Annotated in this window: 42 protein-coding genes; 19 read left to right on the top strand and 23 right to left on the bottom strand. The window is 36.6% G+C overall.

Features of this window, described 5'->3' with window-relative positions:
• The first annotated feature begins 251 nt into the window (after positions 1-251).
• Entirely contained in the window at positions 252-1,136 is an 885-nt protein-coding gene (locus SP041_RS16415; RefSeq protein WP_081695392.1) for a GGDEF domain-containing protein, read from the top strand.
• 158 nt (positions 1,137-1,294) lie between these two features.
• On the opposite strand, the gene galE is transcribed toward SP041_RS16415, so the two are convergent.
• On the bottom strand, positions 1,295-2,311 hold the full coding sequence (galE, locus tag SP041_RS16410; RefSeq protein WP_025564746.1) for a UDP-glucose 4-epimerase GalE: 1,017 nt from the start codon (positions 2,309-2,311) through the stop codon (positions 1,295-1,297).
• A gap of 215 nt (positions 2,312-2,526) precedes the next feature.
• Positions 2,527-2,892 carry a helix-hairpin-helix domain-containing protein gene (locus tag SP041_RS16405; protein WP_025564745.1) on the bottom strand — a complete coding sequence of 122 codons (366 nt, stop codon included), beginning with the start codon at positions 2,890-2,892 and terminating at the stop codon, positions 2,527-2,529.
• Positions 2,893-3,221: 329 nt separating this feature from the next.
• Here SP041_RS16405 and glpG point away from each other — a divergent pair, with 329 nt between their 5' ends.
• Complete coding sequence (gene glpG, locus SP041_RS16400) at positions 3,222-4,058, top strand: rhomboid family intramembrane serine protease GlpG (protein WP_025564744.1); 837 nt, start codon at positions 3,222-3,224, stop codon at positions 4,056-4,058.
• Positions 4,059-4,076: 18 nt separating this feature from the next.
• On the opposite strand, the gene SP041_RS16395 is transcribed toward glpG, so the two are convergent.
• The gene (locus tag SP041_RS16395; RefSeq protein ID WP_025564743.1) at positions 4,077-4,493 is read right to left on the bottom strand and encodes a flagellar basal body-associated FliL family protein; all 417 of its coding nucleotides are present in this window, start codon (positions 4,491-4,493) and stop codon (positions 4,077-4,079) included.
• A 250-nt stretch (positions 4,494-4,743) separates the two neighbouring features.
• On the opposite strand from SP041_RS16395, the gene SP041_RS16390 reads away from it, so the two are divergent.
• Together SP041_RS16390 and ubiA are read left to right on the top strand one after the other, a co-directional pair.
• On the top strand, positions 4,744-5,301 hold the full coding sequence (locus SP041_RS16390) for a chorismate lyase (protein WP_025564742.1): 558 nt from the start codon (positions 4,744-4,746) through the stop codon (positions 5,299-5,301).
• Positions 5,301-6,164 (top strand): 4-hydroxybenzoate octaprenyltransferase, encoded by an 864-nt coding sequence (gene ubiA, locus SP041_RS16385; protein ID WP_025564741.1) that lies wholly within the window; start codon positions 5,301-5,303, stop codon positions 6,162-6,164. Before SP041_RS16390 ends, ubiA begins: the two co-directional genes overlap by 1 nt.
• A gap of 221 nt (positions 6,165-6,385) precedes the next feature.
• Here the strand turns inward: ubiA and SP041_RS21370 are convergent, their stop codons facing one another.
• From SP041_RS21370 to rep, 3 genes are all read right to left on the bottom strand, one after another.
• Positions 6,386-6,508 carry a hypothetical protein gene (locus SP041_RS21370; RefSeq protein ID WP_276607154.1) on the bottom strand — a complete coding sequence of 41 codons (123 nt, stop codon included), beginning with the start codon at positions 6,506-6,508 and terminating at the stop codon, positions 6,386-6,388.
• A 96-nt stretch (positions 6,509-6,604) separates the two neighbouring features.
• Positions 6,605-7,336, bottom strand: a complete 732-nt coding sequence (locus tag SP041_RS16380; protein WP_137297938.1) for a glutathione peroxidase — start codon at positions 7,334-7,336, stop codon at positions 6,605-6,607.
• Between the two features lie 168 nt (positions 7,337-7,504).
• A complete protein-coding gene (gene rep / locus SP041_RS16375; protein WP_137297937.1) occupies positions 7,505-9,514 on the bottom strand; it encodes a DNA helicase Rep in 2,010 nt (669 codons plus the stop codon).
• Between the two features lie 245 nt (positions 9,515-9,759).
• On the opposite strand from rep, the gene SP041_RS16370 reads away from it, so the two are divergent.
• From SP041_RS16370 to SP041_RS16360, 3 genes are read left to right on the top strand one after another with little or no spacing between them, the layout of a single operon-like run.
• Positions 9,760-10,350, top strand: coding sequence for a TetR/AcrR family transcriptional regulator (locus SP041_RS16370; RefSeq protein WP_170968566.1), 591 nt, complete (start codon positions 9,760-9,762; stop codon positions 10,348-10,350).
• Positions 10,347-11,468 carry an efflux RND transporter periplasmic adaptor subunit gene (locus SP041_RS16365; RefSeq protein WP_137297935.1) on the top strand — a complete coding sequence of 374 codons (1,122 nt, stop codon included), beginning with the start codon at positions 10,347-10,349 and terminating at the stop codon, positions 11,466-11,468. Before SP041_RS16370 ends, SP041_RS16365 begins: the two co-directional genes overlap by 4 nt.
• A gap of 8 nt (positions 11,469-11,476) precedes the next feature.
• Positions 11,477-14,563: a multidrug efflux RND transporter permease subunit gene (locus SP041_RS16360; protein ID WP_137297934.1), complete on the top strand. Its 3,087-nt coding sequence runs from the start codon at positions 11,477-11,479 to the stop codon at positions 14,561-14,563.
• Positions 14,564-14,838: 275 nt separating this feature from the next.
• On the opposite strand, the gene pyrE is transcribed toward SP041_RS16360, so the two are convergent.
• The 5 genes from pyrE to SP041_RS16335 all read right to left on the bottom strand — a co-directional run bounded on the left by pyrE (position 14,839) and on the right by SP041_RS16335 (position 23,251).
• The gene (gene pyrE, locus SP041_RS16355; RefSeq protein ID WP_137297933.1) at positions 14,839-15,480 is read right to left on the bottom strand and encodes an orotate phosphoribosyltransferase; all 642 of its coding nucleotides are present in this window, start codon (positions 15,478-15,480) and stop codon (positions 14,839-14,841) included.
• 3 nt (positions 15,481-15,483) lie between these two features.
• Positions 15,484-16,203, bottom strand: a complete 720-nt coding sequence (gene rph / locus SP041_RS16350; RefSeq protein WP_137297932.1) for a ribonuclease PH — start codon at positions 16,201-16,203, stop codon at positions 15,484-15,486.
• A gap of 502 nt (positions 16,204-16,705) precedes the next feature.
• On the bottom strand, positions 16,706-18,946 hold the full coding sequence (locus SP041_RS16345) for a transporter substrate-binding domain-containing protein (RefSeq protein WP_025566052.1): 2,241 nt from the start codon (positions 18,944-18,946) through the stop codon (positions 16,706-16,708).
• A 411-nt stretch (positions 18,947-19,357) separates the two neighbouring features.
• Positions 19,358-20,098: a DUF481 domain-containing protein gene (locus SP041_RS16340; RefSeq protein ID WP_025566051.1), complete on the bottom strand. Its 741-nt coding sequence runs from the start codon at positions 20,096-20,098 to the stop codon at positions 19,358-19,360.
• A 261-nt stretch (positions 20,099-20,359) separates the two neighbouring features.
• Positions 20,360-23,251: an insulinase family protein gene (locus SP041_RS16335; RefSeq protein WP_025566050.1), complete on the bottom strand. Its 2,892-nt coding sequence runs from the start codon at positions 23,249-23,251 to the stop codon at positions 20,360-20,362.
• 210 nt (positions 23,252-23,461) lie between these two features.
• Here SP041_RS16335 and SP041_RS16330 point away from each other — a divergent pair, with 210 nt between their 5' ends.
• The 5 genes from SP041_RS16330 to SP041_RS16310 are packed head-to-tail and all read left to right on the top strand — an operon-like array spanning position 23,462 to position 27,123.
• Positions 23,462-23,887 carry a type IV pilin protein gene (locus tag SP041_RS16330; RefSeq protein ID WP_051368660.1) on the top strand — a complete coding sequence of 142 codons (426 nt, stop codon included), beginning with the start codon at positions 23,462-23,464 and terminating at the stop codon, positions 23,885-23,887.
• Positions 23,884-24,348, top strand: coding sequence for a GspH/FimT family pseudopilin (locus SP041_RS16325; RefSeq protein ID WP_025566048.1), 465 nt, complete (start codon positions 23,884-23,886; stop codon positions 24,346-24,348). Before SP041_RS16330 ends, SP041_RS16325 begins: the two co-directional genes overlap by 4 nt.
• Entirely contained in the window at positions 24,348-24,764 is a 417-nt protein-coding gene (locus tag SP041_RS16320; RefSeq protein ID WP_025566047.1) for a prepilin-type N-terminal cleavage/methylation domain-containing protein, read from the top strand. Before SP041_RS16325 ends, SP041_RS16320 begins: the two co-directional genes overlap by 1 nt.
• Before the next feature lie 8 nt (positions 24,765-24,772).
• Positions 24,773-25,339 carry a prepilin-type N-terminal cleavage/methylation domain-containing protein gene (locus SP041_RS16315; protein ID WP_025566046.1) on the top strand — a complete coding sequence of 189 codons (567 nt, stop codon included), beginning with the start codon at positions 24,773-24,775 and terminating at the stop codon, positions 25,337-25,339.
• A gap of 17 nt (positions 25,340-25,356) precedes the next feature.
• Positions 25,357-27,123, top strand: coding sequence for a hypothetical protein (locus SP041_RS16310; protein WP_025566045.1), 1,767 nt, complete (start codon positions 25,357-25,359; stop codon positions 27,121-27,123).
• A gap of 81 nt (positions 27,124-27,204) precedes the next feature.
• Here the strand turns inward: SP041_RS16310 and dtd are convergent, their stop codons facing one another.
• The 3 genes from dtd to typA all read right to left on the bottom strand — a co-directional run bounded on the left by dtd (position 27,205) and on the right by typA (position 30,780).
• Positions 27,205-27,642: a D-aminoacyl-tRNA deacylase gene (gene dtd / locus SP041_RS16305; RefSeq protein WP_025566044.1), complete on the bottom strand. Its 438-nt coding sequence runs from the start codon at positions 27,640-27,642 to the stop codon at positions 27,205-27,207.
• Positions 27,642-28,508 carry a virulence factor BrkB family protein gene (locus SP041_RS16300; RefSeq protein ID WP_025566043.1) on the bottom strand — a complete coding sequence of 289 codons (867 nt, stop codon included), beginning with the start codon at positions 28,506-28,508 and terminating at the stop codon, positions 27,642-27,644. Before SP041_RS16300 ends, dtd begins: the two co-directional genes overlap by 1 nt.
• A 448-nt stretch (positions 28,509-28,956) precedes the next feature.
• Positions 28,957-30,780 carry a translational GTPase TypA gene (typA, locus tag SP041_RS16295; RefSeq protein ID WP_025566042.1) on the bottom strand — a complete coding sequence of 608 codons (1,824 nt, stop codon included), beginning with the start codon at positions 30,778-30,780 and terminating at the stop codon, positions 28,957-28,959.
• Between the two features lie 451 nt (positions 30,781-31,231).
• Here typA and glnA point away from each other — a divergent pair, with 451 nt between their 5' ends.
• The 5 genes from glnA to glnG all read left to right on the top strand — a co-directional run bounded on the left by glnA (position 31,232) and on the right by glnG (position 38,315).
• Positions 31,232-32,650, top strand: a complete 1,419-nt coding sequence (gene glnA, locus SP041_RS16290; protein WP_025566041.1) for a glutamate--ammonia ligase — start codon at positions 31,232-31,234, stop codon at positions 32,648-32,650.
• Between the two features lie 206 nt (positions 32,651-32,856).
• A complete protein-coding gene (locus tag SP041_RS16285; protein WP_025566040.1) occupies positions 32,857-35,028 on the top strand; it encodes a glutamine synthetase III in 2,172 nt (723 codons plus the stop codon).
• A 241-nt stretch (positions 35,029-35,269) separates the two neighbouring features.
• Positions 35,270-35,800 carry a DUF4124 domain-containing protein gene (locus SP041_RS16280; RefSeq protein WP_025566039.1) on the top strand — a complete coding sequence of 177 codons (531 nt, stop codon included), beginning with the start codon at positions 35,270-35,272 and terminating at the stop codon, positions 35,798-35,800.
• Positions 35,801-35,812: 12 nt separating this feature from the next.
• A complete protein-coding gene (gene glnL / locus SP041_RS16275) occupies positions 35,813-36,874 on the top strand; it encodes a nitrogen regulation protein NR(II) (protein ID WP_025566038.1) in 1,062 nt (353 codons plus the stop codon).
• Positions 36,875-36,911: 37 nt separating this feature from the next.
• Positions 36,912-38,315 (top strand): nitrogen regulation protein NR(I), encoded by a 1,404-nt coding sequence (gene glnG, locus SP041_RS16270; protein WP_025566037.1) that lies wholly within the window; start codon positions 36,912-36,914, stop codon positions 38,313-38,315.
• A gap of 50 nt (positions 38,316-38,365) precedes the next feature.
• On the opposite strand, the gene recG is transcribed toward glnG, so the two are convergent.
• Positions 38,366-40,438 (bottom strand): ATP-dependent DNA helicase RecG, encoded by a 2,073-nt coding sequence (gene recG / locus SP041_RS16265; protein ID WP_025566036.1) that lies wholly within the window; start codon positions 40,436-40,438, stop codon positions 38,366-38,368.
• A 128-nt stretch (positions 40,439-40,566) separates the two neighbouring features.
• Between recG and SP041_RS16260 the strand changes: the two genes are divergently transcribed.
• Complete coding sequence (locus SP041_RS16260; protein ID WP_025566035.1) at positions 40,567-41,430, top strand: phospholipase A; 864 nt, start codon at positions 40,567-40,569, stop codon at positions 41,428-41,430.
• 12 nt (positions 41,431-41,442) lie between these two features.
• Here the strand turns inward: SP041_RS16260 and SP041_RS16255 are convergent, their stop codons facing one another.
• The 5 genes from SP041_RS16255 to SP041_RS16235 all read right to left on the bottom strand — a co-directional run bounded on the left by SP041_RS16255 (position 41,443) and on the right by SP041_RS16235 (position 47,349).
• The gene (locus tag SP041_RS16255; protein ID WP_025566034.1) at positions 41,443-42,834 is read right to left on the bottom strand and encodes a GTPase/DUF3482 domain-containing protein; all 1,392 of its coding nucleotides are present in this window, start codon (positions 42,832-42,834) and stop codon (positions 41,443-41,445) included.
• Positions 42,827-44,296: a DUF2868 domain-containing protein gene (locus tag SP041_RS16250; RefSeq protein WP_025566033.1), complete on the bottom strand. Its 1,470-nt coding sequence runs from the start codon at positions 44,294-44,296 to the stop codon at positions 42,827-42,829. The genes SP041_RS16255 and SP041_RS16250 overlap by 8 nt, the downstream gene beginning before the upstream one ends.
• Before the next feature lie 17 nt (positions 44,297-44,313).
• Positions 44,314-45,000 carry a tRNA (guanosine(18)-2'-O)-methyltransferase TrmH gene (trmH, locus tag SP041_RS16245; protein WP_025566032.1) on the bottom strand — a complete coding sequence of 229 codons (687 nt, stop codon included), beginning with the start codon at positions 44,998-45,000 and terminating at the stop codon, positions 44,314-44,316.
• Between the two features lie 187 nt (positions 45,001-45,187).
• Positions 45,188-45,775 carry a superinfection exclusion B family protein gene (locus SP041_RS16240; RefSeq protein WP_025566031.1) on the bottom strand — a complete coding sequence of 196 codons (588 nt, stop codon included), beginning with the start codon at positions 45,773-45,775 and terminating at the stop codon, positions 45,188-45,190.
• Between the two features lie 134 nt (positions 45,776-45,909).
• The gene (locus SP041_RS16235) at positions 45,910-47,349 is read right to left on the bottom strand and encodes a hypothetical protein (protein WP_025566030.1); all 1,440 of its coding nucleotides are present in this window, start codon (positions 47,347-47,349) and stop codon (positions 45,910-45,912) included.
• A gap of 393 nt (positions 47,350-47,742) precedes the next feature.
• Here SP041_RS16235 and oxyR point away from each other — a divergent pair, with 393 nt between their 5' ends.
• Positions 47,743-48,645 (top strand): DNA-binding transcriptional regulator OxyR, encoded by a 903-nt coding sequence (gene oxyR / locus SP041_RS16230; protein WP_025566029.1) that lies wholly within the window; start codon positions 47,743-47,745, stop codon positions 48,643-48,645.
• Positions 48,646-48,754: 109 nt separating this feature from the next.
• On the opposite strand, the gene rplQ is transcribed toward oxyR, so the two are convergent.
• The 3 genes from rplQ to rpsD all read right to left on the bottom strand — a co-directional run.
• The gene (gene rplQ, locus SP041_RS16225; RefSeq protein ID WP_137297931.1) at positions 48,755-49,135 is read right to left on the bottom strand and encodes a 50S ribosomal protein L17; all 381 of its coding nucleotides are present in this window, start codon (positions 49,133-49,135) and stop codon (positions 48,755-48,757) included.
• A gap of 35 nt (positions 49,136-49,170) precedes the next feature.
• On the bottom strand, positions 49,171-50,157 hold the full coding sequence (rpoA, locus tag SP041_RS16220; RefSeq protein WP_025565960.1) for a DNA-directed RNA polymerase subunit alpha: 987 nt from the start codon (positions 50,155-50,157) through the stop codon (positions 49,171-49,173).
• 25 nt (positions 50,158-50,182) lie between these two features.
• The coding region (gene rpsD, locus SP041_RS16215; RefSeq protein ID WP_137297930.1) for a 30S ribosomal protein S4 at positions 50,183-50,703 on the bottom strand (521 nt) is incomplete at its 5' end.

Genomic DNA, 50,703 nt, shown 5'->3' with positions numbered 1-50,703 from the left:
GCGCATAGGTCAGTTGTTTATATGTTTTCATTGTTGCATCTCTTGCCGGAGAAAAAGCGATAAGCATATCTTCAGCTGATCGTCTTTTCTACCAATTCAAGTTATGCACTTATGATCTGAATCCAAGTGATGTATTTAGTTGTTCATTTATTTACTAAGAAATATAATTGTAGTAAGTTGTAGTTAAATATTTATTTGTCATCATGTTCACATAAAATTGACGACAATTCAGTTAATAGAGATAAAACCACTTGATTAGAAGCACAGCAATTAGCTCACTTTACTTTTTTGTCATTGCATATACGGCACTACAGACGTGGTTACTTCCAATTACCTATCAAATAGACATTTATAGCCTGTTTTTTAGCGTAATGATTACCGCTACTTTGTTATTTTCACTTGTTAACATGCAAAAGGTGAAATATAACCCTGATGTCTATAAATATTTAATGGCTGGATTTTTATTTCTGTTTATCGCCACGCTCACTGATACATTAGATGAAATATTTGTCCAACCTTGGTTATTAGGTGCATTATTTGAAGATATTGGACAATTAATAGGTTTTATTTTAGTGACTTATGGAATCAGCAAATGGATCGCACAGAATAATGCGAATACGACTAAATTAAAGAAACTTTCTGAAACCGATGAATTAACGCAATTATCTACACGTACCCACTTTAACTACCAACTCACTAACTTACTAGTCTCCCCACGCATTGAAACATTTTCTATTTTATTAATTAATATTGATAATTTTAAACTCACTAATGAACGTTATAGCCAAGCTGCTGGTGACATTGTTTTAAAACGACTTGCTAATAAACTCATTGATTGTGTACGTAAAACCGATACGGTTGCTCGTTGGGGTGGTGAAGAGTTCATTATCTTACTTAATAATAGTAATGACGAAATTGCAAAGCAAGTTGCAGAGATGATTCGAGAAAAGACAGAACTCTTATGTGTAGAATATAATCACGATATTATTAATATAACAGTAAGTATCGGTGCAGTTACCTATAAAAATGAGCTAAAAAGTAGTGACCTCATAAATGATGCCGAGCAGTGTTTATCTAAGGCCAAACAGCAAGGTAAAAATAAAGTTCATGTGCGTATGAATACCCAAGACTCATAAAACCACCTCATTTTGGTAGCATGGATTTGATCGTGTCTAGTGATTCTTTACTTTCCTCTAACCGCTAAGAAAACATTATCAACTGAGTAAAGTCATTAGCATTTAATAGATAAATTTATAGAGCTCTTTACAAGCCCTATTCTTCAATTATTATCGCTTTAGCTTTTATAACCATTAGGGTTATTTGACTGCCAACGCCATGTATCCTGCATCATATCTTCTAAACCACGTTCAGCTTTCCAATCTAATTCAGTTAACGCTTTTTCTGGTGCAGCGTAACAAGCGGCGATATCTCCCTCACGACGCGGAGAAACATTATAAGGAATGGCTTGTTTACTAGCAGTCTCAAATGCCTTGATCATATCTAAAACAGAATAACCATTGCCCGTACCTAAGTTATAAATAAATACTCCCTTATCATCTTCAATCCTTTTTAAGGCTTTTAAATGACCAAGTGCTAAATCTACTACATGTATATAATCACGTACGCCTGTTCCATCAGGAGTATCATAATCATCACCAAAAACAGCTAATGCTTTTAGCTTACCAACACCAACTTGAGAGATGTAAGGTAATAAATTATTCGGGATACCATTAGGATCTTCTCCAATTAAGCCAGATAGATGTGCACCAACCGGATTGAAATAACGCAAAATTACAAACGCCCAACGAGGATCTGACTTTGCGACATCCGTTAATACCATTTCCACCATTAACTTTGATGTTCCGTAAGGGTTTGTTGTACCACCAACAGGGAAGTCTTCACGAATAGGTAACGCAGCAGGATCGCCATAAACCGTAGCAGAAGAACTAAAAACAAGCTTAAAAACACCTGCATCTTTCATTGCATCGAGTAATGTTAATGTTCCTTGAACATTATTTTGATAGTAAGAAATAGGTTTAGCAACCGACTCGCCTACTGCTTTTAAGCCTGCGAAATGAATAACAGAATCAATTTGATGCTGTTTAAATACCATGTCTAAAAAGCTTTTATCTAAAATATCACCCTGATAGAAAATAGGCACTTTACCTGTTATTTTTTCAACTCGAGAGAGCGACTCTAACGAAGCATTACATAAGTTATCTATTATAATAACTTGCTGCTCTTTTTCTAAAAGCTCTACCACTGTATGAGAGCCAATATAACCTGCACCGCCAGTTACTAAAATTGTCATAAGTTACCCACTACGTTGTATATTTTTAAAATATAAAGGAAAAATAAAGAAATTAAATTCGTGGTAAACATTTTAACGTTTAAAGAGAGATAATAACAAGTATTGAAGTAGGAGTAGAACAGCAGGCTTTAAATAATTAAACAGATTAGACAAACTAGCGTCGTAAAACAAATAGTAAAATAAGTCCCGACATTGTCGTGGGGACTTAGAAAAAATCACAAACTCAAGTAAGGCATTATTTTCTCTAACGTACTCGCTCCAATACCTTTAACATTCACGAGATCTTTTAAATCTGTGAAATCACCATATTGGTCTCGATAGTCAATAATAGACTGTGCGGTTTTAGGGCCTACGCCTGAGATAGAAGTCAGTTGGTCTAGGCTCGCACTATTAACATTAATACTCGACATTTTTGTAGCAGCAGCGGCCGTCGTGCTAGCTTGTTTAACGCTCGTGGTTGCTGAGCTAACCTTTTCAACACTAGAAGAAGTGAGACTGTTAAGGTCTGCAGCAAATAAACTAGTGGGTAGTAACACTAAAGATGCAGCGAGGGTTAATCCACGTATAAATTTATTAATCATAAAACATTCCTTTCTTTTATTATTCGGAATATTAAATTTAGTTTACTCCGCTACTATGTCAATAAAATATCACAAATAAAGTTTATAGAATAAATTGTTAACTTATTTAATTCGATTCACCCTTAATTATTCATTACACTACAAAATTATTATCTATCGAATTTTCATAAGGTTTTACATAAGATAAAACAATAAAGTGACTTCAAAGTTGAATAACGCTATATAGAAAAAACAACAAAATACTAAGTCCTCAGCAACATAATTTTTTATAATATGTTAATTAATAAGATGACTTTTAATACAATGGCATAAGGTTTCAGAGGTATATTATGACAGTATTACACAGCTTTGAGCATTTACGTTTAGCGCAAGCATTCTCAGATTATTTAAATAGTAAAAAAATTAAGAATATTATTCAACAAAGTGAATTTCAACATCAAATAATCATTAAAGACGAAGCTCAGTTAATACAAGCAGAATCAGAACTCGCTCAATTTTTAGCAAACCCAACGAAAAGTGAATATCTTTCTGCCAGTTGGGAGTCAGGAAGTATTGAAAAAAATGCAACCAACTTCGCCTATGCAAATTCGAACTTATTAAGTAACTTCAAACAACATGGAGGGTTAATAACACATAGCGTGTTTATTATTTGTTTAGTGATTTACGGTGGGTCAGAACTAGGATTTTTCAATCCGATTAACTCTATGTTTTCATTTTTTATAACACAACCTTTTGATTACTTTCAAAGCTGGCGCTTTATCACCCCTGCTTTTTTGCATTTTAGTCTATTACATATCGTATTCAATTCATTATGGTGGTGGCAATTAGGAGGAATAGTTGAAAGAAAACAAGGTAAACAACGGTTATTAATCTTGTTTTTATTTTCTGCTATTACATCTAATTTAGCTCAATTTCTTCTAGTAGGTCCTTACTTTGGCGGTTTGAGTGGGGTAGTTTATGGTTTAGTAGGTTACTGTTGGTTATATGGATTAATGAATAAAGATAGCCAAGTACACTTACCTAATAGCATGTTTGCATTTTTATTAGGTTGGTTAGTATTGGGCTTTATAGATATATTGCCCGTCAATGTGGCCAACTATGCACACTTAATTGGTTTATTAGCAGGACTTATATTAGCGGCAGTTTGTAGTAAATTAAAATTATGAAGAAATAAAGCCAATAAGTTATTGATCTAAATATTTAGTAAAGAGTAAATCTTCAATAGGTCTGGTGCCAGTTATTTCAAAAATGGCATCATTCGCGGCGTCTAAACAACGTGCTCTAATCGCTTTTCGCTCAGTAATGGATTTTATTTGCTGTTCATTCTGTTCGCCTAGAATCGTAATAATACGATCACGAATAATTGGTTCATGGGTTTCTACCTCTTGATAAGCAACTGTCGATTTAACCATTAAATCAACACCTAAACGAATATATCCAAGATGCTTACCTGGTTTAATATAGTTGGTAATAATGTCTGGTTCTAATGCATAATATTGATAATCAGCCACTAACTCGGTACTTTCTTCTTCAGCAACAACGAAATTAAGGGGCGAAAGTAGCGTAAAATAAAACATACAAAAGAGTATTTTTTTGAGCATTGTTTATTCCTTCAACTAAGACGTTAATATTTTTGGATGATATAATATCAATCTCTGTCTAAGATTGTGGATAAAAAAGTATTTCTTAATGAAAAACTTTATAAAAGTATAAATACTAGCCATTTTTAGCCTGTTCCAAAGTTTACTAGTGAACATAAAGTAATAAATTTAATGGTATTGGCAATAGTAAATTCACAAGCATCAATCACTTGATAACCATAAATAAAACGATTTAAAATAAAAGGTTTGTATGTTTAATCAGTTACTGAACATTGTTTCATCCACTCATTGGCAAGAAAACAGTCATCCAAAAAATTGCACTAAGCAAGTACTCTCTTGGTTATTAGATGAGGTATCTTTAACTAAAAAACTTGAACAACGATGTGAAAAATTTACTGTAGAAGTAAAACAACAGCTGAATACAAATACGAATGAATCAACGCTCTCTCAATTATTTCCTGCACCAGAGCAAGTATTAGTACGTGAAGTGCTTTTACACTGTGATGGTATTGCTAACATATTCGCACAAACAGAAATTCCATTTCAGACACTTTCTAACAAGCAACAAAAACTCGCTAATATTGGTTCTGAATCATTAGGTAAGTTTTTGTTTCAAAATAAGACATTACAACGCGGTAAGATTGAAGTCGCAGAGTTTGTTGTTGGCTCTGAATTACATGAACTGTGTGGTTCATTACAGCAATCTTGTAAACATTCCCTTTGGGCAAGGCGTTCATTATTTTACATTGAAAACAAACCTTTACTGGTCAGTGAAGTTTTTTTACCTGCCTCTGGAATTTATAAATAATGGTTTATTTAAATCCCCCTAAGCGCCAAGCATTAATAGAGCTAATGCGCGTCGACAAACCGATTGGCACGCTTTTATTATTGTGGCCAACATTATGGGCATTATGGATAGCAGGGCAAGGTTTACCCGATATAAGCGTGTTAATTGTTTTTTGCTTAGGGGTATTTTTAATGCGCAGCGCTGGTTGTGTGATCAATGATTTTGCCGACAGAAAAGTCGATGGGTTTGTTGCTCGCACTAAAAACAGGCCTTTACCATCAGGCAGAGCGACTAGCAAAGAAGCTGTTTATCTCTTTTTAATCTTAGCATTGTCATCATTTTTATTAGTATTGACACAGAATATCCTGACCATCCAGCTTTCAGTTATCGGTTTATTACTCGCCTTTGCTTATCCGTTTATGAAGCGTTTTACTCACTTGCCTCAATTTGTATTAGGCCTTGCTTTTTCTTGGTCCATTCCGATGGCTTATGCTGCAGAAGCCAACGCTCTTTCTAATTCTATATGGTTGTTATTTCTCGCTAACATCACATGGACGATTGCCTATGACACTATGTACGGCATGGTTGATAAAGAAGACGATCTTAAAATAGGCATAAAATCGACGGCTATTTTATTTGGAAAAAACGATAAATTAATTATCGGATTATTACAGTTAGCAACATTACTAATATTGGCTCTTGTGGGTGTTTTAGAGCAATTAACTTGGTTGTATTATATAGGTTTAACCATTGCAGGATTTTTATTTTTACAGCAGCAACACCGGATTAAAGATCGTAATAAAACAGCCTGCTTTAAAGCTTTCTTAGATAATAATTATGTCGGCTTTGTGATTTTCATCGGTTTTGCTCTAACTTATCTATAAACGGTTAACATTTATTTCACTGTTCAAAATAACAATCGTATGTTGGTCAATTTGTAACTGTGTTTCAGATATAAAAGTGGCTTTATACCAAAAGAATTAATAAGGTGATCATTCTTGCTGGTTAAAATCACCCCTAACTGCGTTGTGAGTTTTGAAGTGAGAACAACTATCTCCTACAACTCACGCCTTATTAGTGTTAATTTTTCCTACGCAACCCCTGATCACTTATTTAATTCCATTGGTATTAATAACACAGAATCTGTTTTTTGTTTAGCTGCACGGTAAGCTGCTAAACCTGCAGTTCCACCACCAATAATGGCAACTTGTACATTAACTTGCTTCATATTGTTTCTCGCTATGGTTTTTTTTGTGAATTTTGAATAAAAAAAAGCGTATGCCTTATGAAAAGAACATACGCTTTAGTTAATCATTGATGATGATTAACTATTAGCATAAGCCACCGCTGCATCACTATCACCGATATGTTTACCATCAACAAAAAGTTGTGGCACAGTCGTTTGACCTGTCATTGCTTTCAAACTAATGCTTGTTGCATCTTTACCCAATACAATCTCTTCAAAACTAATATTGTTATCTTTCAATGCCGCTTTCGCTTTTTCGCAGAAAGGACAACCAGGCTTAGTTAACAAGGCAACTGCAGCAGGTGCTTTAGCATTTGGGTTGACATAATTTAACATAGTATCTGCATCAGAAACTTCAAACGGGTCACCTGGTTGATTTGGCTCGATGAACATTTTTTCAATTACGCCATCTTTAACCAACATACTGTAGCGCCAGCTACGCTTACCAAAACCAATGTCATTTTTATTAACTAACATGCCCATGCCTTCAGTAAATTCACCGCTACCATCTGGTACCACAGTGATATTTTCAGCTTCTTGATCTGCAAGCCATGCATTCATAACAAAAGTATCATTAACACTTAAACAAATGATTTCATCAACACCATTTTCTTTTAATACACCTGCTAATTCATTATAACGAGGTAAATGTGTAGAAGAACAAGTTGGTGTAAATGCACCTGGTAATGCAAATACAACCACTGTTTTACCTTTGAATAATTCGTCGGTTGTCACATTAACCCATTCATCGCCTTGGCGAGTTGGGAAAGTTGCTGATGGTACGCTTTGACCTTCGATATTATCTAACATGTATTGCTCCTAAAAATTTTCAATTATTTATATTAAGTTTGCTAACAAACATGCGTTTGTTGCGGTGGTGTTATTAGGCGAAATAACAAACGATAACTAATTGAGATTAATATCGCTTATCACTTCTAGAAATAGTCTTTAGCTATAGATTCGTATTGTTGTTTATTATTAATCAAATAATGCTTTCAAGTTTGCAATGCCTTTATCTGCTAATTGCTTCTTTTGATCTTCAGTGCGTTTCTTAGGGCCACTTTCCCACTCCACATCTTCCTGTGGTAACTCATTTAAAAAACGACTTGGGATCGGTTTAATTGTTTCCCCATACTGACTACGCTCTTTAGCTAAAGTAAATGTTAATTCTTTTTGTGCTCGTGTAATACCAACATAGGCTAAACGTCGTTCTTCTTCGACATTGTCTTCATCAATACTGACTTGATGCGGTAATAAACCTTCTTCCATACCAATCATATAAACGTAAGGGAACTCTAGCCCTTTCGATGCATGCAATGTCATTAATTGCACTTGATCTAATTCTTCTTCACTTTCATTACGAGATAACATATCACGTAATGTTAATCGTGCAACTACCTGCTCTAATGTCATTTCCTCATCTAAGTCATCGCCTTTCAGCATTTCAGTCACCCACTTAAAAAGTGTGGAAACGTTCTTCATTTGCATCTCGGCAGCTTTAGGGCTTGGACTATTTTCGTATAACCAATCTTCATAACCAATATCACGAATTAAGTCTCTTACTACATCAATATCATCTTCTTTTTTTAAACGATCATTTAATTCAACTAACCAACGCGTAAACGCTTGCAGTGTATGTAACGATTTACCATTTAAGGTTTGCTCTAAGCCAAGCTCAAAGCTAGCCGAAAACATACTGATATGGCGTAAATTAGCATAATTACCTAGCTTTTCACGGCTCACTGCCCCGATCCCTCTAGGAGGTTTATTAACCACACGAATAAATGCATTCTCATCATCGTGATTCACTAACAATTTTAAATAAGCCATGATGTCTTTTACTTCACTACGAGCAAAAAATGACGTTCCACCACTTATTTTGTAAGGGATACGATTTTCCATCATCACTTTTTCTAATAAACGACTTTGATGATTGCCTCGGTATAAAACAGCGTAATCTTTAAAATTAGCACCATTCATGAATTTATGACCAGAAATTTCCATAACAACTCTTTCTGCCTCATTTTGTTCATTTTTAGCTAACAATACTTTAAGTGATTCACCATAAGCTAATTCACTAAATAAACGTTTATCGAATTCATGAGGATTATTCGCAATGAGTACATTCGCTGCTTTCAATACACGTTGACTAGAACGGTAATTTTGCTCCAATTTAATGACTTTGAGTTGCGGAAAATCTCTTTGTAACAAGACTAAGTTTTCAGGTCGGGCACCGCGCCAAGAATAGATCGATTGGTCATCGTCTCCTACCACGGTGAAGCGTGCTCTTTCTCCCACTAAAGATTTAATCAACTCATATTGACTAGTATTAGTATCTTGATATTCATCCACTAATAAATAACGAATTTTCTTCTGCCAACGTAAGCGGACTTCTTCTTTAAATTTTAGTAATAAAGTAGGTAAAACAATTAAATCATCGAAATCTAAGGCGTTATAGGCTTTTAATTGACGTTGGTATAAATCATAACAATGCGCAAAGATAACGTCTCTCTCACCTTTAGCTTGCTTGATTGCTTGAGGAGGTAGAATAAGTGCATTTTTCCAATTAGAAATTTGTGTTACTAACGCTTTTAATAAATCAGTATCTTCTTTTAATTGTTTCTCAGTTAATTCTTTTAATAACGCTAAGGTATCTTGATCATCAAAGAGCGTAAAACCGGCTTTCATCCCTAACGTTTTTATTTCTCGTTTAATGATTTCTAAACCCAATGAATGAAAAGTAGAAACCATTAAACCGCGAGATTCTTTCCTGCCTAAGGTTTCACTGACACGCTCTTTCATTTCTCGTGCCGCTTTATTGGTAAATGTTACCGCAACAATATTCTTCGCCAAATAATCACAGTGTTGTATTAAATAAGCGATTTTATTCGTGATCACGCGTGTTTTACCACTACCAGCACCAGCCAGCACTAAACAAGGGCCAGAAATCGTTTTAACCGCGGCGTCTTGTCCAGGATTTAGTTTCATAGTATTTCCTAAATTTAAAAAGAAAAAGCCATTCGATTTTACTGATCTTTTAATTGAAAGCTAGCGTAGAAATATAGATAGCGTCGATTAGGTAATTAACGCATTAATTTAAAGATATTTTCACTTTTAATGTCAAAAATTCCTGTATTGTAGATCACAATAATATTTATATTAATTCTCATTTTAAGATTGCAATCACTTCACATTAAACGATAATGAACGTTCATTCATTTCAAAGTGGTCTTATGGACAAGCGAATCAAAATTTTAGTTGCGGCAGAATGTGTTTTGGCAGAGCGAGGTTTTTATGCTTTTTCCATGCAAAATCTAGCAGATACCGCAGGCGTTGCGGCAGGTACGCTTTATCGTTACTTTGATAGCAAAGAAGCATTAATGAATGAGCTACAAAAATTTATCCGAGAACAATCAGCTAATACTATTCTAGCTGGCTTTGATGACTGCTCCACAGCAAAGAAAAAATACGATTTAGTATGGAAAAATATATTTGATTATGTCATCGCGAACCCTAGACGTTTAACGTTGATCGAAGTGCTTCATTGCATACCTAATGTAGACCAAAAAGGTATCACTTTATTTGAAAATGAAGCCTTTAAGCCACTCATTTCCTTTTATCAGCAAGGTATTGATGCAAAAAAATTTTTGAACTGGCAATTATTTGCATTAATAGCAGTCAGTATAGACACAGCCATTTCGTTGGCAAAACAAGTAATACGAGAACGTGTGACTCCTGACCAAAAACAGTTACAACAAGTACGAGACGCGTCATGGAATATCATTCAAAACCCACATTTTAAATCAACAGGAATCATTCAATGAAAAAATGGATAGCGTCGGCAATCATCTTAGCAATACTTGTATTTGGTACTGTGATTGGCTTTAATATGTTTAAAGCTAAAAAAATAAACGAATACCTTTCATCGCGTCCTATTCCTGAATTCCCAGTCACAGCGACTACTGTAAAATTTGAAGATTGGACTCCTCATTTACGTGCTATCGGTTTTATTGAGCCAATGCAAGGCGTCACAATTACCAATGAAGTGGCCGGTAAAGTATCTAAAATAAATTTTGTATCTGGTCAAAAATTACAAAAAGGTGACCCTATTGTTTACCAAGATAGCGAAGTAGAACAAGCGAACTTAAAAGCAGCCAAAGCACGTTTACCTTCTATTCAACGTAACTATAAACGCTTAAATTCATTGCTTAAAAAAGGCTCTGTTTCTCAAGGTGATGTTGATGATGCACAAGCAGAATACCTAGCGCTTCAAGGCGAAATTGAAGGTTATGCAGCAACAATTAGTTTGCGTACCATTCGCGCACCATTCTCTGGTATCACAGGTTTACGAAATGTATTTTTAGGTCAATATCTAGCTAATGGCACTGAAATAGTTCGTTTGGAAGATATTAGCCGTATGCAAATGCGTTTTACTATTGCACAAAATGATCTTAACAAAGTACATATAAACCAAGCAATGGATGTATTTATTGATGCACAACCTGATACTACGTTTACTGGTGTTATCACTGCGATTGAACCTGCAGTAAACTCAGAAAGTGGACTTATCCTGATTCAAGCATCGATCCCGAATGAAGCACAAAAAATACGTTCAGGTATGTTTGCTAAAGCAAATATCATTTTACCGACCGTTAAAAAACAAATCATCATTCCTGTTACCTCCGTTAATTACACACTGTACGGTGAAACAGTTTATGTATTAACTGAACAAAAAACTGATGATGGCAATACGTTTTTAGAAGCGAAACAAAGAATCGTCACATTAGGTAAAACAAAAGGCGATAGTGTTCATGTGTTATCTGGCTTAGATGAAAGTGATGTGATTGCCACTAGCGGACAAGTTCGATTAAGCAATGGTTCTCACGTTAAAATCGTTGAATCAAATGCACTTGATACTCCTTCTGTTCTTCCAGCACTGTAGGTGACGTTATGAAATTTACAGATATCTTTATAAAGCGTCCCATTTTAGCAATCTCATTGAGTTTGCTGATTGTATTATTAGGGGTACAAGCGCTTACAAAAATGCAGGTACGTGAGTACCCTACGATGACTAATACGGTGGTCACAGTAACCACCAGCTATTACGGAGCAAGTGCAGATTTAATTCAAGGTTTTATCACTCAACCGATTGAGCAAGCCATTGCACAAGCCGATAATATCGACTTTATCAGTTCACAAAGTTTCATGGGTAGTTCAACCATTACTGTGAATATGAAGCTAAACACTGACCCAAGTGGCGCGGTGGCGGATATTCTCGCAAAAGTAAACAGTGTTAGCTCTCAGCTACCAAGTGATGCAGAAGATCCAACAATTGATGTCAGTACTGGCTCAACGACGTCTGTTATCTACATTGCATTTTCAAGTGAGCAATTAAACTCTAGTCAAATTACCGACTATTTAGAACGCGTGATTAAACCACAGTTATTTAGTATTAATGGTGTTGCAAAGGTTAACCTTTATGGTGGTACTAAATTTGCAATGCGCATTTGGTTAGACCCAGAACGTATGGCTGCTTTTAGGCTTAATACCGCTGATGTTATTACTATTTTACAAGCTAATAATATTCAGTCTGCTTCAGGCCAAGCAATGGGTTATTTCACTCTGTTTAATGGCAGTGCACAGACCCAGGTTAAGAATGCAAGCGAGTTAGAAAACCTGATCATTGCAACACGCGATGACGGTAGAACAATCCACCTACAGGATATTGCGCGCGTTTCTCTTGAAAAAAGTCATGACATCTACCGAGCAATGGCTAATGGTAATGATGCAGTTGTTGTTGCGATTGATGCAACTGCAAGCGCAAATCCATTGGATATAACGTCAGATGTAAGAAAAATGCTACCTGACTTAGAAAAAAACAATCCTAGTTCAATCAAAATGAAAGTGCTTTATGATTCGACCATTGCGATTGAAGAGTCTATTTATGAAGTGATTAAAACCATTGCGGAAGCAGGATTAATTGTACTCATTGTAATGATTCTATTTTTAGGATCATGGCGTGCAGTGCTCATTCCAATCATTACTATTCCGCTATCACTAATTGGTGTCGCCGTTGTGATGCAAATGTTTGGTTTTACTATCAACCTAATGACACTATTAGCCATGGTATTAGCCATTGGTTTAGTAGTAGATGATGCGATTGTTGTAGTAGAAAATATCGATCGCCATATTAAAGCAGGTGAAGACCCTTTCCGTGCAGCAATTATTGGTACGCGTGAAATTGCAGTACCGGTTATTTCCATGACCATCACGTTAGCCGCTGTTTATGCTCCCATTGCATTGATGGGCGGTATTACCGGTTCACTCTTTACTGAGTTTGCGCTAACACTTGCTGGTGCGGTATTTGTATCGGGTATTGTGGCATTAACATTATCACCGATGATGTGTAGCAAAATGTTAGTGATTAACCATAAACCTAATAGATTCGAACGTGCTGTTGATAACACGCTAACCGGGTTAACGAATAAATATAGCAATGCACTTAACATTATTATGTTAAGACGCCCTGCTGTTATTATCTTTGCCTTATTAGTGTTTATTTCACTGCCATTCCTCTTTAAATTTATCCCATCAGAGTTAGCACCGAAAGAAGATAAAGGTGTACTGATGATGTTGTCTAAAGCGCCAGCTAATGCCAACTTGGACTTTGTTGAAAATAGCATGCGTTTAGTCACTAGCGAAATAGCGAAGCAACCAGAAGTAGAAAGTAGCTTAGCGATGTCAGGTATTCCGAATGCTAACCAAGCCTTCGGTATCGCTATCATGAAACCATGGAGCCAACGTGAAAAAAGCCCAGATGACTTATCTAAAACATTAACACCAGCATTTAGTATGATCCCTTCTGTGGCGACAGTCACTTTCCAAAGACCTGAGTTACCAGGTTCATCGGGTGGTTTACCCGTACAATTTGTTATTACTACTTCTAATCCATTCCAAAGTTTAGTAAGTATTGCAGCAGATGTATTAGCAGAAACACAAGCCAATCCAAGCTTTGTTTATTCAGAGTTAGATTTAGCCTTTGATTCTGCAACCATGAATATCAGCATTGATCGTGACAAAGCAGGGGCTTATGGTGTGACCATGCAAGATATTGGTATTACTTTGGGGACATTGTTAAGTGATGGTTACTTAAACCGCATTAATTTAAATGGCCGTAGTTATGAAGTGATTGCACAAGTAGAACGTAAATATCGTTTATCGCCAGAGCAATTAGGTGATTTTTATGTACGTGCTAAAAACAATGACATGGTGCCATTAAGCGAACTGATTACCGTTAATGTAGTCGCTGAACCTCGTGCATTACCGCACTTTAATCAGCTTAATAGTGCAACAATAGGTGCAGTACTTTCGCCGGGTGTCACGATGGGCACGGCAATTACCTTCTTTGAAGGGTTATCAACCACTAAACTGCCACAAGGTTATAGCCATGATTACTTAGGCGAAGCGCGTCAATTTGTAACGGAAGGTGGTGCGTTATACGTGACCTTTATTCTTGCTTTATTTATTATATTTTTAGTACTCGCAAGTCAGTTTGAAAGTATTCGAGATCCATTGGTTATTATCATGACCGTACCATTGGCCATTAGTGGTGCTTTACTCGCACTTGCTTGGGGTTTTGCAACTATGAATATCTACACTCAGGTTGGTTTGATAACCTTGGTGGGATTGATTACTAAACATGGTATTTTGATTGCTGAAGTAGCAAAAGAAGAGCAATTGCATCATGGTCTAGATAAAATTGCCGCAGTTAAAAAAGCAGCAACCGTGCGTTTACGTCCAATATTAATGACAACAGCTGCAATGGTAGCGGGTCTTATCCCACTATTATTTGCAACCGGTGCAGGCGCAGTGAGTCGTTTTGGTATTGGTATTGTTATCGTAGCTGGTTTATCAATCGGTACGTTATTTACGTTATTTATCTTACCTGTTATCTATTCATTCATTGCCAGTGAGCATAAAAAGCTTCCTGAATTTGATGAAGAACAAGCATTAAAAGTAAATAGTACAGAGTCATAAGATAAAGAAGAAAATTAAAAGTAGCCTTAACATTAATTTAATAAGCGCTACTTTATTCTTCTCGAAATTGATTTATTAAACGTTTATAACAATAAATTAAGATATTTATAAACTAAGCTAATTAAATCAATAAGTTAATAGGCTGATAAAGTAATTATTTTCTATCACAAAGCACTAACACCGCACTATTAACAGATACAAAAAAAGCCAAAGACGATGATTCGCCTTTGGCTTTTTTATTTTACGGTCTTTTATGCTAAAAAATAAATTAAAGCTTAAACACCGTATTGCTGACGATATGTTTGTACAGACTCAAGATGTTGTTGCATTTCTGGTAACGTTTCAAGATAGCTCACTACGTCTGCCAGCTCTACAATCGAAATAACTTTTGCATCATAGTCACGTTCTACTTCTTGAATCGCTGACAACTCCGCTTTGCCTTTTTCTTGACGATCTAATGCAATTAACACACCTGCAAGCTCTGCTTTATGTGCATTAATGATATCCATCGATTCACGAATAGCTGTGCCAGCTGTAATAACATCATCAACGAGCATAATTTTACCGGTTAGCTCTGAACCCACTAAGCTACCACCTTCTCCGTGTGTTTTTGCTTCTTTACGATTAAAGCAATACGGTACATCTAAATCATAGTCATTAGACAAGGCAACAGCAGTGGTTGTTGCAATTGGAATACCTTTGTACGCAGGACCAAATAAAAGATCATAATCGATACCAGAATCTTGTAATGCAGCAGCATAAAAACGCCCTAAACGCGCAAGATCTCGACCTGTATTAAATAAACCTGCATTGAAAAAATAAGGGCTAATACGCCCTGATTTCAAAGTAAATTCGCCAAATTTTAAAACCTGTTTTTCAATCGCAAATTCAATAAACTCTTTTTGATACGCTTTCATTTCTTACTCCACATTTAATGCTTTTTTTTGTTCTGCTACTAAGTTATTAATACCGGTATTTGCTAAAGCTAACATTGCTAATAATTCTTGATGACTAAAAGCGCCCTCTTCAGCTGTACCTTGTATTTCAATTAAACCGCCACTTTCTGTCATGACAACATTCATGTCGGTTTGTGCATTTGAATCTTCTGCGTAATCCAAATCACAAACAGGCGTCCCTTTATAAATACCAACAGAAACAGCCGCTATCATTTGCTTTAATGGACTTTTTTTCAACTTACCTTTTGCAACCATCCAGTTCAATGCATCAGCTAACGCAATACAAGCACCTGTAATTGATGCGGTACGAGTACCACCATCGGCTTGTATTACATCACAATCAACAGTAATCATGTTCTCACCAAAGGCATTTAAATCAACTGCGGCACGTAAAGAGCGCGCAATTAAACGTTGAATTTCTAAGGTACGACCACCTTGTTGACCTTTTGCTGCTTCACGTTGATTACGTTTATGTGTCGCACGCGGCAACATGGAATATTCTGCCGTTACCCAGCCTTTACCTTTACCCTTTAAAAAACGTGGTACTGACTCTGATACTGTCGCATTACAGAGGACTTTAGTATTACCGACTTCAATCAAAACAGACCCTTCTGCATAGTCAGTATAGTGCCGAGTAATTTTGATTTCACGGTTTTGTTCAGGTGTACGATTACTTGGGCGCATAAGTTAAAAAACCTTGTCAATAAATGAGCGGCAATTATACCCATTAACCAACAAGGCGCAAAACTCGGCAGGAAATCAATAGATTTATATGCCTGTTACTGTGCAAGGTGCTTTGTTCAGTCGTTAGCTTGGACTCTAAATCAAGGTGCAACATGATGACAATGGCGAGTCCTTATCGAAGGTGGCAACACAGAGTTGGTTTTCAAGCTAAAGACCCAGAGAGCAAGCTGCGAAGTAAACACCTTGAATGGTAACGAGTATATGTAACCTCAGTTCTGGATAAGTAAAGCGATACAACACCGCTATTTCTGCGTTAAATCATCTCTCTATAACCCGTTATTGCTTCAATAATTCGCATTGAACTACGTAAAACTAACGACACTGATTAGTAAAAAATAGTACCTTATGATTTTAAATATAACTTCACTTTCATTAACCAGAGTTGAGGCTATGTAGTAAAAAATCAAAAATTAACGGAATTCACAAATAAAGAGTTGAAATATTAATGTTCAGAATACTGATCATGACTATTCTTATAAATAACAAGCTGACTAAAACCTTTATCTTGCGCTTGATACAATGCTTGTTCTGCACGTCTATTAAGCTCTTCTTCGATATGCGAGTGACTAGGAACCATACAAGCAGCACCAATACTCACTGAGACGGTGTCTCCTGCAGGTGCATTATCAAACTTCAGCCCCCATCCATTGACCATATAAAATATTTCAGCTGCTAAGGTTTTAAGCCCTTCTTCGGAAGTATTTGGTAAAAGTATAATAAAATCATCTGCCTCGAGACGGGCTAATAAGTCCGCAGGGCGCTGAACAATATGTTGTAAACGACGCGCAAGTTCAATAAAGCAATCATCGCCCGCATCTCTTCCATATTGCTCATTAAAGAATTTAGCACTATCAACATCGATAATTAATAAAGATAAGCTTTCGCCAGAGCGTCTACCACGCACCCATTCCTTTTTAAACTGTTCGTTAAAATAATGCTTATTAGGTAAACCTGTTAAATAATCACGCATTGCTAATTTTTCAAGGTTGTTATTTTTTAAAAATAATTGTCGATTATGTTTTTTTGAAAAATATAACAATAAACACACTAATGTTAATGCAACAGATATTAATGAGATGATGATCCAATAACCAGTGCCCGTTTCATGCCTTTCATAAACAACAGGTAACCAACGATTAAGTATTTTTTGCTTTTGTTGTAAATCGATTGATGTAACGACTTTATCAAAAATACCCAATAGTATCGTGTTATCTTTTGATACGGCGAGAGAAAATGGGTATTCATGTTCAAATTTATCAACAATTTTTAATTCAGGATAAAGCGTTTGAATTTGATTAACCATGACAGGTAACACATCAATAAAGCCATAAATCTCACCACTGCTTACCGCATCAAGTCCCGATTTTAACGAGTCATATTCGTATAAATCAGCATCGGGATACAAGGTGTTCAAAAACTCTATATATGATCCTGCTTTCAACATTCCTAATGGTTTATGTAACACTTGTTCTAATTTATAAGCCTGATTATTTTCTGAAGTGACCAATGCTAATGGAAAATCTAAATAAGCAGAGGTAAATGAAAGGTATTGACTACGTCGAGGAGTTTTGTGAATCACAGGAATAAAGTCACAACGCCCTTCTTTTAATGAGGTAACTGTCTCTGACCAAGTGGCCGTTTCGATTAAAATAATAGGGTTGCTAATACGCTGAGCAAATAATGTAACAAATTCAGAGGCAATGCCAACATATTTGCTCTCTTTAATGGCCTCTATAGGTAACCAATCTGGATCAACACACATGTAGAGTGCATCATGATCTTTTAAATATTGTTGTTGTATACTAGATAAAATAGGCATTCTATTCTGGTAATTAGCCTCTTCGGTTACTTTTCCAATACTGGGTTTATTTATCCATTTAAGATGTAAATTATCTATCTCTTTTTTATTTAATGCTAACAACCCTTTATCTAAAATATCTCGCAAAATAGTATTATCTTTATTTACACCCATAAATTTTGGTAAATAATGAAAAACCTTACTATCAGCTAATGATGTATTAACCAAACCTTGCTCTAACGAACGCTGTAAGTGGTAGTTGATAGCATCATAAGCATCTAAAACAGCATCGACATTACCTAAACGTAATTGCTCAATAGAGGCTTCAGTACTCGTCGTTAATGTTAGCTCTATATTAGGAAAGCTCTTTTCAAGTACTTCTTGGTAAAAAAAACCTTTAATAACAGCAATAGATTTAATATCGCTAAGGTCATTAGCAAACACCTCTCCTTCACGTGTTAACAATCCATCGGTTAACGTTAAAGACTGGTAATGAGTAAAGATTGTAAACTCTTGGCGCTCCGGCGTTATTTTCATGTTAGAAATAACATCTATTTCTTTATTTTTTAACTTTTCTAAGTATTCGTACCACTGATAACCCACAACAAATTCAATATTTAAGCCTACTTTATCTGCCACTAATCGTATTAAATCATTGTTATAACCAGAAACTTCACCATCTTGAATAAAGTTAAATGGCGGCCAATTCTCATCAGTGTGTACTTTTATAGTGGGGTGTTGTTGGGTATATTCTTTTTCTTGTACGGTAAGATCAACTTCAATAGCATTTGTAGCAAAGACGAAGGTGTTGCTGGCAAACAGTATCGCCACAACATAAAACATGCGAAAGACAATAACCAATGAGAAGGGCGTAAATAGCCACATGAGTTCTAACCCTTTATTTAAGAATGGGAGACTTTATCAAACGAACTTGGTTAAAGTAATGATTTAAAAAAAAAGAAAAATTATAACCAACTTACTGTGATCAACCTATCACTAGACACATCAGTATAGGCCAGTAAAGCAATCTTCATTAAAGAAAACAGATAAAAAGGGCTAACTTGGTATCAATAAGAAAAACGCTAAACCGTATATTATTCGAACTCTTTAATATCCCTATCTCAGTGTTAAAATGGCTAACATTGCAATTTTAGATAATCATAAAATACATAGCGACTGAGATATGAATAACTAAACTGACTTTATTTAAATTAGAGTGATAAAAAGCTGGAGTTCCAGCTTCTCATACAAACCTAAAGTTTAATCCAGTGCTAACAATAATGGTCAAGACAGTCTTTAGAAAGCGTAAAGTAATGTCATATTGGTTGCTGTATCTGTACTTTTTTTCTCATCAAGCGGCTTGCTATTATAACGAACAACAACAGCAAACTTCATTGACAGTGCACCAATAATTTTAGTTGATAACGACGTTTCTGAACGGCCGTCTAATTTACTACCCCAATCGGCAACAAACTTTTGTTGAAATTTAGCAGAATCACTAATTTTAGTTTGGAAATCAATGACAAAGTGAGCAACTGCACTCGCATCGTAACTTTCACCTTCAGCCTCAGCAGATTCATCATCTAACTTTTGATAAATATAACCAGGACCAATTTCAGCGTTTAACGACATCGTTTCATTCTCAATAAAATGATGACCGTAACCAGCAGCAGTTATCGAAGTAAAATCATAACCTGTGAATGGGTCCAGCTCATAACCAGTATTCGCAAACAAATAACTTATATCATCAATTTGATAGTTACCTTGTAACCCAGCATAGAAACGTTTTGCTGTTACTTCGTCTTCATCTTCTTTATATAAACCTTGGAATACATATTCATTTTCCCAATCACCCAACTCTTGTTTTAATGCAAGGCTAGCTTTGAATGATGATGTATCCGTATTACCCGTCGTTAAAGAAGCACCTAATTCAGCTTCACCAGCAAGTGTTGCATCTCCTTTTACGAATTCACTTTTCGCATGTGCAGTCATTGGCAGAGTCAGTGCAATAGCAGCAGTGAGTAGCAATTTATTCATAATATTTTTCCTTTTTTGCAATTTACGAAAGTCTAATGTGACGATATGCTTTCTTAATTTCACTTAAAATATCACTTCATTATTAATTTTAAAGAAATGAGAGCTAAGTAACATTAATATCCTAACTTTTAACTTAAGAAAAATAAAGAGAATGGAATAAGCTCAGAGGGACTACGTTGAGAATAAGAAATAGGATCAGAAAAATTAAAATAAAAAAGCATTGATATTCACTTTAATATCAATGCTTAACTATTAATTTCCTTATTGTTTAGGAAGTTGATCTACATTTGAAATAGAGACCTGAGGGGTTAATTCTAAAGGTTTTTCTTCGCTGAACTTTTTCCCCTTCACTTGCACGATTATTTGCTGTGTTTCCTGATCATCAAAAAATAAATCAGTGTAATACTGTTGTACTTGTTTTAATGAAACAGATTTTAATCTAGCAACGTGCTGTAATTTAGTATCAATATTTTTTTTATTACTCATCCATTCGTCTGTTAAATAAGAAAATTCAGTACCTAAATTACTTGGTTTAGCTAAATAGTTAGCGATATGTGCTTTTTTTATTTCTTCAAAATCGCTTTCTTTTGTTTCCGCTAAAGTCTTTTTAAAATTATCCAAAAACACTTGAAAGCGCTCATATAGTGTTGCACTTCCAACCGCAGGACTTTGTGTGAATAGACCAAAACCAACACTTTCATCTACTTGTACTGTTGCAGTAAAGGGAGAATACGTTAATTGCTCTTGTGTGCGAATTTGATCATAAAAAGCAGGCTTAAGTAATTTATTAAGTAATTCAGCTTTAGCTAATGAAATAATATCTTGATTCTTGGCTAAATAAAGGCTCACCAACGCATCATCTTCTAACTCAGATTCACGGACATAATTTAAAGCCCCCTGCTGAGGATCTGCGTGTAAGCGTTTCGTCGTATAAAAAGTATTAGGTTGAATTTTCACTTTAACTTTAAGCTTTGCAGTCAATTGCAAAACATCTAATGTGGAAAAATTACCTAAGGCTAATAAGCGTAAACTCGATGTTGAAAATATCTGTTTTGTTAATTCACTCAAATCATCACTTGTTACACCATCAATCTGTGCTAATAAAGTTTGATCAGACCAAGATGGCTGGCGAATGACTTTTCTAAAACCACTTAACCCTAAATCCATCGCTTTACTTTTAGATTGGTTATTCAAACGACGTGTTAATTCTTGTTTCGCCAGTCTCAAAGATTGTTCATCAAATTTCATATTTTCGATGTGCGTTAATAACATCAATAATAATTTACTCTGCTTATCGCTATAGCCACTCGTGCTAATCAGTAAACCATCACTGCTGCTAATAGAGAACCCTACCCCAGCTTCTTGAGTGACAAAACTTAGTTCTGCTAATTGCTTTTGTAAAATATTTAATAACAGATTCATTTTAACTCTAGCAGCAGGACTTTGGTCATTAAGGTTATTATTAAGCTGTAACTTGTAAATGCCTTTAGGTTCTTTTAGCTGGCTTTGTTTAAACCAAACAGAGAGGCCGGATTCCTTTACAAGTTGTATTGCTTTGTTATTTTTCTCTTCTTCAACAAGTACTAAACTCTCAGGCAACCATTCATTACGGACAGGTAGGATCAATTCAGGTTGAATTGTTTTTGCCTTATTAAGCCAAAGTTGTAAACGTGACTTTTTAATTTTTGCTTGTGAATACTTCCCTTCGTAATATGGGATATCTTTGTTAACCACTGCGTTTGGCGATACGACAAATAATCGACTATTTTCTGGTGTTAAATAACCCATTAATTGGGTGATAAACGTAGGGTTAAATCCATCTAAACGATATGAATAAGCTAATAGATCTTGTAAAGGGTAATTTTGCATATTAGCAGCCAAAGACATGACATTATTAAAACTGGCTTGCTTAGGCAGGAATTGAAAATAGTTATCCAAGCTTTTCTTCTGCTCAGAATATTGTAATTGGTTAATTCCCTGTTCTTTAATTAGGTTGATATAAGCAAATAAACTCGCAATCACCGTATCTTGTTTACTTAACCCTTTATTCGTTAATTTAAACGTCAAACTAAACTGTGAATACTGTTCGCTGTGTGCACCATAAAATCCAGCAGAAACTGATTCAGCTAATCCAAGTTTTTGTAAATAATCAGATAACCCACCTTTATGATCAGATCCTAATAAGCGACTAATATAACCACCAGGTTGATACATATATTCATCTTTAACACTAGGCACTAAAAAGTTAACTTGCAATAACTTAAGTTCCGCTGTGGGCTTCATTTGCACTTCTAATGCTAACTGCTTATCTGTTAATAACGGTGTTATTATGACGGGTTTAATGACATTGTTATTGGGAATTTGTGTTAAATATTTAACCGCGATTTTTTGCATATTTTCAATTGAACGAGGACTTGTTAAAGCCACTTTCATTGTATTCGCAGAATAGTGTTGTTTAAAGAACAACTCCAACTCTTTCTGTAATACACTCCCAGGCTTATCAACAAGGGTGGTTAAATCACCCGTACTAAAACGGGCCATTGGGTGTTCAGGGTTCAATGAGTAGCGTTGTAATGCATATAATTTACGCATGTCGTTATCAACATAAGTTTCGTTTTCAGCATTGACCGTATGACGTTCTTTATCAGCATATTTTTCATCTAATAAAGGTGCATGCATTACATCGCCTAATCTGTCTAATGCTTCTCCAAATACACTATCATTGACTTCAAAGCCATATACCGTTGCATCCTGTGCAGTATAAGCATTGGTATACCCACCATTTTGACTCATAAACTTACTGTATTCATTTATTATTGGGTACTTTTCTGAGCCAAGAAATAACATATGCTCTAAATAATGCGCTAAACCCAATTGAGAATCTGGGTTATGCATACTACCAATAGGAACAGATAAAGAAGCGGCACTATTTTGTAAATCAGGGTCAGAAATGAGTAATACTTCCAGATCGTTTGAAAGGCGAATAACTTGGTAATCACGAGTGTCATTAGGGCTTTGTATTATAGAATTATTAACTATTTCAAATTTTTTCATAGTGGACTCAGGTGATGTATTAGGGGCAGCATGTAGAAACGTAGAAAAACATAAACAGACACAATTAAATAATAGATAGATAGGCTTAATAGGCAGCATTAGATGAGCTCTTTCAATTGTAGGTGGAAGTCAATAATTAAGACTGAATACTATGCTACAAGTTCCCCGAAAATAAAAGTACTCATCCTAGAATAAAAAAATAAGCATTGTGTATATTTAACATACTAAGCTAATATACTCATTAAGATATATTACAAAATTGAACAAAAAATAGGCTAAAACACTAAAACATGATTCGGTGTATCAAATATGATGAAATTTTCTCTGTCTAAAACTCTACAAACCAATAATAGCGCAAGTCGTAAAAAGCGAGGTTTTACATTAATAGAGTTATTAATAACGATCGCTATCGTCGCTATTTTGGTTCAAGTTGCCTATTCCTCGTATTTAAACACCATACAACAAAGCTATCGTTACGAAGCTCAACAATCAATGATTGAATTGAGCCAACAATTAGAGCGTTATTATTCACGTAATGGCGTTTATTCAGGCTCAAGTGCAACAGCAAGCAACTATAGCAGTACACAATACACATTGGCTTTTAGTACATTAGAAGATGATGAGTTTACAATTTCGGCGACACCTATGGGTGGCCAAACCAGCGATGACTGCAGTACTTTGACTCTAGATTACCTTGGCAATAAAACGCCTTCTACATTGGGATGTTGGAAATGAAAAATGCTAAAGGGTTCACCCTAATAGAATTAATGGTTACTGTTGCCATTGTTATTATATTAGCAACGATTGCATTACCAAGCTGGACAAAGCTTATACAAGATAACAGTATTGCAAGTGCTGTTAATCAAGTGCAAAGTATCTACCAATTAACCCGTTCAGAAGCATTAAAACGTAATGAAGATATTACATTAACATCTTCTAATAATATGCGAACTTGGACTCTCTCAAACGATGTTTCAGGAGCAAGTTCAACTATCAAAACCATCACTCTTTCAACTGAACAAGTAGCGGTTACATCAGGAGATGGTAGCACTGATGAAATATCTATAACGGTGAGAGGATCAGGTTTCGCTGAGAATAAAAGTTTAGCGTTTAATTGGGAAGATGAATATCGTTGCTTAGTTGTTTACAGTAGCGGTCAAACTAAAATCAGCTCAGAGAGTGGAGACTGTGTTTAATGAATCGATTAATCAACAGTAAGCATCGTCAGAATAAACAACAAGGTTTCACACTTCTAGAGCTTTTAATCGCCGTTGTTATCGCAAGTATCTCTGTATTAGGTCTCGCTTACACACAAACGAAAAGCCTACAATATGCGCGCAGTAGTAGCCAATATACACGAGCTAGCATTGAAGCCACTAATACAGTAGAGCAAATATGGGGTTCGCTTTGTGAGTTTCAAAATGGAACTAAAGCATTAAATGCTTTAACGCTTGCTGACGGTTTTACACGTACTTTTACCCCTACCTCTTTCGATAATGAAATGACCATCACCATTGACTGGGCAGATAATCGATTAACCGATGTTGATAATAATGTATCAGTACAGGTTGTTTTTCCAAATATTAGCGCTGATACAACGCTTTGCCCATAGGTGATATGATGAATAAAAATCTCGGTTCACAATCAGGATTCAGCTTAGTAGAGTTAATGATTGCAATGTCGCTGTCTTTACTCCTTATACTGGGTATAGCGACTGTATTTTCTAGTTTAAAAAATACATCTTCTTATTCTCAACAATTAGAAAACACACAAGAAGTATTGCGTTTTACCAACTCGATTTTTAGTCGAGCAGTACATCGAGCAGATGAAATGGATAATAATTCATATACAGGTAGTGATGGCGGTACTTATCAACAATTAGATTTAACCTTTAATTTAGACAATCTTGATACTAGTGAAAGCTATTCTAGTTGTTTAGGTAATCCCATGGCAAGCCAATACTATGAAAGCTATCGACTCACTGATAATGAGCTCCTTTGTGCAGAATACACAACGGCTGGACTAGATGACTCAAGTAAAACATTTACTGCGATCGGCACAAATATTGATAGTTTGAACTTCTCAATTACTGATGATTTACTCACAGTCACCATTACACCTACCGATGAAACAGATTCAATACAAATGATGTTTGCACAACGCCAAGTAATATTAGGCTTAAATTAAGAATGAAGGATAGCTATATGAAAGGATCTAAAATTCACCGCTCTAAAGGCTTTGCCGCTGTCACAGTATTAGTTATTTCGCTTCTGGGTGGATTGATTGTATTTGATACTGTTCAGGAAAATATCAATCAAGAGCGTATGGCCGGAAATTACTCAAAAGAGATCAATTCACACTTACAAGCGGAAAATGGGCTTGCAGCTTCTTATAACGCACTTAACGATAATAGCAGCCTTAATAGTGAAAGTATGATGACACTACTCAATGATGCACAGAATGATACTGGCGCCCATCGTTATAGTCTTGAGCCTTGGGTAGCAGGTACTTCAACGGAGATATCAACAGATGGATCAGGAGATGACTCAGATGAAACAATTGTAGAAACCATTGTTAGTACCGTATTCGGTGGCACTAGTAATACGGAAACATCTAGTGCCTCAACAAGTAACGCGTCCAATGCAATTTTAATAGAAAGCAAAGGCTTTCACTATGATGGACAATATGAAATGCGTGGTAGCATTTCGTTAGCAGCATCAAGCGGTAACTCTATATTTAACGGTGCAATTACTACTTGTGACGGAGCAACCTTAGGTGGAAGTGGCAAAATAGATAGCTATGATTCTAGTGAAGGTGCCTATGATGCAGCTAACCCAGGTAGCAATGGTGATATTTCAGTATTAAATGAGAATGCAAGTGGCCTAACATTGAGCGGTAGTTCTCCTATTAGCGGTAGTGCCTCAATTAACGGGGATTTAAATATTTCTGGCTCAGGTTCAATAGCAGGAGATGCCCATGTTTCAGGTAGCATTAACTTAGGTAGCTCGGGCTCAATTGACGGTAACGCGCAAGCAACAGGCAGTGTAACTAACTCTTATTCAGCTATTACAATGGATAGCATTAGCGCTAATGGTGATGTCACTATTCTTCAAAGTTATGAGGGACCTATTTCATATAGTGGTGACTTAAATTATCCTAACTACGGTAAGGTTAGTAATGCAACTTATTACAATACGGGACAAGTTGCAGCTGTTGGTACGGAAACTTGTGACATTTTAGGGTTAGCAAGTGAGTTTGAAAGTGGTGATATTGGAAATTTAGAAACGGCTAATAGTACTACTATCGATTTCTCTAGTGCGGGTGACAATAATGCTTTTGATTATATATTCACATCTAATGGCTTAGAATCCTACATAGCGGGTGGAAGTAGCTCATTAATTAACACTCGAATTGATACTGAATCACAAGATATTACATTTTTAGACAATGATATCTCTACATATATTATGAGTATTAATGATTTTTCTCATGGTAATACTATTACTATTGAAAGTGGTAATGACGTTATTCTTTACTTGCAAGGAGATACTGTTATTAGTGATAAAATATATGTTGAAGATGGCGCTACATTAACAATTATTACAGAAGGCACTTTTAAAACAACACAAGATGGTGGTGTTTATGCATTAGATAGTGATGGAAATACGGCGAACTCATCGGTTAATAGTAATGGAGATAACTCTTTTCTTCTTTATTCAGGTTACGACTCATCAAGTAATTCCGATTATGGCATCACGTTAAATGGCGCCACTGATATGTTCCTTACTGCTTATGCACCAGACGCATCAATGCAAATCACTGCAAGCGGTAATATATATGGCTCATTGCGTAGCGACTACTTAACTGTTAGTGGTGCTGCTGGTATCCATTACGATGAAGAAATAGCAGCAACCAATGTGGGGGGAACAGGGTCAACAACATCAACTCCTAAAATAACACGTTGGTTCTAACCCTGTGTTTATCAAAAAGACCATAGCACTTAGATATAAGTGCTATGGTCTTTAATTTTTATTATTGACCCCTACCAACCTCTAAACCTGCAACCAAAAAGTTGTCGGTCCATCATTCGTTGAAGTCACTTGCATATCTGCTGCAAAGATACCGTTTTCAACGTGACAACCTAACAATCGACATTGCTCACTGAAATCTAAGTAAAGTCGTTTTGCTTCTGTTGGCTCTGCCCCATTACTGAACCCGGGACGATTACCTTTTTTAGTATCAGCAGCCAACGTAAACTGTGAAATAACTAATAAGTCACCTGTCGCTTGTTGTACATTAAGGTTCATTTTACCTTGCTGGTCAGCAAATATTCGATACGCTAACACTTTCTCGGCTAAGCGCTTGCATTGTGCATCGGTGTCGCCTTTTTCTACACCCAGTAAAACCAGTAATCCACTGTCAATTTGTCCAACAGTATCACCTTCAACAACGACAGAGGCATTCGTTACACGCTGAATCATCGCAATCATTACATTTCCTCAGGTGCTTCAACGAGCTCTGCTTCGGGGTAAAAAAATTCATCTAAAGTTGCCGTTACTTCAGCACCAATTAATACAATTAACCAACTAAAGTAGATCCATACAAACATAATAGGGATCACCGCTAATGCGCCATAAATAATCTGTTGTGATGGGAAATTAGTAATATATAAAGTAAATAAATCTGTCGCTAAACTAAATAATAAAGCAGCAATAAAACCACCTATCATGGCATAACGTAAACGCACTCTTTGATGAGGCACTAAGGTATAAACACCAGCAAAAGCCAGCCATGAAAAAACAAATGGCATAAAACTAAGTACTTGCTGCCCTATTGATAAAAAGCCATCGGTTTTTACAATAGAAAAGATATAAGAACTCAAGGCAATACTGCCGCCAATAATAATTGGGCCTAAGCTTAGAATGGTCCAATAAATAGTAAATGCTTGAATGGGAGAACGTTTCTTATTACAACGCCAGATACGATTAATGGTTTGGTCAATCGTTGAAATCAATAATAAAGCAATCACCACTAATGAGGCGATCCCCATCATGCTCATTTTTTTAGTATTTTCAATGAATCCCGTCATATGCTCTTTAACCGCATCTCCAGCAGTTGGCACAAAGTTATTATAAATAAGGTTTTCAATAATTTTATTAAGCTCAGAGAACATTGGAAAAGCAGAGAGCATATAAAACACAACCGCAAGACAAGGCACGATTGAAAGTAAGGTTACATAAGCGAGGTGACCCGCAGGCACTTTAATATTATCTTCCTGGCTACGTTTCCATAAGAATATACCGTAATTATAAAATAGCTTTATTTTCTCTACTAAAACTTGCTTCTGTAATTGCAAAATAGCATCCCCAAATAAGTTGATTATCGAATTTCCATACCAATTACATTAACTAAACGGTCTAAATTTTACGTAGAAAAATGGCTTAGTTTAAGCCGTAAGTTAAGGTAAATGATTGTCCCCTTTACGAAACTTACAACGAAGAAATAAGTTATTTTAACCAGCCAAATAGATCAGTTAATGAGTGTGATTGGTATTATACCGATTACATTAAATATGTTATCTAAATTTTGCGATGGAAAAAACAGTTCAACTCAAGGCGTAAGTTGACGTAAATGGCTGTTCCCTTTACGAAATTTACAACGAGGAAGTGGGCTGTTTTAACAAGTAAAATAGATAAGCTCTTTATTGTGATTGGTATTACTATACCTGTAAATCGTAAACAAAAAAAAGGCCTTACCGAAGTAAGACCTTAATAATAGGTTTATTGTTCGTTTAACGAAACGAATTAACCTTTAGTTGGACGTGCTGCACGTTTACGTTCATTCTCACCCAGTAATTTCTTACGGATACGAATGCTTAACGGCGTTACTTCTACTAATTCATCAACATCAATAAACTCAAGCGCTTGTTCAAGCGTTAGAATGATTGCTGGAGAAAGTGTTTGCGCTTCATCAGTACCAGAAGAACGAACGTTAGTAAGCTGTTTACCACGAATACAGTTAACTGTTAAATCGTTTGAACGGTTATGAATACCGATGATTTGACCTTCGTAAACTTCAGTAGCATGACCTAGGAATAAACGACCACGATCTTGTAAGAAGAATAGTGAGTATGTAACCGCTTTACCAGTTTGATTACAAACCATTACACCATTTTGACGTTGACCAATTGTACCGCCTTTATGTAGACCGTAATGATCAAAGCTATGGTATAAAAGACCAGAACCAGATGTAATTGTCATGAACTCAGTTTGGAAACCGATTAAACCACGACTTGGAATCATAAAGTCTAAACGTACGCGACCTTTACCATCAGGAATCATGTTAGTTAGTTCCGCTTTACGGATACCTAATTGTTCCATGATTGAACCTTGATGTGCTTCTTCACAGTCAACAGTCAATGTTTCCATTGGCTCATGTAACTGACCATCAATCATACGTTCGATAACTTCAGGACGAGATACTGCTAGCTCAAAACCTTCACGACGCATGTTTTCAATTAAGATACCTAAATGTAGCTCACCACGACCAGATACTTTGAATTTATCAGGATCGGCAGTTTCTTCTACTTTTAACGCAACGTTATGTACAAGCTCTTTATTCAAACGGTCAAGGATGTTACGTGATGTAACGAATTTACCTTCTTTACCACAGAATGGAGAGTTGTTTACTTGGAAAGTCATTGTTACCGTTGGTTCATCAACAGTTAATGGCGTCATCGCTTCAACATTGTTTTGTGCACAGATAGTGTCAGAGATTTTAAGTTCGCCTAAACCACTAATTGCAATAATGTCGCCAGCTTCACCGTATTCGATGTCATGGCGTTCTAGACCTAAGTAACCTAATACTTGACCTACTTTACCTTTACGTTCTTTACCGTCAGCACCAACGATAGTCACCGCTTGGTTTACTTTAACGTGACCACGTGTAATACGACCAACACCGATAACACCTACGTAAGAGTTGTAATCAAGTTGAGAGATTTGCATTTGGAAGTCGCCATCGCGATCTGCTTCTGGTGGAGCAACAGTATCAACGATAGTTTGGAATAAATCTTCCATGTTATCTTTTTGAGTGTCCATATCAGTACTTGCCCAACCGTTTAATGCCGAAGCATAAACAACTTGGAAGTCTAATTGCTCATCAGTCGCGCCTAGGTTATCAAATAAATCAAATACTTGATCCATTACCCATTCAGGACGAGCACCAGGCTTATCAATTTTGTTGATAACAACAATTGGCTTAAGACCGTGTGCAAATGCTTTTTGCGTTACAAAGCGAGTTTGTGGCATTGGACCATCAACCGCATCAACGATAAGACATACACTGTCTACCATAGATAGAATACGCTCTACTTCACCACCGAAATCGGCATGTCCTGGCGTATCTACGATATTGATATGGTAATCGTTCCATACGATTGCTGTATTTTTTGCAAGGATAGTAATACCACGTTCTTTTTCAAGATCGTTAGAATCCATTACACGTTCTTCATTATCACCACGTGAATCCAAAGTACCAGACTGCTCTAACAGTTTATCAACCAATGTTGTTTTACCATGGTCAACGTGAGCAATGATGGCTATATTTCTTAATTTATCTAACGACATGATGTGCCTCAAAAATAACTACTAATTAAAAATACCAATTAAATAAAAACAGAAGGTCCTATTTTTATTTAATTGGTACAAAAAGATTTAGGCCATGAAAGCACTTAAAGTGATATAGCCAAATGTGCGCACATTGTAAACATAATTTCAAAAATAGAAAGTTTTAAGTCGGTCACAGTTAGCTTAAATGGTTAAAAGTAAGAAAAAACAGAGCTGAGTCAGGTCGACCACACGCGAAGCACCAAAACAGAGCAACAAAGCACCAACTTGGTGCGAAAAATAGAGCTTTGCACCATATCGGAAAACAAAAACCTAGGTATAATAGGTTTTGTTAACTTGGCATATTATTAGCTAATTTAATGTGTAATAAATCTAGATTGATGGTAAGTTTCATTGATGAGTTCTATTTTATCATCCCTACAAATTTCGATGTCAAATGAGGTTCTACAACATGTCTGTACAAACAATCCAAGACGTTCTAACTCTTATTCAAGAGCAAGACGTAAAATTCGTTGATTTACGCTTTACTGATACACATGGTAAAGAACAACACGTATCGGTTCCACACCACCAAGTAACTGAAGACTTTTTTGAAGAAGGTAAGATGTTCGATGGTTCTTCAATCGCTGGCTGGAAAGGCATTCAAGATTCTGACATGGTACTTATGCCAGTTCCTTCAACTGCAGTACTTGACCCATTTACAGACGATGCGACGTTAAACTTACGTTGTGACGTGTTAGAGCCAAAAACAATGTTAGGTTACGACCGTGACCCTCGTTCAGTAGCTAAACGCGCTGAAGCATACATGCGTTCAACAGGTATCGCTGATACTGTTTTATTTGGTCCAGAACCAGAATTTTTCCTATTTGACGACGTTAAATACGGTAACAGCATTGCAGGTGCATTCTACTCAGTAGATGCAAAAGAAGCAGCTTGGAACTCAGGTACTTCTTATGAAGAAGGTAACACGGGTCACCGCCCTGGTATCAAAGGCGGTTACTTCCCTGTAGCACCTGTTGATTCAGCTCAAAATATCCGTTCTGCAATGTGTTTAATCATGGAAGAAATGGGCTTAGTTGTTGAAGCGCATCACCATGAAGTAGCAACAGCAGGCCAAAATGAAATCGCATGTCGTTTCAACACAATGGTTGAAAAAGCAGACGAAATCCAAATTTACAAATATGTTGTACATAACGTTGCTCACGCATACGGCCAAACAGCAACATTTATGCCTAAACCACTTGTTGGCGATAACGGTTCTGGTAACCATTGTCACCAATCTTTAGGTAAAGATGGTGTTAACTTGTTCTCAGGCGACCAGTACGGCGGTCTATCTGAAATGGCACTTTATTACATCGGTGGTATCATCAAGCATGCTAAAGCGCTTAATGCATTCACTAATGCATCAACTAACTCGTACAAACGTCTTATCCCAGGTTTTGAAGCACCAGTAATGCTTGCATACTCTGCTGGTAACCGTTCTGCATCTATCCGTATTCCAATTGTACCTACTGCACGCGCAGCACGTATTGAAGTACGTTTCCCAGATCCAACAATGAACCCTTACTTAGGTTTCTCTGCAATGTTGATGGCGGGTCTTGACGGTATCAAAAACAAGATCCACCCTGGTGACTCTTTAGATAAAGATTTATACGACCTACCTAAAGAAGAAGCTGATGCAATTCCACAAGTTGCTGTTTCTTTTGAAGAAGCACTTGCAGCACTAGATGCTGATCGTGACTTCCTTGTTGAAGGTGGCGTATTCTCAAATGAAGCTATTGATGCATTCATTGAGCTTAAAACTGCAGAATGCCAAGCTGTATCACAAGCAACGCATCCAAAAGAGTTCGATTTATACTACAGCGTATAATGTAAAAACTTAATACAGCTAATACCCCAAAAAGGACCGCATGCGCGGTCCTTTTTTCGTTCTATCTCCTTCATTTTCACTGCTTTATCCAAAATAACAAAAAGTGGTCTATTTTTTGCTAGTTATAGACTATGTTTTTATATTTGTCGTATAAAAATAACTAAGTTATTAACAAGCAGTACTAATACTGCAGCAAGGAGCAATACATGAGTGGAAATCAAGTCCGTCTTCAAGCAATTGAACAAATTACTAACCGTGCACCAAAAGAGGTCGCTCAAACTGAGCCACTCAATCAAATTTGGGCTATGGATGTTTTCAATTTAGCGAAAATGGAAGAAGCCGTATCAAAAAATGCATTTAAAGCAATTAAAAAGACGGTTAAGACAGGTGAAGCATTAGATAATGCAACCGCTGACATTATTGCTGCTGCGATGAAAGATTGGGCTTTAGCAAAAGGCGCTAAATTTTTCTCTCACGTATTCTACCCAATGACAAATATTACTGCAGAAAAGCATGATGCCTTTATTCTGACTAACTCAGACGGTAATGCGATCAATGAATTTACTGGTAGCCTATTAATTAAGGGTGAACCAGATGGTTCTTCTTTCCCTAATGGTAGCCTACGTATGACAAATGCTGCACGTGGTTATACAGCATGGGATCCAACGAGCCCTGCTTATATCCAACAAACAGCAAATGGTGCAACATTAATGATTCCAAGTGTTTTCATGTCTTGGACGGGTGAAGCGCTTGATAAAAAAATCCCACTACTTCGCTCAAATTCAGCAATGAATGAAGCGGCACAAAAAGTATTGAAATTAATGGGCGAAAAAGAAGTTGCTGCATTAGATTCAAGTTGTGGTCCTGAGCAAGAATATTTCTTAATTGATGAAAACTTCGCAAATGCACGTCCTGACTTATTACTAGCAGGCCGTACATTATTTGGTGCCGCACCAGCGAAGGGCCAACAATTTGATGATCACTACTTCGGTGCTATCCCTGCTCGAGTTCAAGTGTTCATGCAAGACTTTGAAGACAAACTATATAAGCTAGGTATTCCAGCTAAAACTCACCACAATGAAGTAGCGCCAGGTCAATTTGAAATTGCGCCTTACTACGGTGCAGCAAATGTAGGTGCAGACCAACAACAATTGCTAATGACAATGATGAAACAAACAGCAAAAGAACATGGCTTCTTATGTTTGTTACATGAAAAACCTTTTGCAGGTGTCAATGGTTCAGGTAAACACGTTAACTGGTCTGTTGGTAACAGCACACAAGGTAACTTATTAGACCCAGGTAAAACACCACACAGTAACCTACAGTTTTTATTATTCTGTGGTGCTGTTATTCGTGGCGTACATAAATACGGTCCATTATTGCGTGCTGTTATTGCTTCAGCAGGTAACGACCATCGTTTAGGTGCAAACGAAGCTCCACCCGCTATTCTTTCTGTTTACCTAGGTGACCAATTAGAAAAAGTATTTGAAGATATCAAAGCAGGTAAACTAACGGGCTCTACAGATGGCGGTGAAATGGACCTTGGTCTTTCACAAATTCTTAACTTTGACCGTGATCCAGGTGACCGTAACCGTACTTCTCCTTTCGCATTTACGGGTAACCGTTTCGAATTCCGCGCAGTAGGTTCAGAGCAATCAGTTTCTGGTCCATTAGTTGCGATGAATACAATGCTTGCTGATTCATTAAACTGGATTGCTGAGAAACTAGAAGCGGCATTAAAAACACAAGATCAAACTGCAGCTGTTATCACAGTATTAAAAGAATTAATGGAGTTACACGGTAACGCTGTATTTGGTGGTGATGGTTATTCTTCAGAATGGCATAAAGCGGCTGTTGAAGAGCGTGGATTACAAAACATCCCTACTACTGCTGATGCATTACCTGCATTTAAATCTAAAGAAGTTATTGAGTTATTCACAAAAACAGGTGTTTTAACTGCAGTTGAATTAGAAAGCCGTTACGAAGTGTATGCTGAACAATATAACTTAGCGATTGAAGTTGAAGCTAAGCTAGTAGTAGATATTGCTAAAACTAAAATCTACCCAGCAGCAATCACGTATGTATCAGAGCTGACACTTGCTTCTGCTTCAACGTTAGATCTAGGCATTGAATTAGATTCAAGGATTGCAAAACAGATCGCAGAACATATCAATGGCTTATTAGCTTCAATTGCTAAACTTGAAACTGAAATTGCTAAACATGACTTCGTAGATACTGAAGCTCACATGCGTCATAGTGCCGATATTATTTGTCCATTAATGGGTGAAGCTCGTGAACATGCTGATGCGCTTGAGTTATTAGTAGCTGATGAGTTATGGCCACTACCTAAATACTCAGAAATGTTATTTATTAAATAAGTAGTTAATAAATAATAAACAATCTTAAATAAGGAGTGAGTTGTCACTCCTTATTATTTTCCAACGATACATAATTACAATATCTATGCTCTATTGAATTGAAAATATTAACCTTTGCTCATCTTATTTAGTGATAAAAGTTTAATATTTATATATCTACCACGTTTACAGTATGTTTTTTTGATTGTCTAAACCTTTTATATGTTCGACAATGAGCTTTTTACTATTAAGGTTTTTGATTATGAAGTGTTCACTTTTTTTAGCTATATTGCTTTGTTTTTATGCATCTTTAATATCAGCAGAAGCAAAAATTTATCATTGGGTCGATGCAGATGGTAAGACTCATTTTGCCGATACAGCACCACCTGGTACAGCTGAAATAATAGTTGAAAATAAAAATTTAGTATCAACACCTCAACAGCAACAACCTGAAAGAACAAGCAATACAAATATCAATACCAAGAAAGAAGAAATGATTGAATATCTAGCAGAAATAACAACACCTAAAGATGATGTTGCAATAAGAAGCAATAACGGCACATTAGAAGTTCACGTTAAAACAACACCTGAAAAGAAAAGCACACAACGCTTACAACTTTTTTTAGATGGCCAAGCATTAGGTTTGCCACAAATGTCACCGACTATTCGAGCACTAAATGTTGATCGAGGAACGCACCAAATACAAGCCAAGTTGTTAGATGAAGGAAACAACATATTAGCGACAACACAAGTTGTTACGATACATTTACAACGTATATCAGTTATTAAGTAGATTATAGAAAATATGTCAAAAGAACCTAGTATCGATCTTATTTTTACTTTTCTTGAAGAAGCTAAAACTGCATTTGTAGCATTAGATGCCTCATTAAATCTAATCTACGCGAACCCTGCAAGTGAGCAGTTGTTGTCACAAAGTAAACAACGTTTATATGGTCAGAACTTGCACGCGCTTGCAGAACAATTTCACTTTTCACCTGAATCGATTAAAAACTTACTACTAGAAGAATCATCTTTTACAGAAAATGAAGTCACTTTATTTATTGATGGGCACCCACTGTTAATTGATTTAAGCGCTAGTTATATAGATACAAAATCAGCAAAATATATAATCATTGAGATGCGCTGTATCGAACAACAAAAACGCATCAGTCAAGTGCATTATCAAGAGCACCAACAAAAAGCGGCACAAGAATTAGTGCGCGGATTAGCCCATGAAATTAAAAACCCATTAGGTGGATTACGTGGTGCAGCCCAGTTATTAGAAGCAGAATTACCTGATCCAGAATTAAAAGAATTTACACAAATCATCATTGAGCAAGCCGACAGATTAAGCGCATTAGTAAATCGTTTGTTAGGGCCTCAAAAACTAGGTGAAAAACGCATTCATAATATTCATTCAGTATTAGAAAGCGTGCGTAAATTAGTTAACTTAGATTTACCTGACAATGTAAAAATTCATATTGATTATGACCCAAGTATTCCAGATTTTGAAATGGAATCAGATCAATTACAGCAAGCATTTTTAAATATTGTCCAGAATGCAGTACAAGCATTACAAAGTCAGCCAGAGCAGCACTCAATCACACTGCGTACTCGTACTGCAAATCAAATAACAATTAATGGACTACCACAACGCTTGGCAACCGAAATTAAAATTATAGATACCGGGCCAGGTATACCAATGCATATTAGAAATACATTGTTTTATCCAATGGTAACGGGGCGAAAAGATGGTACCGGTTTAGGGCTATCGATCGCACAAGAATTGATTAAACAACATCATGGACGTATTGAGTTTAATAGTTGTAAAGGTCATACCGAGTTTTCGGTTTACTTACCAATTTAACTTTTAGTGTACACATAATAATAAAAAATAAGGAACTATGATGGCCGCTTGGATTGTAGATGATGACCACGCCATTCGCTGGGTATTAGAACGCACGTTAAAAGCAGAGAATATCGAATATGCTAGTTTCCCTGATGCAGAATGCTTATGGCAACAATTATTAATTGAGCAGCCTGAAATTATTATTTCAGATGTGCGTATGCCAGGTATTGATGGCTTAGAGTTAATGCAAAAAATCCACCAGCGTTATCCTTTAATTCCAATTATTATCATGACCGCACATTCCGACTTAGACAGTGCCGTTAATGCTTATCAAAGTGGTGCATTTGAATATTTACCAAAACCCTTTGATATTCACGAAGCAACAGATTTAATTAAACGTGCAATCAGCCATAGTAAAGAATTAAAACAACAAAAAAAACCAGTTCAACAACCTATCGCAACGCCAGAGATTATTGGTGAAGCACCGGCTATGCAAGAGGTTTTCAGAGTCATTGGCCGTCTTTCTCGCTCAAGTATGAGTGTGTTAATTAATGGCCAATCAGGTACAGGTAAAGAACTCGTTGCTCAAGCATTACACAAACATAGCCCACGTAAAAACGAAACGTTTATTGCATTAAACATGGCGGCTATCCCTAAAGAATTGATAGAAGCAGAATTATTTGGTCATGAAAAAGGGGCCTTTACAGGTGCTGCTGCGAATCGACAAGGTCGATTTGAACAAGCTGATCGCGGAACACTTTTTTTAGATGAAATTGGTGATATGCCATTAGACGTACAAACGCGTTTATTACGTGTATTAGCAGATGGTCAGTTCTATCGCGTCGGTGGGCACCAAGCCATTAAAGTTGATGTACGTATTATTGCAGCGACTCACCAAAATTTAGAGAAGAAAGTACTCAGTGGCGATTTCCGTGAAGATTTGTTTCACCGTTTAAATGTTATTCGCTTACAGTTACCTGCATTAAAAGAGCGTCGTGAAGATATACCATTACTAGCAAATCACTTTTTACACAGCATTGCTAATGAGTTAACCGTTGAAAGTAAGATACTGACTAAAGCAACGATCAATTACCTTAGTGATTTACCATGGCCGGGTAACGTTCGACAATTAGAAAATATTTGTCGTTGGTTAACCGTCATGTCTAGTGGTCAAGAAGTTCATATCAGCGACTTACCACCTGAATTAGGCGAACAAGAAACACCGCAGCAAGAAGGTGAACCTGTAATATGGCAAGAAAGCTTAAAAAAATGGACTGATGCACAACTCAAGAATGGCGAGAGCAACATTCTAGGTCAGTTACTACCTGAATTTGAAAAAATAATGCTACAAAGTGCCTTAAAGCATACTCAAGGCAAAAAGCATGAAGCCGCTAAGTTATTAGGCTGGGGTCGTAATACCCTCACACGCAAACTCAAAGAGCTTAATCTATCTGATTAACGTTATACGATGAAGAAGCCTATACACGATAAATATAGGCTTCTTCATACTTAAACCTGCGCATATACTGGTTTATCTCCTAACCAACGCTCTACAAGTGGAGTAATATATTCAGGGTGAGAGTGGATAAGAGTAATCGCAAGCTGCTGTACTTGTGGTATCAAGGCTTGATCTCTTAACAAATCAGCAATTTTCATATCTGCTATTCCTGTTTGCTTAGTCCCTAATACTTCACCAGGCCCACGAATTGCCAAATCTTGTTCTGCGATATAAAAACCATCATTACTTTCACGTAATACATTTAACCGCTTTAACGCCGTTTTTGACAATGGATACTTGTACAATAAAACACAATGACTGGCCACTTCTCCACGCCCTACTCGCCCACGTAATTGATGTAGCTGCGCTAACCCTAAACGCTCTGGGTTCTCGATGATCATTAAGCTTGAATTGGGCACATCTACGCCCACTTCAATCACCGTTGTCGCCACTAACAAATCTAATTCACCCGCTTTAAAAGCATCCATTACATATTGTTTTTCAGCGGCTTTCATTCGTCCATGCACTAAACCAATTCTTAAATCCGTTAGTGCGAGTTGTAAATCATTGGCAGTATCTTCAGCAGCTTGGCACTCTAAGACTTCAGATTCTTCAATCAACGTACAAACCCAATAAGCTTGGCGTCCTTCCTCTTTGCAGGCTTTATAGACGCGTTGAATAATTTCATCGCGTCTTGTATCAGCTAATGCAACAGTTTTAATCGGTGTTCTGCCCGGTGGTAACTCATCAATAACCGACACGCTTAAATCAGCATAAGCAGTCATCGCCAATGTTCGAGGGATCGGTGTCGCCGTCATAGTTAGTTGGTGTGGAACCAAACCATTACTAATGCCTTTTTCACGTAACGATAAACGCTGATGTACGCCAAAACGATGTTGCTCATCAACAATGATTAACGCTAGATTATGAAATTTAACATTATCTGAAAAGAGTGCATGCGTACCGACGACCATCTTTGATAAACCTAACGTAATATTCTCAGATTGATCACGCTTTTCTTTTACCTTCATTTTTCCAGATAACATGCCGACTCGAACACCCAAAGGTTCAAACCAATTCTGAAAGTTTAATAAATGTTGTTCTGCTAACAATTCAGTGGGTGCCATTAATGCGACTTGATACCCAGCTTCAATTGCGGTTAATGCCGCTAAAGCAGCCACTAATGTTTTACCTGAACCTACATCTCCCTGTACTAATCGCATCATCGGGATATCTTTCATTAAATCTTGTTGAATCTCTACATTAACCCTTTGTTGGGCTCCCGTTGGCGAAAAAGGTAAGTTTTTTAATAACTGTTTTGATAATTGGTCAGTTTGCTTAAGCACAGGCGAATGATGCTGTTGTGCTTGCTGACGTAATGCCAACATACTAATTTGTTGCGCTAATAACTCTTCAATAATTAAACGCTGCTGTGCTGGGTGTGAGCGATCTTCTAATTGTTCAATACTGGCAGAAGGAGGCGGACGATGAACCGTCATTAACGCATCATACAAACTAATGGGATGAGACAATAAAGCAGTGGGAATAAGCTCTTGAACTTGGTTTTGTTGCAAATGTTGTAATGCTTGGTCGGTTAACTGTCTTAAGCTGTTTTGTTTCAATCCCTCAGTACTTGGGTAAATAGGCGTTAGTGCTTCTTCAACTGATGTAGCCGCGTTTTCACCCACTAATGAATATTCAGGATGAGTAACCTCTAAACCTTGATAGCCTCGTTTAAATTCACCAAAGCATTGTATCCACTGTCCTTCTTTAAATGCATTTTTTTGTCCTGCATTAAAATGAAAAAAGTTTAATGTGGCAATACCTTCACCGTCACTGATCTTACATTTTAAAATACGACGTTTTCCAAATTGTACTTGGCAACTAACCACTTCACCTTGCACGCTTACTTGCATACCATCTTTAATATCTTTAATTGGATATAGTCGAGTACGATCTTGATAATGCAACGGTAAATGAAACAGCATATCTTCGACTGAATTTAAGCCTATTTTGCTGAGCCTTTCGGCAACTTTAGCACCAACACCTTTAAGTGCTGATAAAGGTATTTTATTTAGCTTCATTTTTTACCTTAATGACTTATCTGTTTAATCTTCTGTGCGTATACTGACAATAATTTAGACTTAATCTGTATCAACCATAGTTTATGCGTAAACTACTATCCACTAATAATGTTTTTAAGGTGAAAAGCATGCGCTTTATTTTTTTTATATTAATTGTTTTTAGCTCCACAGTATTTTCTGAAACAATAAACGATGAACCTGTAATAAATACATCTGAAGACACCAGCGCAATTGATGAACGTATAGAAGATGAAGTTAGGAGTGCACGCTATAACTTCTCAATTATACCGCATAAACCAAACTATTTATTGCCGTTTTATTTTAATGAAAAACTTCAAGAAAACGACAGTACCTCACAACGTCTAGAAGTGAAGTTTCAAATTAGCTTTAAAGTACCGCTATTTCACCAAATTGGTAGTTTACCTATCTCCGGTTATGTTGCTTATACCCAACTCTCTTATTGGCAAGCTTATAACACGGAGTATTCCTCGCCCTTTCGTGAAACAAATTATGAGCCCGAAGCTTTTTTAGTATGGGATGTAAACCAAGAGTTAGGCTTAGGTTGGAGGTTTAAAGCGGGAACCTTTGGTTTTACACATCAATCTAATGGTAAAACTGAACCAACATCACGAAGCTGGAACCGTCTTAACGGCAGCTTGATATTTGATAATGACAACTTAGTTATCGCAGTGAACCCTTGGTACCGATTTGAAGATTCAGATGATGATAATCCTGATCTATTAGACTATTACGGTCATGGACAAATTATTACTGCTTATAAATATAATGAACATGTTTTTTCTATGACAAGTCGTAACAATATCGAAAGTAATTTTAGTCAAGGTTCAATAGAAGCATCTTGGAGCTTCCCGCTATACGGGCAAGTAAAAGGTTACGTACAGGTATTTTCAGGTTATGGCAACAGCTTGGTCGAATATAATGAATACACCAATGCAGTAGGTTTAGGCATATCGATTGCTGATTTTTTATAAAGCCAGCATCAATTATTTTTCATGACTAATAACGATTAAGCTATTAACAACTTGATCAATTAATAGCTGCTTTTTTTCTCGCAAAAGAGGCTGTTCACTCTTGTTTGAAATTAACCACTGAGGATGTTGGCGTGCATTTTTAAGCCACTTACTCCATTGTTTAGGTAACTCAATTTTATCTATTTTTACATCCGCTAATGACATTTTAGCCACACTCGCATGACCACGCTGTTGCAACGCAATTAATAAGCTAAGTTGGCGCATCCATAATACTTGTAGCGTTAAATCATCGGCACATAAATAACGATGCCCTTTTACTTTAGCGTGAATTTCATCGTAATAACGTTGTTTTACACCCCACAACACCCCCATCACACCACCGGCGACTGCTGCCGCACCTAATGTCATACCTGCAGCCACTAAATCAACAGCAACACCTATCCCCGCACCTTTCACAAAATTACTGGTCGCTTTAACACCAAACTCTTTTAAGTTATCCGATGAAAAAAGATCTAACTCCCATTGGCCTTGTTGAATGGGTAAATCATATTGGTCGATATCATGTTGTTTAAATTGGTATAGAGCTAATAGTTGATTTAGCGTTTGCTTTTCAAGTTCTCGAATGGCTGATTGTAATTGTTCACTAGCAAGGCTGATGCTCTTTTCATTATTGTCAGCTTTAAAGCGACATGCGGCAGCTTCAACTAACAAAGTAGCAATTAATTGCTGTGCAGCACTTTCTCGTTCTTGCCATTGTTGTTTACGCTGTGTAATTAATGCGTCAAGTTGTTGCTCTCTATGCGCTAATAACGTCTGCATTTTTTGATAGATCTTTAACTCGTCTGAGAACCTAAATACAACACTATCAAAGCTAACAAAAGCATGAAGATTTAAACGTGCTAACTGTGTTTGCCAAGCACTGATATTTTCCTGACCCGCTTCGATAAAATTAAGCACGGGAATGATAGGCTTAGCCGCATAACTGAGAATTTTTAATTCATCACGATATTTGCCTAAAATAGGCTCTCTCACATCAATGACATAAAAAAGAATGTCATTACTTAATAAAGCTTTTAACACCTTTAACTCTTGGTTTAATTCCGGAAACTCATTCTCACGTTTAATAAAAGCTAATAAACGATCGATGCCATCTTGATATTCAATAGCAGGGTCGGCGTCCAGTACACTTAATAAATTAATCGAGTCTTCTAAACCAGGCGTATCATAAATAACCATGCTTTGATTGTTATCAACACGGATTTCAGCCCCTTCTACATGGCGTGTAGTGCCTGCTTTATCTGCAATTTGACCGAAACTAGCATCACGTAATAAAGTACGAATTAAAGATGTCTTACCCGTATTAGCATGGCCAACAACAGCGACAGATAATAATTGTTTATCCATTTTCCACCTCATTAGTTTTTATAGTGGCAAGATCATCGGTGATACAAGTAATATGCTGCTCTGTAATATTCGCTTTCGCAGCCATTTCAAGCCAGTCTTGCAAACGAGATGATAACGACTCATTTTTTTCTATTAGCTTCTCACTTAATAAAACTAAATAAATTTGCACATTGGGCTGGTAATGACACTTTTTAACTAAACTTAACCAACCACGGTCAGGTAAACGCTTTAAATCGACATACAATACAATGCTCGATGCGTTATCTGATTGTATTTGTAATAAAACCATTTGTTGACTGTCACTATCGACAACATTAATTAAACGAGTAACAGCATATTCTGCGACATGTTTATTCGCTTGTTGAAAACGTGAATGGTTTAACTCGATTGCCAGAGGGTAAGCATTTTTAGGCACAAGTAAGGTCGCTTCATAACCTTTACGGTTTATAGTTTGATTTGTCCCTCTCGTGCTTTGATTATTATGAATCCTGTCTGGATCACTAATAAAGCTCGTATTCACAATCGGATGTAAAAGACTTTTTAATTGAACGTAATAAGGTAATGATAGATTAAGACTAAATTGTTTTTGTTGGCTTTTGACCGCACGCTGAAAAAACAGCATAAGAATAAGACGTGGCAATAAAGCGTAAACCGTTAAGCTAAATATAAGTAAATTAGACCAGCTAATTCGGCTATCTTGTGCTAACGGTAATGGGTTAGTTACACCAATAGTGGCATTACTGACATCACTTGCACTAGGTACATTAATCCCCAAAAGGTGTGGGACTGTCGTTAATATTTGAGTCAGTTGTACAAAAATATCTTCACTTAAAATCGTTGTCTGCCATATAAAATCAACTTGGTGTGTTGCCAGAACCAGTAACAAAGATAATGTAGCGCCTAATAAATAACAGCTCCACCACAAGTGACTAATTAAAGATAATTGTGCGCGCCCTAAACAATGGCCAAATCGATGTTCAAAATAATACTCAAATAACGCGATATAATGAGGATGCTTATTACTTATTTTATGATGCAATTTATCAAGCAGTGTCATTAATAATAAACTTAAATTAGTTACCCAAGTGTTATTAATCGCATTTTTCTTAAAATATAAAAAAAGCCAAATAACCAAAGATACTATATTAGGCGCAATAAATAAGACGATAGCCCAAAAGAAGTTAATTTGAGTACCTGTTTCACTGACTAAAAAGGTCGATATACTCGTTACGCCGATCATAAAAAAGAATAAGCACATGACACTACAAAATAACTTTACTAATTTTTCAAAATGGTTAAAAACAGGTGCAGTTTGATAGCGTAATTCAGCTAATTGAGTACGTTTGAATAATGCATCCTGAAAAGTTAACGCACTATAATCCGCATTAAAGCTATCCGATGGAGCATTTTTTTCAATGATACGTATGCCTTCCGTCAATAAACGGTCTTGGTATAGGCTCATTAAACGCTCTCCTTCAATTATTTACGACCACGAATAGCATCCCACCAATCATCTGAAGCGGCGATTTGCCCTTCGTCATCCAATGGCGGATAAGGTAAATTTTTTTCACGACATAATTGACGATAAATAGGGTGACCACCTTCGAATAAAATACGATGCTGCTCTTCTTCGGGTAAACGACAAACTTGGTCATACATACCAGCGAGTTGACGCTGACGTTGTGCTTCATACATGATAAGTGCAGAAGCCACAGAAACATTCAAAGACTGACACATGCCAACCATAGGTATGATGACATCTTGATCCGCTAGAGCCAATGCTTCATCACTAATACCAAATTTCTCTTGCCCCATGATAATCGCAGTCGGCTTTGTATAATCAACTTCTCGAAAATCAATCGCTGTCGCAGAAAGGTTCGTGGCAATAATTTGCATGCCTTGTTCTCGTAACACAGCTATCCCCTCTTGAGTTGTCTCATGGGAATGCAGATTAACCCACTTTTGGCTCCCTGAAGCAACGTTACGAGAAATACGTGTTGTATCCTCATCCCAAGTTGCATGTACGTTATTAATTCCCATAGCATCTGCTGTGCGGACAATGGCCGCTAAATTATGTTGTAAATGCACATGCTCCATGAAAATAGTGAGATCGGGTTGGCGACGATTTAACATGGAAGTAATTCGGGCAAAACGTTCAGGAGTCATACTCTCTCACACAGGGAAGTTATAAAAGAGCTCATTATATATAATTATTGGCGGAGGCTAAAGCAGTGTCAAAAAAATGGAGCGATTTCTTATATTCTAAAAAATGTTTAAAACACATGATCTTAAGTATTTATTTAAGGGGTTAAGATCATGCGCTAATTTTTATTAATTATTAATTAGTCATTAATTATAAAGCGATGTAGTTGTTACGCGCATATTTAGGTCTAGCAGCTTTTAGTATTTCAGCTTCTGCCTCTGTCAATTTTCCAATAGGTAAACCAATCACTCTATGTGTAAGCTGCTCACGGGCATCGATAGCGATAGATAACTTAATAATACGACTACTACCTTTAATTTCTTGCGTTTCAAATGCAGGTGCTAATACCCCTGATGCTAATAAATTACTGACAGCTGGTTCATTCAACGGTAAAGAAAGTACTGTTTTACGTTGGATAATAAATTCACGCAACAATGCTTTTTCTTCAAAATCTAATTGACGAATCATTTTATTACGACGGATCAGCAAACGTTGACTCGCATAGTATTCGCTTAGCGTTGAGAATGAATAAGAAAGTAGGCGTGTTAATAAATAAGAGCCTGTTAATAACGTCAGCACCCAAAGATATGGTGCATAAGTATCAGGAAGCACATCTGAGTTGCTCACCGAGAATAATGAACTAGGAATCACTAATAAGACAGCACAACTAAAGCACATCCACATAATAGTAATAGTGATGCCCTGTTGGTCTATAAATCGATATAAGAATGTTTTCATTGTTAGCTCCTGCCAATAATTTGTTGTACAAGTACAACAAAGCAGGAAATGTGCCAAAAGATCAAAGAAAGGAGGGTATCTCATATAAAAAAGGAGCCGAAGCTCCTTAATAGATAAAGGTTTAATAAAAAATATTAATCAGTCACAGTGATCAAACAACTAGATTCATCACCTTTAGGAGTTGTTAGAGTAAACACCAATGAACCACTAGAAGCTCCATTATCAGTGCTTTCAGCTCCTAAGGTAACAGGGAAAACGTAATTAGTATTATTAGAGTTAGTTACACTCCAAGTTGAAGTACCTGATATAGCTCCATTTGAAATATCACTAGTAATAGATGTTCCTGTCGGCGGAGTATTTCCATTTTCATCAGAGGCTGCGACATAAAATTTAACTAGATCAACATTTACTAAATCAACTGAAGATATTGCAGTAGTTAAATCCTCATCGGAATAATAAGAACAAAATAAATCAGAACTCGCCATAACTAATTCAATACTAGTAAATATAGTCACTGACTCACGAATACACACATCCGAAGTGGCTGGACAATGTAAGCCATCATAAAGTCCATTGCCAGTAGTATAAGATTGGCTATTATCAGCATCATCAAACCATTCTTCACCATTTTGCACTCCATTGCCGTCAATATCTGCAAATGCTTCTGGATTATCAGTAAAACTTTCACCGCTTGTATATAAGCCGTCACGATTTCTATCTATAAAACTTTCTTCGCCAGTACTATAAGCAGTAATAACAGCTCTGCCGTTATCAGGACGTGGATCTTGTGATTCCCAGACCATTGAGCAAGCACTGCCAATAGTTGAACAAGTACTAATAGTACCTGCCTCATTAGTAACCTTCCCACCATTGGTTCTAAAATTAACAACAGTTCCGTCTGGAACAGCTGTATTACCATCTCCTCCACCAAGACGAATGGTGATTGCGACTTCAGTACCATCATAATCAAAGCCTTCTGGCGCATAATTTTCTGAAGATAAAGAAAAACTATCTTGATCAGGATAACCATTGGTCACGCTTAAATTATTAGATACTTTAAATAAGTCTGGATAAGAAACAGGAACCATTTTAACTATAACAGGTCCTTCAACATCACCTGATTTTACCACAGTAGATACTATGCCTGACTCATCTGTAGATTCAGATGTAATTAAAAGCTCAGTGCCGGTTGGAGAGTCAAACAAAGTAAAGTTTACAGTTTCACCAACCAAAGGCTCTCCAAATAGATCTAGAAGTTTAAACGTAACAGTGGAAGTTTCCGATGTACCTTCGCCAGTTGAGCCTGTTATTGAAATAGTAGTTGGTTCTGCACTTTCAAAAGAAAGAACAGCAAAGCTATTAGAGTCGCTTTCTTCCGTAGTATCAGTTGAATCTGTAGAGTCGGTACTATCTTCAGTATCATCAGGTGAACCTGCACTATCATCTGTATCGTCAGTTGAATCGCCAGAGTCTGAACTACTATCATTAAAACTCAACCCTCCATCACTGCCTCCGCCACATGCAAAAAGCACAGATGAAAGCAGTGCAACGGATAAGATTTGGTACCATTTCATTGGGAATTCCTTTTCGAAAATAATATTTTAGCGTAAATTCAACCTGAATTTAGCAATAGTTAAAGGGTATAAGCGATCAATAGTTGAACAATTAAAAAGTATTAATCATTTTTAATAAAATAAATAAACTTAAATGATTTGTATGAATTAAACATTAACACAAAATAAATTCATACTAACTAGAATTATCTGCAATTTATACCTTATTTAATTAAAAATAAGATGTTTTAATGATTTTCTATAATATTAGTCTTATAAAGTGAAATAACCTTTTTCTTTTGCTATTAATAATTGTCCATACTGTTTATCTTGCCCCATTCTTTCAATCAAATAACACCCTGTATTAATATGGTATATTCTATATATACGATGTATTTCATGTAAGGTTACATAATGAATTTTAGAGATTTAGAGTATTTAATTGCACTTGAAGAGTTAAAACATTTTCGTAAAGCCGCTGATAAATGCTTTGTTAGCCAACCGACATTAAGTGGACAAATTAAAAAATTAGAAGAAGAGCTCAATGTCCAATTAATGGAGCGTTCATCTCGAAAAGTGATCTTCACTCCAGCTGGCATTGATATTGTGGCAAAAGCGAAAACTATATTATTAGAAGCAAAGTCATTAAAAGAAATTGCAAAAAGTCATAATGAACCTATGTCTGGCACTCTACATATAGGTCTTATTCCGACAGTTGCCCCTTATTTATTGCCATTGATCATTCCAGCAATGAAAGAAGCATTTCCTGATTTACAACTTTACTTACACGAGAACCAGACTCAAGTCCTCATCAAGCAATTAGAGGAAGGTGAATTAGACTGTCTAATTTTAGCGTTACTACCAGGAATGGAACAATTCAAGAAATTAGATTTATATGAAGAACCTTTAGAACTAGCACTATCAGATAAGCATGCATGGTCGGAACAGCGTCAAATCAACCTACAAGAACTCAGTGGAGAGCATGTTTTGATGTTAGCCGATGGTCATTGTTTAAGGGACCAAGCAATGGGCTTTTGTTTTGCTGCAGGGGCAATTGAAGATAATAGCTTTAAGGCGACTAGTTTAGAAACATTGAGACATATGATAAGCGCTGAAAATGGATTGACGTTGTTGCCTCAATTAGCTATTCCGTTAAACCGATACCAATCAGGCGTCAAATATATTCCTTTTGAAAAGCCAGCTCCATCGCGCAACATAACCTTGCTGAGCCGTAATAATAGTGCTCGACAGATCTGTTTTGATCAATTAGCAATGTTAATCAATAAAGCAGTACAAACGCGTTTAGATGAATATTGATAAATTAAATTAACAAACAATTAATATAAAATTTATTGATTTATGCATATCGCAGATACAAAAAAGCCGAACATAAGTTCGGCTTTTTTTATTGCAACTATAAAGAAACTTACGCTTCTTCGTCCGCTACAACTGGACGGTCAACGAACTGGATGTAAGCCATAGGAGCTTTATCGCCAGTACGGAAACCACATTTAATGATACTAGTGTATCCACCAGGACGAGTCGCGTAGCGAGGACCTAGTTCATTAAACAATTTTGCTACTGTTGCATCATCACGAAGACGAGCAAACGCTAAACGACGGTTAGCAACGCTATCCACTTTAGCTAGTGTAATTAATGGCTCAATTACACGACGCAATTCTTTTGCTTTAGGCACGGTAGTTTTAATAACTTCGTGCGTAGCAATAGAGATTGCCATATTACGAAACATAGCCTGACGGTGGCTGCTGTTTCGGTTAAGTTGACGTCCACTTTGACGATGGCGCATAACCTAATCCTTATTATTCGTAAGTCGGTTTTAGACTAATCTTCGATTAAACTTGCTGGTGGCCAGTTTTCTAAGCGCATGCCTAGAGACAGTCCACGTGATGCAAGTACATCTTTGATTTCAGTTAGAGACTTCTTACCTAAATTAGGCGTTTTTAGAAGTTCAACTTCAGTACGTTGTACTAAATCACCGATATAATGAATCGACTCTGCTTTCAAACAATTAGCAGAACGAACAGTTAGTTCTAAATCATCTACTGGGCGTAAAAGAATTGGATCAAACTCAGGTTTCGCATCAACTACAGGTACTTCATAAGTAGTGCGTAAATCAACAAATGCATCTAATTGCTCAGCTAAAATTGTAGCTGCGCGACGAATTGCTTCTTCAGGCTCTAAAGTACCATCTGTTTCCATATCGATAACAAGCTTGTCTAAATCGGTACGTTGTTCAACACGAGCTGATTCAACACTGTAAGCGATACGCTCAACAGGGCTAAAAGTCGCATCTACTAATAGACGACCAATTGGACGCTCATCTTCTTCGCTATGAATACGAGATGAAGCTGGAACATAACCACGACCTGATTCAATTTTAATACGCATGCTGATTTCAGCATTGCCTGTTAAATTACAGATCACGTGTTCTGGGTTGACTATCTCTACATCACCATCATGAATGATGTCGCCTGCAGTAACAGGACCAGCGCCAGATTTAGTTAAACTAACTAAAACTTCGTTTTTACCTTCAAGTTTTACAGCTAGACCTTTAAGGTTAAGAAGAATCTCTAGGATATCTTCTTGCACGCCTTCTTTTGTGCTGTACTCATGTTGTACACCATCAATTTCGACTTCAGTTACAGCTGTGCCAGGCATAGACGATAACAAAATACGACGAAGAGCATTACCTAAAGTGTGGCCAAAACCACGTTCTAGTGGCTCAAGAACCACTTTTGCTCTAGTTGTTGAAATTTGCTCGATATCAACTAATCTTGGTTTTAGAAAATCAATTACAGAACCCTGCATTTGTGTCCTCTCTTAGCAGTTAACTTTACTTAGAGTAAAGCTCGATGATTAACTGTTCGTTAATCTCAGCAGATAAATCTGAACGTTCAGGTTGACGTTTAAACTCGCCTTCCATCTTCGTTGTATCAACTTCAACCCAAGCAAGGGCTTCACGTTGACCAGCGATTTCTAATGCAGCGCCAATACGTGTTTGCTTTTTAGCTTTTTCACGGATTGCGATAACATCGCTAGGTTTAACGTTGAATGAAGGAATGTTTACAACTTTACCGTTCACTAGGATAGCTTTATGGCTAACTAGTTGACGTGATTCAGCACGTGTAGCGCCAAAGCCCATACGGTATACAACATTGTCTAAACGACCTTCTAATAAAAGAAGTAAGTTTTCACCAGTGTTGCCCTGTAAACGAGCAGCTTCTTTGTAGTAGTTACGGAATTGCTTTTCTAATACACCGTACATACGACGTACTTTTTGCTTTTCACGTAATTGTAAACCGTAGTCTGATAGACGAGGTTTACGCGCACCATGTACACCTGGTGCGTTATCAA

It is taken from the genome of Psychromonas sp. SP041 (genome assembly GCF_000470315.2).
In the GTDB taxonomy this organism is placed as follows: Bacteria; Pseudomonadota; Gammaproteobacteria; order Enterobacterales; family Psychromonadaceae; genus Psychromonas.
Note: the sequence above shows the minus strand (reverse complement) of the source record. Positions and strands in the feature narration are given on the sequence as shown.

What these genes read in the sequence shown, in the direction of transcription:
- SP041_RS16325 (WP_025566048.1), top strand. Translation starts at nt 23,884, where the DNA reads ATGAAAAATGCTAAAGGGTTCACCCTAATAGAATTAATGGTTACTGTT.
- SP041_RS16380 (WP_137297938.1), bottom strand. Translation starts at nt 7,336, where the DNA reads ATGTTAGATAATATCGAAGGTCAAAGCGTACCATCAGCAACTTTCCCA.
- glnG (WP_025566037.1), top strand. Translation starts at nt 36,912, where the DNA reads ATGATGGCCGCTTGGATTGTAGATGATGACCACGCCATTCGCTGGGTA.
- rpoA (WP_025565960.1), bottom strand. Translation starts at nt 50,157, where the DNA reads ATGCAGGGTTCTGTAATTGATTTTCTAAAACCAAGATTAGTTGATATC.
- trmH (WP_025566032.1), bottom strand. Translation starts at nt 45,000, where the DNA reads ATGACTCCTGAACGTTTTGCCCGAATTACTTCCATGTTAAATCGTCGC.
- SP041_RS16255 (WP_025566034.1), bottom strand. Translation starts at nt 42,834, where the DNA reads ATGGATAAACAATTATTATCTGTCGCTGTTGTTGGCCATGCTAATACG.
- SP041_RS16335 (WP_025566050.1), bottom strand. Translation starts at nt 23,251, where the DNA reads ATGCTGCCTATTAAGCCTATCTATCTATTATTTAATTGTGTCTGTTTA.
- SP041_RS16365 (WP_137297935.1), top strand. Translation starts at nt 10,347, where the DNA reads ATGAAAAAATGGATAGCGTCGGCAATCATCTTAGCAATACTTGTATTT.
- SP041_RS16280 (WP_025566039.1), top strand. Translation starts at nt 35,270, where the DNA reads ATGAAGTGTTCACTTTTTTTAGCTATATTGCTTTGTTTTTATGCATCT.
- ubiA (WP_025564741.1), top strand. Translation starts at nt 5,301, where the DNA reads ATGGTTTATTTAAATCCCCCTAAGCGCCAAGCATTAATAGAGCTAATG.
- oxyR (WP_025566029.1), top strand. Translation starts at nt 47,743, where the DNA reads ATGAATTTTAGAGATTTAGAGTATTTAATTGCACTTGAAGAGTTAAAA.
- rep (WP_137297937.1), bottom strand. Translation starts at nt 9,514, where the DNA reads ATGAAACTAAATCCTGGACAAGACGCCGCGGTTAAAACGATTTCTGGC.
- galE (WP_025564746.1), bottom strand. Translation starts at nt 2,311, where the DNA reads ATGACAATTTTAGTAACTGGCGGTGCAGGTTATATTGGCTCTCATACA.
- rph (WP_137297932.1), bottom strand. Translation starts at nt 16,203, where the DNA reads ATGCGCCCAAGTAATCGTACACCTGAACAAAACCGTGAAATCAAAATT.
- SP041_RS16235 (WP_025566030.1), bottom strand. Translation starts at nt 47,349, where the DNA reads ATGAAATGGTACCAAATCTTATCCGTTGCACTGCTTTCATCTGTGCTT.
- SP041_RS16340 (WP_025566051.1), bottom strand. Translation starts at nt 20,098, where the DNA reads ATGAATAAATTGCTACTCACTGCTGCTATTGCACTGACTCTGCCAATG.
- SP041_RS16260 (WP_025566035.1), top strand. Translation starts at nt 40,567, where the DNA reads ATGCGCTTTATTTTTTTTATATTAATTGTTTTTAGCTCCACAGTATTT.
- SP041_RS16250 (WP_025566033.1), bottom strand. Translation starts at nt 44,296, where the DNA reads ATGAGCCTATACCAAGACCGTTTATTGACGGAAGGCATACGTATCATT.
- SP041_RS16320 (WP_025566047.1), top strand. Translation starts at nt 24,348, where the DNA reads ATGAATCGATTAATCAACAGTAAGCATCGTCAGAATAAACAACAAGGT.
- rplQ (WP_137297931.1), bottom strand. Translation starts at nt 49,135, where the DNA reads ATGCGCCATCGTCAAAGTGGACGTCAACTTAACCGAAACAGCAGCCAC.
- SP041_RS16395 (WP_025564743.1), bottom strand. Translation starts at nt 4,493, where the DNA reads ATGCTCAAAAAAATACTCTTTTGTATGTTTTATTTTACGCTACTTTCG.
- glpG (WP_025564744.1), top strand. Translation starts at nt 3,222, where the DNA reads ATGACAGTATTACACAGCTTTGAGCATTTACGTTTAGCGCAAGCATTC.
- glnA (WP_025566041.1), top strand. Translation starts at nt 31,232, where the DNA reads ATGTCTGTACAAACAATCCAAGACGTTCTAACTCTTATTCAAGAGCAA.
- SP041_RS21370 (WP_276607154.1), bottom strand. Translation starts at nt 6,508, where the DNA reads ATGAAGCAAGTTAATGTACAAGTTGCCATTATTGGTGGTGGAACTGCA.
- SP041_RS16240 (WP_025566031.1), bottom strand. Translation starts at nt 45,775, where the DNA reads ATGAAAACATTCTTATATCGATTTATAGACCAACAGGGCATCACTATT.
- SP041_RS16360 (WP_137297934.1), top strand. Translation starts at nt 11,477, where the DNA reads ATGAAATTTACAGATATCTTTATAAAGCGTCCCATTTTAGCAATCTCA.
- SP041_RS16330 (WP_051368660.1), top strand. Translation starts at nt 23,462, where the DNA reads ATGATGAAATTTTCTCTGTCTAAAACTCTACAAACCAATAATAGCGCA.
- SP041_RS16370 (WP_170968566.1), top strand. Translation starts at nt 9,760, where the DNA reads ATGGACAAGCGAATCAAAATTTTAGTTGCGGCAGAATGTGTTTTGGCA.
- glnL (WP_025566038.1), top strand. Translation starts at nt 35,813, where the DNA reads ATGTCAAAAGAACCTAGTATCGATCTTATTTTTACTTTTCTTGAAGAA.
- SP041_RS16390 (WP_025564742.1), top strand. Translation starts at nt 4,744, where the DNA reads ATGTTTAATCAGTTACTGAACATTGTTTCATCCACTCATTGGCAAGAA.
- dtd (WP_025566044.1), bottom strand. Translation starts at nt 27,642, where the DNA reads ATGATTGCGATGATTCAGCGTGTAACGAATGCCTCTGTCGTTGTTGAA.
- SP041_RS16345 (WP_025566052.1), bottom strand. Translation starts at nt 18,946, where the DNA reads ATGTGGCTATTTACGCCCTTCTCATTGGTTATTGTCTTTCGCATGTTT.
- recG (WP_025566036.1), bottom strand. Translation starts at nt 40,438, where the DNA reads ATGAAGCTAAATAAAATACCTTTATCAGCACTTAAAGGTGTTGGTGCT.
- SP041_RS16310 (WP_025566045.1), top strand. Translation starts at nt 25,357, where the DNA reads ATGAAAGGATCTAAAATTCACCGCTCTAAAGGCTTTGCCGCTGTCACA.
- pyrE (WP_137297933.1), bottom strand. Translation starts at nt 15,480, where the DNA reads ATGAAAGCGTATCAAAAAGAGTTTATTGAATTTGCGATTGAAAAACAG.
- SP041_RS16315 (WP_025566046.1), top strand. Translation starts at nt 24,773, where the DNA reads ATGAATAAAAATCTCGGTTCACAATCAGGATTCAGCTTAGTAGAGTTA.
- typA (WP_025566042.1), bottom strand. Translation starts at nt 30,780, where the DNA reads ATGTCGTTAGATAAATTAAGAAATATAGCCATCATTGCTCACGTTGAC.
- SP041_RS16405 (WP_025564745.1), bottom strand. Translation starts at nt 2,892, where the DNA reads ATGATTAATAAATTTATACGTGGATTAACCCTCGCTGCATCTTTAGTG.
- SP041_RS16285 (WP_025566040.1), top strand. Translation starts at nt 32,857, where the DNA reads ATGAGTGGAAATCAAGTCCGTCTTCAAGCAATTGAACAAATTACTAAC.